Here is a 57,043-nt window from a genome sequence, read left to right as displayed (position 1 = left end):
CAGGTGTCCACGAGATTGCTGCGGTGTTGGGTCCGGCATCCACGGCGTAGCTCTCGAAGACCGCGAAGGTCCACTGCTCACCCGGCACGAGCAGCGTGCCGCCGATCTGGAAGACGGTCGCGGACGCCCCAGCGAACTCGCCGTCCCATAGGTCGCGCGGTGGCTGTGACCCTCGCTTGGCGCGAACGATGTATCCATAGGGCTGGAAGGGGTCCATGCCGCCCAGGGTCACCCGGCCCTCACCGGGCGTCGCGGTGATCTGCGGGGCTGCCGCCTCCGGCACGCCGGCGCCGTCGGTGACCCGCACCACGGTGGCGCCGCTGGTGACCAGCACGTCACCCGATTCGTCAGCCTGCGCCTGCCGGCCGAGGTCGTACATGGCACGCAGAGCCCCGAGGCCACCACCGGGATGGAGCACCATCGCCGCGGTGTCGGGCGCGTGCAGGCGGCCGGTCCAGATGCCGTCGCGGGCCCGCAGGGCGCTCGTGGGATGCCCACCCGTGAGCAGTGTGTCGATGCTTCCGCCGAGGCCCACCCGACGAAGCCCGTCGTTCGCGACCAGCAGGGAGGAGCCGTCGAGGCCCAGGTCGGTCGGTGGGGCGGCGAAGCCCGCCAACGACACGGCTGCGGTGCCGTCGGGCTGCGTGACGACGACTCGCGCATCCGCAGCATCCGCGATGGCCAGTCGGCCGTCGGGGAGTACCTCGACATCCGAAGCCGTCGCCGAGATGGGAAGAACCAGCGCGGGTCCGCTGACCGGCACGCGCACGACGCGTCCTGCATCGTTGACGACGTATGCCGTCCCGTCTGGTGCGGCGGCGACCTTGCCCCGCGTCGTCAGCGGAGGGAGCGTGACGCGGGTGTGCAGTCGACCGTCGGCATCCACCTCGCGGACCATGCCGCTCGCGGTAGCGAACACCAGGCGCGTGTCGTCGATCGGTGCGGCGCCACGGAGGCTGCCGGTGAAGCCCTCAGCAGCCAGGACACCGTCCGGCGACCAGTTCTGGGCCGGGTCGACACCGAGGAGCCGGGAGGAGCTGGTCGGCGTGAGGCGCACGACCTGGTCGCCGATGTCAGGTCGCAGGACTGCGACCGTGGCGCCCTCCCGGCTGTCGACAGGACCGGCGTAGGCGCCGCGCGACGTCACGCTGACCACGCCACCGATCGGGAAGGTGCCGACCATCTGGTACTCCCTCGACGAGACCGTCAAGGTGTTGCCGTCAAGGCTGATGCGTCCGACCGATGCCATCGAGGTGTTCGTGGCCGGCTGCCCACCGGACTTGAGGCCGTCGGACGGGGAGCCGGTGCCGGCGACCCTCTCCCCGACCCCTGACTCGCTTACCCTGTAGATGCCATCGCGCTGCTCGGCGTGGTCCAGGACATAGGCCGTGGTCCCGTCAGCAGTGACCACGATGTCGCTGATGCGCATGGCCGTCGTGCCTGGAACGACCGAGGAGCTGCCGTCCGGAAGGATGCGCTCGACGAAGTTGGAGCCGGCAACCCAGACGACGCCGTCAGCGCCCACAGCTATGGCGTTGTCAGGGTCCTGGCTCTGGGTCAGGAGCCGGCTCCGGGCTCCCAATGCGTCGAGACGGTCGACACCCCACCGTGTGAGGAGGTAGGTCGTGCCGTCGTGCACGGCCACGTCGAGGGCCCCGTGCTGCAGATCCGGGTCGAACGTCTCGACCACGGTGACGTGATCGCGCACCGGGTCCACCCGCAGCAGGTCATCGCTGTTGACCACCAGCACCGACCCGTCCGGGGCCAGCGTCAGGCGCTCGACATACCCTGCTTGGGCGCGTGACGCGGGCCCCGACCACCCGGGCCCGCCGCCGACAACCACGTTGGACGACCCGGTCGACGCCGGGGTGCCGTCGCCGGGAGCCGCCGCAGCGGATGCACCGGGGAGAACGAGCACCGCGGCAAGGAGGGCGGGCACGAGCGCCATCGTCGTGGTAGCGCGGCGCACCGGTCCTCCAGAGATGTGTGGAATGAGCGGGTTGAGGCTAACCCGCGGCACAGGCGGGCGAGCCCAATCCGGGACAACTCCGACCGAACGGCCGACCTGTCGGGGTCCGGGCTGCCATGCCAGGGCGCAGGAAGAGCAAGGCCAAGACGTTCGCGTCACGACGGAGACCACGAGCCAGCCCATAGCGGTGGAGTGCCTCACTGGCGAAGGAATCCGACTCGCGACGCCCGAGATGCGGATCGCGAGGAGCGCTCTTCCTGAGACCTATCTCGTCTCCCTGGTCGGCTACGTGCGGTGCTGCGCAAGGTAAGAGCGAGCCAGCTCGGCGGGGGCGTGGACCAGCCACGCATCGAGCAATGCCTCTCGAAGGTCGGTTTCGCTCGCATTCGCCAGCTGCACCAGGACCGCCGGATACCCCTCGAAGTGCGGGATCGTGAACAGGTAACCGCGGTGTGCCTGGAGAAGCGACTCCTTGTCCTCAAGCCCATCGGTCACCAAGGCAAGGATGGGACCCTCGGGCACCGGATCGCCAGCGAAGCGCCTGATGTCGGCCTTGCTGAACGGACGCTCCCAGGCGAACACCTGGCCCGCCACCGCCCACGTGCGCTGGCCGTGCCTGACCCCTACGGAGGTCTGCGGCAGCATCGCCGCAAGCCGTTCGACGCCCCCGAGATCGGCCATCGTGCCAGCCTAGCGCCGCACGTGGTCAGTCGTCGTACTAGGCGTTGCTGTCCCAGACAACCTCGAAGAGGTGCCCGTCGGGATCGGTGAAGTAGCCGGAGTAGACGCCGAAGGGCCGCATGTGGGCCGGGGCGGTCAGCGTCGCGCCCGCGCGGCTGGCTTGCTCGAGCATCGCGTCGACCTCTTCTCGGGATGTGGCCGGGAGGCCGAGACTGAACTCGGTCGAGCTCGGGTGACCAGGTGGCAGGTTGGCATCTTTGGCTAGGTTCGTGCGCTCGTAGAGGCCGAGCTTCTGGCCACCCTCGAGGGTGACGAAGGCGATGGTCCCGTCCGCGCCGGTGACCTCATCGTGGAACTCGCCGCCCACCACTCCCTCAGTCGGCCAACCCAGCCCATCACGGTAGAAGCTCAGGGCCCGGTCGAGGTCATCGACACCCAGGGTGATGAAGAAGATCTGCGCTCGCATGCGGGGCTCCTGTCACGAGGGGAGGAATGACCGACGATTTTCGTGGTCGCCGTGCGAAAGGGAGGAGAACAGTCTGCCTCCCTTGGAGGACAGCGTCAGACCACTCCTGCTCCGGGTCTGCTCCAAGCGATCACGCCCCGCGAGGAGGGGGTAGGCGGCGGTGTGACTCATCAGCCTTCGTCTGCGGCAGTGTCCAGCCGCTGCGACAGAATCGGATGGTCGGAGGAGTCGTCGACCGTAAGCACGATGAGTGGACTGTGTTGGAGCATGTCCGGAACGTCCGTGCGACCCCATCGCCTGGCGGCCGCCTCGATGAAGGGCCGGCGTTCGCTGGGATCAGTGATGACTCGCGCCGTCGCGGGCACGTCCGCGATGACCGACTGCTTCAGGTGGATAGCGACGTGGGGGTCGGCTTCGATGTTGTAGATCCAGTCACGCGTACGGTCAGCCCGCGGCATCCCGGTAATGAACAGTTGGCCGTGGTCGTTGTGCAGGAAGATCTCGATGCGCCGCAGTTGGCCCGTCCGCCGGCCCGTCGTCGTCAGATCGATGACCTGACTCTTGTTCAACGCGGCCCGGGTGGCTTCATTCAAGAAACGCTCGGTGGCCATAACGCGATCCTCTCGACTGAACGGTCCCGGCCGTTCTCCCTGCGGGCAAGGACTTGTACCGGTACCCATGTGTGAACAGGTCCATGGCTCTCGTTAGTCCCTACGGACTGGGCAGCGGTCCAGAAACGGCGGTTAGACGCTTTCCGGTTCGCGGATGTCCGCACGTTCCGAACAGGATTGCGGCATGCCTGAGCCTCCAGTAGGTGGTGGCTGAAGAAGGTCAGTGGTGCTCACAACGAAGGGGCGCTTCATGACCAACGCACAGCGGTCGGGTCGCGGAGCTGGGACTCCAAGCGCTGCCCCAGACGCGACGTCCACGCAGAACCGGCACTTCGGCGCGTCTGCAGCCCGCTTGAAGGCGCTGGACCAAACCCTGCATAGTCCGGCCGGCCGACATCATCGTCGTGCCCACTGCTCCCTCGTGATCTCGAACCGGAAGCCACCACGCTCCGCGCCCTCGACGCCCTGCATGTCGTCAGGCGTCGGGAGCGTCTCGACGACGGACATGCCGACCTTCTCCATCACCTTCTGCGAGGCGACGTTCACGGCCATCGTCTCGCCCCATACCGTGTTGACGTCGAGTTCTGAGAAGCCCTTGTCCACAAGCGCCTTCGAGCCCTCGGTCGCGTACCCCTTGCCCCAAGCGTCCTGGCGGAGTCGGTACCCGAGTTCGACCTCGTCCTGCGGGCCCGTCGGCTCTGGGCGCAGCTGGAACCAGCCGATGAAGGCACCGGTCTCCTTCTCGTAGGCAGCGAACAGTCCGAACCGGCCGTTCCACCGCTCGTAGGTGTTGAGGACGCTCGGGATCACCTGATCGCGGACGAGGGCGGGCGGCAGCGTCGGCTCGCCACCGGTGAGGTAGCGCATCACTGCGGGGTCACTGTCCAGCTCGATCAGCAGGTCCGCGTCCTGCGCAGTGAACTGGCGCAGCACCAGGCGCTTGCTCTCGACGAAGTCGCTCATGGCTGAAGCATGCCCAAGATGGTTCGCATCGCCAAACGACTTTCGGTCGAGCCAGCCCTTCTGCGCAGGAGCAGCCCCCCTCGCGATCATGGGTTCCCGGGCTCTCGCAGGCAAGACTGCTGGGGCAGACAGACACGGAACACACGGCAGGGTCTGCCGCACAGACAGGTGACGCGAGGCGTTCAGCCCCCTAGCCCGCTCGCGGCGGTGTGACGCAGCACGTCGTCTGTCAGCGGGGTTCGCAGTGCAAGTGAAGGACCTTCGGCTACCGAGGTTCTACCCTTGTCGGTTAGCGCGCACCTATCATGCGCAGGGTGAGCGACAGTGGATACTTCGCCGCCTTGGCCGAGCCGCCCAGTCGGGCCGCCGTGCAGGACATCGTCGCGGTTGCTGAGCCGATCTTGGCGGTCTATCGACGCGGCGTGCCCCTTTACGACTTCCTGTCCGAGGTCGCCGACTCGACGCAAGTGGAGTTGGTCTTCTCATGTGATGCGTCCAGCGTGCGAGCCGCTGCCACCCTCCTGGCGACGCTCCAACTGGCTGTAGATGCGGCGACTACAACCGTCGAGTACGTAGAGGAGACCGAGTACAACGGGGGTGAGATCGACCATTCCTTGCTAGAGCAGTTTGCAGCCACGCCGCTCTTTGAGTTGGAGATCGTCGAATTGGCCAACGGCTCGATAAGGGGGCGTCTCAAATTCCTGAGAACACGCGATGGCCGGGGGAAGTTGCTCAACGTGGCGCTCATCGTGTCGATCGTGCTGAGCGCGGTCATCACGGTCATCCCAAGTCTCGTGATCACAGTCCTCGACGCCGCCAACGAGCTCACCCGCGACGAGAGGGACGCCAAAATCAGGCGCCTCGAGGAGGAGGTGACCGAGTTGCAGCGGGACGCTGCCCGGCAAGTCGCGAGCAACGTGGAACTCCGAAGCCGGATGGAACGCCTTGAGCACATCGACAATGTTTCGGCAATACGGAGCACAGAGGTCGTCGTGGAGTTGGAGGTCGCGGCATAACTCCTCGCCTTAGCGAGGGCGTTGAGCTGGCGGTTTGCTGGTCGTCCCGTATCTCGTTGGGGACTCTACGGGATTCGGGACGTGATGGCCGCTTGGCGATGGTTGCCCGTTTCCGAGGTCCTGGTGGGGGGCCGTTGATCCCATATCCGCCGGTCAGGTGAGCATCGGCATGGCCATGAGGGCGGCGCGTGGCGCAACGGCTCCCCTCAGCCATCCGGGTGCATAGGGAACTGGTGGAATGCCTTCGGCGCAGAACCCGGCCCGACCTGAGTTGAGCTCAGTGTCGATCATGCCGCGGCCCGGCAATATGGGTCGCCCATAACCAAGGTCAGGATGGTCCGCTGGCCGTGATGTGAGGCACCTTGGACCACCTGGGGGCGCGCCGAAGTGCCGACGACCGGAAGCGGGGTCCGCTGCGGGTGACTTACGCACGACGATGCTCCGCAAAGAAACCGCAGGCCAGCAGAGACTTCTGAACTGCCCCGCATCAGCGCGCGTCGACTGCGGACGTGGGTGCCGCCCTTAGAGTTTGACTGTGTCGAGGAAGAAGGATGGCCGCAGCCGAGGACGTGAGCCGCAGCGACGACACCCCACCTCACCACCGGTCGGCCAGTCGCAGGGGGCGCAGGAGCAGAAGCTGTTCCAGAGTCTGCGTGCGGCGTTGCGATCGAGTGAGCCCTTGGATCTACTGGCAATCGTCAGTGGGTTCCTCGAGGTCACCGATCCACGCAGCCGGGATCCGTTCGCACCGGACGAGCAGCGAACCAGTCTCGCGGATCTGGTCGAGTCCTTCATCGAGACGCCGTACGCCGAGACCACTGCCGCGCTGACCGCGGTCAGGGCTCTGGTCCCCGACGAAGTTCTTGCTGCCCGAATCGGACGCGGGCTCGAGGGTCGCCGGCACCCGATGCCGGACTGGCTGAGCGGGCTCGGCCGGGCCCAGATCGACCCAGAGGTGTGGTTCATGACCCACGTGCTCGGGGACGGGGACGACTACCTGATCGGCGTCACGCTGCCGTCGGGGCAGGCGCTGTCGGCGTTGGTGTACGTCGACCACAACATGGGCACGGTGGTGAAGGACGCGTTCGTGGTCCCCGAGGCGGTGCAGGACCTGGCGATCAAGATGGGGACGCTGATCGACGACGCGGACCAGTCGTTGACGCGCACTGATCCGGCCACGGCACGCGCGGTGATCGAGACAGCGATCGACTCCGGCTCCCGGCTCTACCCGCCGCTGTCGTCGGAGAGCTGGCCGATGTGCCGGCCGTTGGTGGAGTGGATGCTCCGGATGCTGCCGGCCGGAGGCGTGGTCCCGGAACGGAAGGAGTGGACGCAGGAGGGGACGGCCGCGGTGGCGGCCGAGTTCTTCGCCTCCCCGTTCGGCGCGGCTCTGGACGATGAGGAGCATCGCGGCCTGCTGCAGAGCGTGCTGTGGTTCTGCACCGGCAGCGCGACCGGGGACCCGTGGCGGTGGAGCCCAGTAACAGTGGAGATGCTGGTCGACTGGTTCCCGCGCAAGGTGATCGCCGAGCCGGCGCACATGGCGAAGCTGCCCGGCTTGGTGCGCGCCTACATCCGCTACTGCCACGACCGTGACCACATCCGCGGCGACCTCACCGAGGAAACTCTTGCGGCGGTTGACCGGTGGGAGCCGGAGTACCTGCAGCGGATCCGCGGCGACCGGCAGCAGGCGATTCCGGGTCTGGCCGAGGCGATCCTGCAGTCCGAGCGGGTCGAGCACCTCAGCGACGAGGAGGTCTACCTGGAGTACATCGCCGACGAGGTCGGCGGCGTCGAGACGCTGATGAGGCTCGACGCCCAGCCGCTCGCGGACGAGGAGTTCGATTGGAGCGGTATTGGCGAGGAGGTCAGGCCGACGGTGCAGGCGATCTTGGACGAGTGCGATGCCTGTGCCGACGCGATCCTGGACGTCGAGCACCGGACCGCGATGCGTCGCTTCCTCGCCACAGCCGCGAGCAATGACGCCGTCCTCTTTCGGCGAAAGGGTTCACCTGTTCGCGGCGCCGCGGCGGTGGCCTGGGTGATCGCCACGGCGAACCGCACCGTCGGTTCCTACCGGTCCACGATGACCGGCAAGGACCTGCTCGCCCACTTCGGGATCACCGGGTCGGTCTCGGACCGGGCCCACTCGCTCATCCGTGCAGCCGGGATCGACCACCGGCTGACCTATGGCTCGCTGCGAGTCGGTGATCCTCGGCTCCTGGTCTCCCGACGTCGCCGCGAGCTCATCGACGAGCGCGATCGGGCCCTCGGGGGGGACTGAGCGAGATGGACGACCGAGAAGCGCTGATGCGGCTGCCGTCACTCGCGTACCGGGGCGATGGTCGAGGCTGGTGACTGTCCTTGGCCAGGCGCCGTGGCCGACCGACTCCCTGCAGCTGATCGGCGACGCCCTGCTGGCAGCGATCTCCGACGGTATCGGCGATGCGCTTAGGCTCGCTCGCGCGTGTGTCAACGCCCTCGAAAAGCGGCGCTGGGAGGGTGACCACGAACTGGGCGCAGGCCCTGGCAGCGGCTCTGGGCGTCGGCCCGACCCCGATGCTTCGGCCGTTGCCGGTGGAGTTGGAGGAGCTCGCCTCCATCCTGGAGGGCGACCCTGTCTACGGCGGTGGCCGAATCGACGTCCGCACCGGGGAAGCGCCCGCGGCTGGTTGGCGGCTGAGGGCTACACGCCGGTGCGGCGGTCGGACTAACTCAGCGGCATCATGCACCGCAATTTCACTCCGACGTCGCTACGTCGGGGGTACGACGAGCGCGGGGTCGACGACTTCCTCGACCAAGTGGTCGAGACCCTCCTCTACTAGGAGCAAGTGTCCAGCCCGGTCCGCAGGCACCCGCCTCATTAGCCAGGCCGGAGCCCGAAGGCCTCGCGGGCCGAGCCACGCGCTGGCTTCGAGGTGACCCGGCGTGCGGAAATCCGTTTCTCACAGATGCTCCGTCGCTACGGACTCGCGGCGGAAAGGGCTATGTCGCCTACGGCCCACGCGAGTGCGTCAGCAACCGCGGCGGCCTGCATATCGATCGGCGACTAAACCCGGCGGGCAGGTGGTCACCCGACTACTCGGAGCTCATGGCGGCGCAGGGTTGTGAGCCTGCCGCAACGTTCAGGAATCCGGAGGGGACCAGAACGCACCCGTGAGGACGCCGGTGGCGCGTCGCTTTGGTCACGGTATGCATCGTGCTAGCGAAAAAGCGATCGAAGCACTTACCAAGTCACTCGCCGGTGATCCCGTCGAGAGCCTCGCGAAGCAGGTCCGCGTGTCCGTTGTGACGCGCATACTCCTCGATCATGTGCAGGTAGATCCAGCGGATGTCCCGAGTGCGCTCCGGGTGGTCGCCACGGCTCGGCACGACCATGTCGAGAGGCTTGTCGGCTACCGCTTCACGGGCCGCCTCAATCTCCCGTCCATACGCCTCCAGGTTGCTCTTGGCGTCGGCACTCGCGGTCGCGAGAAAGTCGGCGCCATTCTGGTCCGGGTCGTAGGGGAAATCAAGGGTCTCACCATTGGCATGCATCCGAAACCACCAGCGCTCGACCTCCGTTACATGCCGCACCAGTCCCAGCAGCGACAGGGTCGAGGGCGGCACCGCCTGTTCCTTCAACTGCGGCGCAGTCAGGCCGGCGCACTTCATCAACAGCGTCATCCGGTGGTAGTCGAGGAACTGCTCGAGGGCGGCACGTTCGCCGCCGATCCGGTCCGGCTCGACACGCTTGACGTTAGGGGCTGTCCACTCGTTGTCCACGACATCCGACCCAACCACACTCGGCGGGCGTGCGGGCGTGCGGGCGTGCGGGCGGCGTCCGGCCCCAGGCCGCGGCCAGCTACGCATCCGGCGCCCCACTCGGCCGGCGAGAGAGCCGGGACAAGTCACCCTGTCGGTCAGCTGCTGCCAGACCTTGCGAGGCGAAATGGTCGCCCTTCGGCCGTGGATGAGTTGGTGCGCCCTGTGGTGAGAGACGTGGAGTCCCTCACAGATGTCACGCATTGCCGCGATGCTCAACATTGCCGCCAGGCTGCGTGTTCCCTCGGCGTGGGACGTCGAGACGACCAGCACCGTGGTGGTGCTGCGGACCTTGGCTCCTCGCGCGCACGCGATGTTGAAGGAGGCAGGTGAGCTGCAAAGGGGCGATCTTGGCCATCATCCGCAGTTGGCGCCCTCACCTGCTCGAGGAGTTCGGCCCCGGACCGATCGTCGCGGCCACGGTGTTGTGCGCGTGGTCCCGCCCCGGCCGCGTCCATTCCGAGGCGGCGTTCGCGATGCTCGCCGGCGTGGCACCTATCCCCGCGAACAGCGGCCAGGTCACCACGCGGTACCGGCTGAACCGGTTTGGGGAGGCAGCTCAACACGGTACTCCACACCATCGTCCAGATCCGGATCCAGTACCAACCAGCCGCACGTGACTACGTCGCTCGGTCGAACCGCTGAGGGAAAGACCAGCCGCGAGATCAAACGCTGCCTGGCTCGCTACGTCGCACGCGACCTCTACCGCCTGCTGAAACGCGGGCCGCAGCTGCTTGACGAAGCATGGGAGCGTCGCCCATCCGGATCGCGGCCTGCTGGGTGTTTGGATTGCACCGGTAGGAGCGTTCAGCTCAGGGGATCCTCCGCTTCGTCGGCCGCCGTCAGTTCACGTCCCAGCTGGGACGTGAACTGCGGCTTCGCGCGTGTGCACTGGCCGAGGGCTGAGGGTGGTGACGCTGACCCCTGCCGCCAGGAGCAGGACGCCGGTGGCGACGGCTAGGGCGGTGCCGTACCCCGCAGACAGGGCTGTGGCCGGGGCGGCCTGAGCGTACTGGGTGCCGGTGGCGACGGTGGCCGCTACGCCGGCCAGGACCGCCAGACCCAAGGCGAGGCCGATCTGCTGGGCGGAGTTGAGCAGGGCTGAAGCGATGCCGGCCTAGCCCGCCGGTTCTCACAGCAGTTGCGCGGCGATCCCCCGGGCCTGGAAGTCGGCCCACTGCGCGAGCGACCACCCGAATCCGTTGACGAGGGTGTCGTAGAGCTCGGGCGTGAGGTAGGCGACGAGGACGTCGCGTGCCTGCTCGACCGTCACGCCCGCGCGCAGGTGCGGAGCGAGCGCCTCGGCGTTGTGCGCCATCCGCAGGAGCGTGAGTTCCCGGACCTCCTCCAGGAGCCGCGCGAGGTCGGGGTCGGCGCTGGCCGCGGCGCGTGCCATGATCAGCAGCGGCGCCCCCCTCCGGACGACGTCGCGGCCGATGGTCGTCCACGCGGCGATGATGGCGCGCGGGTCGCCCGACGCCGCGGCCGCGGCCCGATCCGAGCGGTGCTCCGCCGGCTCGGGCTCCATTCCCTCGAGGGCCTCCTCGATCAGCGCCCGGACCAGGCCCGTCTTGCCGCCGAACGACTTGTAGATCGTCTCGACGGAGACCCCCGCACCTTCGGCCACCGCGGCGACGGTCGTCACGGCATACCCGTGCACGAGGAACAGGTCGGCGGCGGTGTCGAGCACGCGCCGCCGGCGTCCCGCAGCGGCCGCCCGGCGCCGGCTCATGTCGTAGGTCCGGCGGCCCTTGACATCGCTCATGGGCGGGCGGACCATCCTATCCATTGGTTGCAATTGACTGTAACCAATGCTATCCCAAGCACCAGGAGACCCGCCGTGACCACCCAGAACCCCCCAGCGCAGCGAACACCGCAGGCCGTCGTCGCCCATCTGGTCGAGCGCACGAACGCTCACGACCTCGACGGCCTGGTCGCCTGATTCGCTCCCGACTACGTCCTGACGAACCCCGTGCATCCCTCCCGCAGCTTCGTCGGCATCGCCCCCGTGCGCTCGAACTGGGAGAAGTTCTTCGCCGCGATCCCGGACATCCACATCACCGTGTCGCGCACCGCCTGCGACGGCGAGGAGGTGTGGGTCGAGCAGTCCATGACCGGCACCCGCCTCGGCGGAGCCGCCCACGACCTGCGCGGCGTCATGGTGCTTACCGTCCGCGACGGTCTCGTCCGGGCCAACTCGTTCTACGTCGAGCCCGTCGAGCGCGCTGGGCTCACCAACGACGAGACGATCCGGATGTACGTGGGGGGGCAGCCATGATCGTCGTGGTCGGCGGGACCGGCCGCCTGGGTCACCTCGTCGCCGAGCGCCTCCACCACGACGGCGAGCCGGTCCGAGTGGTCGCCCGCCACCCCCACCGCGATGCCAACTCGTTGCCCGGGGTCGACCTGGTCAGTGCCGACGTCCGCGACCCTCGCACGCTCACCGCCCCGCTGGCCGGCGCCGACGTCGTCGTCTCCGCGGTGCACGGCCTCGACCCTGCGGCGGGCCAGTCCCCCGCGGCGGTCGACCGCGACGGGAACGCCAACCTCGTCCGGGCGTCCCTCGACGCGGGAGCTGCTGTCGTCCTCGTGTCCGTGGTGGGCGCAGGTCCCGACAGCCCCCTGGAGATCGCGAGGATGAAGTGGGCGGCCGAGGAGCAGCTCCGAGCGAGCGGTGCGCCGTGGACCATCGTGCGCGCGACCGCCTTCCTCGAGCTGTGGACCGAGCTCCTACGGACTACGGCCGCCAGATCCGGCGTGCCGACCGTCTTCGGCCGAGGGACGAACACCGTCAACTTCGTACCTGTGCGGCGGGTTGCCCTCGCCGTCGCGCGGGCAGCCACCGACCCGTCCCTTCGCGGCAAGGTCATCGAGGTGGGCGGCCCCGAGAACCTCAGCCTGACCGAGCTCGCCACCCAGGTCAGCGGTGGCCGGCCACCCCGGCACGTGCCGCGGGCGGTCCTACGAGCCGTCTCGGTCCTGGCCGCCCCCGTCCGCCCGGGGCAGGCCCGGCTCGTCCGGCAGGCGCTGGCCATGGACTCGGCACCCTTGACGTTCGACGCCGGACCGAGCCTCGCGCAGTACCCGTGGCTGCGCAGCACGGATGCCGACGCCCAAGCTTGAGCACCCTCCGCCCCGGCAACTGTCGCGGAACCATGACCCGTCACGACCCCAGCATGGGCGGGCGCATCTGCACGGTGAGGCGCTGCGCGAGAGGCTGCCTGGCATCGAGATCAGCGTCGACAACGTCCGGCGCCGCACGGTGCGACCGTAGATGTTCCGGTAGCGCCCCGACAAGCTGGCTCCGACGACCGCCACGATGCCTAGACCCAAACGACCCGCGAGCGAACCGGCGTCGGTCGACCCGGGCCTCCCCGAGGCGATTGGGGGACCTCGGCTGGGTGGAGCGCATTCTTGGCCGTGCGTCACAGTGGGCGGAATGGGGCGCTAGCCGCGACACCTCAGTTGCGACTCCGGACACAACGGTGGCCCGGAGCAATAACGCTCCGAGCCACCCTTGGTGTCGAGCAGGTCAGCTGCAGCCGCTTGTGCTTCCGCAGCCTTCGCAGACGTAGCACGAGCCGGCGGGACGCATCTTCGTTCCGCAGGTCATGCACATCGGCGCGTCGGCGGAGATGCCCTGGAACCTCTCCATGAGCTCAGCGGAGGAGTGCACGTCCACTGAAACCTCGCGGGCGCTGGCGGCACCGGCACCTGACTTCACGGCGTCGGCATCGAGCGACTTGCCACCCACCGCAGCCTCGGACGCCTTGGCGACCGGTGCCTTCGTGACAGGCGCGGACTGTTGGAAGTTCTCCAGCTCGTCCTCGATCTCCTCGTCCGACTCGCCATCAGACTCCGTGGCCGTGTACGAACCAGTCTCCAGCTGGCGAGCGCGCTCCTCCGCGGTGTGGATGCCCATGAAGGACCGCGTCTCGAAGTCCAGGTGGTCCAGCGCCAGGCGACGGAACACGTAGTCCATGATCGACTGCGCCATCCGCACATCCGGGTCGTCGGTGAGACCGGCAGGCTCGAACCGCAGGTTGGTGAACTTCTCCACGAAGGTCTCCAACGGCACGCCGTACTGCAGGCCGATCGACACGGCGATCGAGAAGGCGTCCATCACACCGGCCAGCGTCGACCCCTGCTTCCCGAACTTCAGGAAGATCTCGCCCAGGTCGCCGCTCTCGTAAGTGCCGGCAGTGAGGTACCCCTCCGCGCCACCCACGGCGAACGACGTGGTCTGCGAGGTCCGGCGCTTCGGCAGACGCTTGCGCACCGGTCGGTACTCGACCACCTTCTCGACCTTGGCCTCGCCGGCCGCCTTGTCGGCTGCGGCATCCTTGGCGGTCGAGCCACCATCGGACAGCGGCTGGCCGACTTTGCAGTTGTCCCTGTAGACGGCTATCGCTTTGAGGCCGAGCTTCCAGCCCTGAAGGTGGACGTCCTCGATCTCCTCGACCGTGGCCGTCTCCGGCAGGTTGACCGTCTTCGAGATCGCACCGGACAGGAACGGCTGGACCGCCGCCATCATCCGCACGTGGCCCATGGCCGAGATTGCCCGAGCACCCATGGCCGTGTCGAAGACCTCGTAGTGCTCCGGCTTCAGACCCGGGGCGTCGATGACGTGACCCTTGTCGGCGATGTACTCGACGATCGCCTCGATCGTCTCCCCGGTGTAGCCGAGCTTCTTGAGCGCGCGCGGAATGGTCAGGTTGACGATCTGCATCGACCCGCCGCCGACGAGCTTCTTGAACTTCACCAGCGAGAAGTCGGGCTCGATGCCGGTGGTGTCGCAGTCCATCATGAAGCCGATGGTGCCGGTCGGCGCGAGCACCGACGCCTGCGCGTTGCGGTAGCCGTGCTTCTCGCCCAGCTTGACGACGTCGTCCCACGCCTTCGTGGCGACCTGGTGGATCCCGCGGTCCATCGAGTCCAGGGGGCGGATCGCGTCGTTGGCCGCCTGGTGCTTGCGCATCACGCGCTTGTGGGCGTCGGCGTTGCGGGCGTACCCGGCATACGGGCCGACAACGCCGGCAATCTCGGCGGACCGCTTGTAGGCCGCACCGGTGAGCAGCGAGGTGATCGACGCAGCGAGCGAACGCCCGCCCTCTGAGTCGTAGCCGTGACCCGTCGCCATGAGCAGCGCACCTAGGTTCGCGTAGCCGATGCCGAGCTGGCGGTAGTCGCGCGTCGTCTGACCGATCGCCTCGGTCGGGAAGTCCGCGAAGCAGATGGAGATGTCCATCGCGGTGATGACGAGCTCGGCGACCTTCTGGAAGGTCTTGGCGTCGAACGTGTCGTCGTCCTTGAGGAACTTCAGCAGGTTGAGCGACGCGAGGTTGCAGGAGGAGTTGTCGAGCGACATGTACTCCGAGCAGGGGTTGGACGCGGTGATGCGGCCGGTCTCGGGGTTGGTGTGCCAGTCGTTGATGACGTCGTCGTACTGCAGGCCCGGGTCCGCGCACTCCCACGCCGCCTCCGCGATCTTCCGGAACAGCTCGCGGGCGTCGACCTCCTCGATGACCTCTCCGGTCTGGCGGGCGCGCAGCCCGAACGTCGTGCCTGCCTCCACCGCCTTCATGAACTCGTCCGAGACGCGGACCGAGTTGTTCGCGTTCTGGTACTGGACGGAGGTGATGTCCTTGCCGCCGAGGTCCATGTCGAAGCCGGCGTCACGCAGCGCGCGGATCTTGTCCTCCTCGCGCGCCTTGGTCTCGACGAACTCGAGGATGTCGGGGTGGTCGACGTCGAGCACCACCATCTTGGCCGCGCGACGGGTCGCACCACCGGACTTGATGGTCCCGGCGGAGGCGTCGGCGCCACGCATGAACGAGACCGGGCCTGACGCCGTGCCACCGGAGGACAGCAGCTCCTTGGACGAGCGGATCCGGGAGAGGTTGAGGCCGGCACCGGAGCCGCCCTGGAAGATCTTGCCCTCTTCCTTGTACCAGTTGAGGATCGAGTCCATCGAGTCGTCGACCGCCAGGATGAAGCAGGCGGACACCTGCTGCGGCGAGGCCGTCCCCACGTTGAACCACACGGGCGAGTTGAAGCTGAACACCTGGTGCAGCAGGGCGTAGGTCAGCTCATGCTCGAAGATCTCGGCGTCCTCCGCAGTCGCGAAGTACCCGTGGTCCTTGCCCGCCTTGACGTAGGTCAGGACGACCCGGTCGATCAGCTGGCGCAGGCTCTGCTCACGCCTGTCGCTGCCGAGCGCGCCGCGGAAGTACTTGGTCGTGACGATGGTGGAGGCGTTGACCGACCAGAAGTCGGGGAACTCGACGCCCCGCTGCTCGAAGATCGTCTCACCCGTCTTCCAGTTCTGCTGGACGACGTCGCGCTTCTCCCACGTCACCTCGTCATAGGGGTGCACACCAGGGGTGGTGTAGATCCGCTCGACGGTGACGCCGACAGCGCCCTTGCCTGAGGAACCCTTGCGAGCACCTGCACGTGCTCCGGCGGTCTCTGTCATTGGTGGTGGCCTCCCTAGCCCCTGGTGATGGTCTCTATGGTTTCAAAGGGCACTGACAGTGCCCCTGCCGCTCTGGTGGTGTGCCGTGATGCTGTGGTGGTGCGGCTGTGATGCTCTGGTGATGCGGCAGGCAGAGCTGCCGGGGGACCTAGCCCGGCGGCAAACCCGCCTTGGTCTGTGGTCGCGAGGGCTCCCTGCCGGTGGCCTCACGCTCGGCGCGCAGCAAGGTGATCGCGGCCTCGAAGTCCTCAAGGCTGTCGAAGGCCTGGTAGACCGAGGCGAACCGCAGGTAGGCGACCTCGTCGAGCTCGCGCAGCGGCCCGAGGATGGCCAGACCGACCTCGTGCGCCTCGACCTCCGCCTGCCCCTGTTGACGGATGCACTCCTCCACGCGCTGGGCCAGCAGCGCGAGGTCGTCCTCGGTCACCGGCCGGCCCTGGCAGGCCTTTCGGACGCCGACGAGGATCTTGGCCCGGCTGAACGGCTCGCTCGCGCCGGAGCGCTTGGTCACCGTCAGGCTCGCGGTCTCGATGGTGGTGAAGCGGCGTCCACACTCCGGGCACTGGCGACGCCGGCGGATCGAGCTGCCGTCGTCGGTCGTGCGGGAGTCCATCACGCGGGAGTCGGTGTGCCGGCAGAACGGACAGTGCATGGCTTCCTCCCTCTCGTGAGGCGCTCCCAGCCCCTTCTGGGGACCGAGCTGTGGACCTGGTGGGGACAACGTGTGGAGAACCGGGGTAGGGCTGTGCACTACATGTGGACGAACTACAACGGTGTAACCACTAGATATAGGTATCTTGTCCCACTGTGGCCTGGGACGCAACCCGGTTGGCCAAAGTGCTCCACGAGTGTGCATCCGCGCAGGTCAGCGGCCTGGCAACGACCCTCTCGACACGCCCAATCGGGCACTGAAGTGACCACTGGGGCGCCCGACGAGGCCAGATATGGGGTTTGGCCCCCTGGCCTCAACCACATCTGGTGCCGGGGCGGCGTCATACGGCGGGGGACGGGCGGAAGGCCAGTGGTGCTGCCGTCCCCTCGCCCTGTCGACCTCAGGCCATCGAGAGCAGGAAGGCCGCCGTGAAGCCCAGCACCGTCAGCAGGCCGACAAGCCGACCCGCATGCTCGACCGCTTCGGGGACCATCGTGTCGGCCAGCATGGTCAGGATGGCGCCGGCGGCGAACGCCTGGATGGTCGCGACAACCGCGGGGCTGGCACCGTCGAGCAGGACGTAGCCGAGCGCTGCTGCGATGGTCGAGGCGACCGTCACAGCAACCCATAGCCGGAAGATCCGTGGGGCACTGTGGCCCGCCGAACGCATACCCGCCGAGGATGACAGGGACTCGGGGATGTTCGAAAGGAAGACCGCCGCCACGACGGCGATCCCGACTCCCCCGCCGCCGATCGTGCTGACGCCGATGGCCGCACTCTCGGGAATGCCGTCCAAGAGGGCGCCGAGCGCCAGGGCTGTCCCCGCGGCACCCGGTTGCGGACCGTTCGGGCTCTTGCGCCGGTTCCCACCGTGGTTGTCGACCAGCCAGTCCCCCACGAAGAACACCACCGAACCGGCGACCAGGCCCAGCACGGTGGCAACTCCGCCCGCTCGGTCGTAGGCCTCGCGCGTCAGCTCGAAGGTGAGCGCGCTGACGAGCACGCCCGAGCCGAAGGCCATCACCCAGCCGATCACCCTCTTGGACGTGGGCAGCCAGATCCCGGCCGCGGCGCCGATGAGCAGAGCCGCACCTCCGACGAACCCCCAGAACCCAGCCTGCAGCACGGTCACTCCACGGGTCGTCGGACTCCTTCGCCACGGCGCGGGCAGCGGCCGCGTGGCCTCTGCATGTTAGGTGACGGAGGCCTCGCACTGCCTCTTGAGACCGGCGGCCTCCATGGCCAGGTACCGGTCTGTCAGGCCCGAGTAGAGGCGCCCGACCAGGACGCCGAGAGGTCCGCTCTGCTCCACCGAGAGCCGCACGGTCGAGCCGCCACCGGGCAGCGGCTGGATCCAGTGCCGCGCGGTGGCCTTCGACCCGGGGCCCGTGGAGACCCAGGTGAAGCCCTCCTCGGGTTCGAGGTCGATGACGGTCCAGTCGACCGTGGGCAGGCGCGGCTGGCTGATCTTCGCCCGGGAGCCCGTGCGCAGTGGCCCCTCCTCGAGGCGCCGCACCCACCGCACGGAGCGGGTCCAGTCCGGCCAGCGTTCGACGTCGGTCAGCACCTGCCACACGCGCTGAGGGGAAGCAGCGATGTCAACGACGGTGCTGTGCTCCATGACCCAATCGTCCGCTCCGCCATCGCGCACTGTCAGCCCCCTTGGGCAGGATGGCGTCATGGAACTCGACCGAGTCCTGCGTCGGCGGCTGACGACGCAGCGGCTCAGCTCAGCCCCGATGCCCAGCGCGGCTGATGCCGTGCGCCTGCTGACCTGCGTGCAGAGCCAGGAGCGCGACCATGCCTTCTTCTCACTGGGGCTTCGCTCACGCGGCTCGACGTATCCCGCGGTGCAGGCCGAGCTGGACTCCGGACGCTTCCTGCGCACGCACATCCTCAGACCGACGTGGCATTTCGTTGCCGCCGAGGACCTGCGGTGGATCCTGGAGGTCACCTCTCCCCGGGTCCTGTCGGGGATGGCAGGCAGGCATCGCCAGCTCGGGCTGGACGACGTCCAACGCCTGGGTGACGGCCTCGAGCTGCTCGCAAAGCTGGTGCAGGGCAAACGGTTCCTCACCCGACCGGAGATCAACGACGAGTTCACAGCCCGGGGCAGCCCCATCACCCCAGGCCCGCCGCTCGGTCACCTGCTGCTGGTGGCGGAGCTGCGCGGCCTGCTGTGTTCCGGGCCCATGAAGGGCGTCCACCACTCGTACGCTCTGGTGGACGACGTGGTGCCGCCCTCACCGTCGCTCGACCGCCAGGACGGCGTCAGAGAGCTGGTACGACGGTTCTTCGCGGGCCATGGGCCGGCTTCCGTCAAGGACTTCACCCGCTGGTCGTCCCTCACGGTGGCGGACACGAAGGCGGCGCTTGCGGACCTGGGCGGCGTGCTCGAGCCGGTCGAGGTGGCCGGGATCCGTCACTGGTTCGACCCGTCGGTGGTTCCCCGCGCCCGGGCGACGGCCCCGCGCGCGTACCTCTTCCCGACGTACGACGAGGCGGTGCTGACCTATCGCCAGGTGACGTTCCCTTCGCGGCCGGGTCATCCGTATGCCGAGCACGCGGACCCGTTCTGGGCGTGGATCGTCCTCGACCGCGTCAACGTGGGGCTCTGGAAGCGGACCGTCCGGGGGTCAGTCGTCGAGCTGGACGCGCGGCTCGCACCGGGCCTCGGCGATGATGAGCGGGAGCAGGTGCGGCTCGCCGCCCAACGGCTTGCGACGTTCCTCGGGCGTGCCCTGTCGTATTTCGAGAACGAGGGCAAACCGCATCTGTGGGGCGGCGTGATGGGCCACCCCGCACGGCGAGCGCGACGCGACGACCGCTGAGCCGTGACCCCAAACCCTGATGCCGCGGCGGTGACCCGAGACCCGTGATGCCCAGCCGCGCATCCCAGACCTGTGGTCGCGGCAGCGATGACGGCAGTCGCGGTTGCGTTGTCGCTCAGCGGCGGACCTGGCGACGGTTCGAGTCCACTCGCGACGTCCAGCCCCTGCGGTCGAGGTACTCCAGGAGCGGAACGGCGACGCGGCGAGTCGTGGCGAGCGCCTGTCTGGCCTCGCTCAAGGTGAACGGTTGGTCCAGGCGGGAGAGCTCGCGCATCGCTCGCGCCGGTGCGTCGGGCAGCAGCACCACGTCGTCGTCGAGCCGAAGGATTCGCTTCGTGCGCTCGGCCGCGGCGAGCTCACGGTTGCCGAGCCCGGCCGCCTGGAGCTCCGGCCGCTCCGGGGCCTGGAACGGGGCAGCCGCCAGGCGCTGCTCGATCCGTCGCAGCCCTTCCTCGGCCGCCCCGAGGTCGGCGGCCACCCCGGGCTGCCAGACGCGCCCGTCGCGGACCTCGAGTCCGGCACGCGCCGCGACGGCCGTCACGAGCGCGCGGTCAGGCACGCCGGCCGCAGCGCGCGCGGCCTCCACGGAGAGGCTGGGCTCCAGCGGTGCCGTCCGAGCCTGCTGCGACACCGCGGCGGCAAGGGCCGACGCGTACTGAGCCAGGGCCTGCTCGGCGACCAGCCAGTCACCAACTCGCCGCACGGTCGCGGCGTCGGTAGCCGTTGGTGCGAAGAGGATTCCGAGAGCCTCTGCGTCGCGCACCCGCATCGCTCCACGCCTGCCCACCTCCGTCACGAGGTCCGGTATGCCGGTGGCGCCGGCCAGCTCCTCAGCGCGGCGGGCACCGGCGCCCCGGCGTTGCAGGACCGGAGGGTCGGCGTCGAGCACCAGGCCGCCGAGCAGGGCGCGGGACCCGGGGTCACGAAGGATCGCGCGGTCGCCCGCCACCAGAGGCAGCGCGCGACCGAGCGTCAGGCGAGCCACCTCAGCCCCCAGCGGCCGGATCCGCACGCCGACCGCGGCAGTCCCGACGTGCAGCACGCCTTCTGCGGGGAGGTCTAGGGCTCGCGCCTCCCCCGGGTCGGCTCGCAGCGCCTGAACCGGGTCGCCGGCACGGTGACGACCCGCTGGGTCCCCGAAGTACGCAGTAACGAGTCTGACGTCGACGACACCGGTCGGTCGCCACGCGTCCGGAGTCAGCAACGCGTCCCCCCGGGCCACGTCTGTGGCGCTGAGGCCTCGCAGGTTCACGGCGACCCGACATACCGGCTCCGCCTCGCGCACCGGCTGCCCCAGGGACTGAAGGCCGCGCACCGCGATCTCACGACCCGAGAGCTCCAACCGGTCCCCGAGCGCGATGGTGCCCTCCCCCAGGGTGCCCGTGACGACTGTGCCGCTTCCCTTGATGCTGAAGGCCCGGTCGACCCACAGACGCACTCGCCCTTGCGCACGCGGCCGTGGCAACGACGACACGAGCCCGCTGAGCGCCGTACGCAGGTCGTCGAGCCCCTCGCCGGTTCGCGCCGAGACCGCCACGGCCGGAACGCCGCGCAAGCTGGACGCCGCCAGTCGCCCAGCGGCTCGCGACAGCGTCGCGGCGGGGTCCGCCAGGTCGGTGCGGGTCACCACGAGCAGTCCGTGCCGGATGCCGAGGGCGTCCACGGCAGCCAGGTGTTCCGACGACTGCCGGCGCCACCCCTCGTCGGCGGCGACGACGAACAGGACCGCCGGCACGGGGCCGAGACCCGCGAGCATGTTGCCGATGAACCGCTCGTGCCCCGGGACGTCCACGAACGCCAGCTGCTCCCCCGCGGGCAAGGTCGTCCACGCATAGCCGAGGTCGATCGTCAGACCGCGACGATGTTCCTCGTCCCACCGGTCCGGCTCGATCCCGGTGAGCGCACGCACCAGGGCGGACTTGCCGTGGTCGACGTGCCCGGCGGTCGCGACGACGTGCACGCGGGTGTGCCTTTCCCTCTGACGAGCTGGCGGAGGTGGACGGGAATCGAACCCGCCAGGCCGAGATACTCGGCCTCACCGGTTTTGAAGACCGGGGGGACCACCAGGTGCCCAGACACCTCCGGGCGCAACGCTAGCCGTAGAGTCGCACCGTGGGCAGCGGGGGTAGCGACGGGGGTCACGCGAGTCCCGAACGAAGCCAGCCCAGCAGGGTCGATGAGCTCCTGGCGACGGTCCGCCAAGGGCTGGACCGGCTCACACCTACGGAGGCTTTCCACGAGCAGCGCGAGGGTGCCCTGCTGGTCGACACCCGCACTCCCTCACAGCGCGCTGCCGTCGGAGAGGTCCCCGGTGCGATCGTCATCGACCGCACCGTACTCGAGTGGCGCCTGGACCCCACGAGCGCGTACAGCATCCCCGAGACCGCACCCGGGCGACGGGTGGTCGTGCTGTGCCGCCAGGGCTACAGCTCCTCCTTCGCCGCGGCCGCGCTCCGCGCACTGGGCCTCGACGCTACCGACGTGGTCGGCGGCGTCGAGGCGTGGTCGCAGGAGGGACTGCCGCTGAGTGCGGATGGCGCAGACGTGCGGCAGTGAGGACCGACCGCTTGACCCGCGGCCACCTGGGTGCGCGGCTCCCTCAGTACCGACTTCTCAGGAAGCCGTGACGTCGGAACCAGCGCCGTCGCGCGGCTTCCGGGTGACCAGCGGGATGACCAGGGCGACGAGCGCAATGATCCCCACCACTGTGAAGCCGCGGGTGTACGCCTTCTCGTCGCCGATGAGCTTCGCGATCAACAGTGGCCCGACGACCCCGCCGATGCTCCAGCCGATGAGCATCAGCCCGTAGATCGCGCCCGCGTTCTTGACGCCGAAGAAGCGACCGGCCGTGGACGGCATCGTCCCGAACGCGCCGCCGTAGCAGGTGTAGACCAGCGCCGCGAGGATGGCGAACATGGCGGGCGAGGAGGCATGCGGGATCAGGATCAGGCAGATGCCCTGGATACCGAGGATCCCCATGAACGCGGGCATCTTGCCGATCCTGTCGGACAGCCAGCCCCACAGGATGCGGCCGCCGCCGTTGAAGAGGCCGAGCGTTCCGACGAGGCTGGCGGCGGCGAGCTTGGAGAAGCCCGCGACATCGGTCGCCGACCCCGCTGCGACGGAGATCAGCGAGATCCCGGCGGTGACACTGAGCGTCAGGATCGCCGTCAGCAGGTACCACTGCGGGGTGGAGAGCGCCTCGTTCGTCGGGAAGTCTCTGGTGGGCGTGCGCTCCGAGGCCACCACGCTGGCGGGCGTGGAGGCCGCCCCGCCGTCTGGCGCCGTAGTGGTGGCGCCGCCGGACCTCGGTGCACGGGCCGGCGCAGAGGAGGCCCCCCGGGCAGTCCCCGGCACCTGGTATCCGGCCGGGGGGTTCCGGAAGAGGCTGGCACCCAACAGGATCGCCACGAGGTAGCCGATACCCAAGGGGAGGAACGCCTTCGTCGGCACCGACGGCGTCGCGTCGATGAGCCGCTGCCCCACCGGCGCGGTGATGACGGCACCGAAGCCGAAGCCTGCGACCGCGATGCCGGTGATCAGACCCGGCTTGTCGGGGAACCACTTCTGCAGCATGGCGATCGGCACGATGTAGACCATCCCGAGGCCGAAGCCGCCGAGCACGCCATACCCGAGAACCAGCAGCCACAGCTTGCTCTCGTCGGTGGCGAACGACGCCAGGATCACGCCGACCGCGTAGATCACCCCTCCGACCAGCGCGACGATCCGCGGACCCTTGCGGTCCTGGATGCGACCACCGACGAAGCTGCCGACGAAGATCATCCCGATGACGACCTCGAACGGGATGGAGGCCGTGGACTTCGACCAGCCGAAGGCCTCCTGGCTCTGCAGCGCCTTGGCGAACACGCTCCATGCGTAGACCGCCCCGATGGCCAGCTGCACCAGCACCCCGGCGACGAGGATCAGCCAGCGGTTCGGCGTGGCGGTGTCATGGCCTTGAGGGCCTGCGTCCAGCGTTCGGGTGCGTGAGGACTCGCTCATCGGTCTCTCCCTTCAGGGGCCGGATACGCACCCCTATCGACTTGTCGTGATGGCGTCGTCGGTGACCCCCTCGGCGCGACGCCGCTCCAGACGCTCCCGTTGCGGTGAGACGGTGTAGCGAGGGTCCTTGGCGGACTCAATGCCCGCTTCGAACACTCCGAAACGCGTGCACGCCGAACCCGCCAGGAGCGCCAGCCCGCTCAGGCCTGCGGCGACGCGGTTGCGCCCGAATACCGTTGCGGTCACTGCGCCGGCGCCGGTCAACGCCTTGCTCGCGCGCAGGAGTAGGCCGGCTCGTCCGGTGCGCAGCGGCTCCGCGAGCACCTCGCCGAGGTTGCCCTCCATCCTGTGCATCGCCACGAGCTCCAGTGCCGCGCCGGCCGCCGCCATCCGTCGCGCCGGCCCGGTCTGTTCCGGGGGCGAGGTCAGCAACGCGAGACCGGCCGCCGCCGCGCTCGCGGAGCCGACGAACACGAACGGCAGCTGACGGTACGACTCGTGCCACGTGGGCGACGCGGTGTCCGCCAGGAGTATCGCGGTGTACGCCGCAAGAGGGGGCGCCATCAGAGCGGAGCCCGCAGACGCGGCGGGGTCCGCGACACGAAGCACCTTCGCCAGGCCGGAGTCCCGGTCCAGGAACCCTTGACCCGCCTCGCTGGCGACGGCCAGCCCGGCGAACGCGCCGAAGGCGGTGAGGATCCAGCTCCCGACGGACATCGGCGAGGTGACCTTGACCGTCCGCATCATGTTGAGCGCGCGCGAGGGCTTACCGAGGTCGCGCACCAGTGCGAGGCCTCCCACTGCCACGGCTGCGAGCGCGGAGTAGCGCGCGTTGCGGCGCAACGTCGGCAGCCTCCTCGCGGCCGCCCCGGCACCGATGAGACCTGAACCCGCGGCGACCCCGCCGAGGAAGATGTACGCCGGGATGTCGGCCTCCCAGGGAGCCGGCTTCACCACTGAGCGGCCGTAGTAGCTCTCGAACTTCACGTCCGGAACCATGAGCGACTCGTCGCGCCGTCCCCCACCGGCCCGACGCTCGGCTCGCCGCTCCGCCCGGGTGCGCTCGGGCGGCCGGTCGGCGTCGAGCGGGTTGGTCGTCATCGCCGGCGACCTCCTACGAACGACGCCGCCGCGAGCCCGAGCATCGCGACCGCCGCGAAGCCGGCCTTGCGGAACATGTCGGGTAGCGCCGCCGTGGTGACCCTGGGGTCCGGCGGCAGGCCGTACACCTCCGGCTCGTCGAGCAGCAGGAAGACCGAGCCCGTGCCACCGACCCCGTCGTTCTCGTTCGCGCCGTAGAGCCGCGCCTCCGGGTAACCCAGGTCATGCAGTACGTCGACACGCTCGCGCGCCGCGTCCTGCATCTGTGCGAGGTCGCCGAACTTGATCGACGTGGTGGGACAGGCCTGGGCGCAGGCAGGGGTCTGGTCGTGGCCGATCCGGTCGTAGCACAGGGTGCACTTCTGGGCGATGCCGGCGTTCTTCACCGTGTCCTCGCCGGGGCGGCGTTCGATCACGCCGAACGGGCACGCGGCGACGCAGTAGCCGCAGCCGTTGCACACGTCGTCCTGGACGACCACCGTGCCGAACTCGGTGCGGAACAGCGCTCCCGTGGGGCAGACGTCCAGGCATGCGGCGTGCGTGCAGTGTTTGCACACGTCCGAGGACATCAGCCACCGGAAGTCCGGGATCTCGGCTTCTGCGACGGCCACCCCCGCCGAGCCACCGTCCTGGAAGGGCTGCCCTGTGGACTCGCGTTGCCCCACCGCGGTGCGCTCCGTGGGGGTGGCCCCGCGCAGGTCGGTCACACCCGACCCATCACTGGACCCGCCGGCCGCCTCCGCGGTCGCGCGAAGTGCCGGCATACCGAGGTCGACCAGGCGGCGGCCAGACTCGCGCGCCGTGGCGATGCGGTCACCGTCCTGCTCGACGAATGCGACGTGCCGCCAGGTGCTCGCTCCCAAGGCACCGGTGTTGTCGTAGGACGAGCCCAGCAGCCCCAGCCCGTCCTCGGGGACGGCGTTCCACTCCTTGCAGGCCACCTCGCACGCCTTGCACCCGATGCAGATGGAGGTGTCGGTGAAGAACCCCTTCCGGGGCTTGCCGGTGTCCCAGGCCGCGTCGGTGGCGGGATCCGTGGGACCCGTCAGCTGGTTCTTCCAGAACCCCATCAGTGCTCCTGCCCTGTCGAGTCGATGTCTGTCGCGTCCGCCCCCGTCGTGTCGAGCTCGTTGCCCGTCATGACCGTCGTCCCGGACCGCGACTGGTACTCGGCCACGAGCCGAAGGAGCTCCTCGCCCCGCGGCCTGCGCCCCGGCTTGATGTCACAGGAGCCGACCTTGGACTCCTGGATCTGCACGTTGGGGTCGAGCGCGACGCCTAGCAGGTCGTTGGCCGCGTCGCCGGTCACCAGCGCCTCGCTGCCCACACCCCAGTGGTATGGCAGCCCGATCTGGTGGATCGTGCGACCCCCGATCGTCATGGGAGTCATCCGCTCGGTCACCAGGACTCGCGCCTCGATCGCCGTGCGTGCCGACACCAGCGTGGCCCAGCCTCCGTTCTCCAGGCCCCGCTCGGCGGCGAGCTCAGGCGAGACCTCGCAGAAGAACTCCGGCTGGAGCTCCGCGAGGTACGGGAGCCACCGGGACATTCCGCCGGCCGTGTGGTGCTCGGTGAGGCGGTACGTGGTGAACACGTACGGGTAGACCTCCGAGCCAGGCGCGCCCGCGGAGGGTGCCCACAGGTTGTCCTTGCGCGGGAACACCTTTCGCGCGGGGTTGGACTGCTGCGCGTAGAGCGGGTTGCGGACCGGGGACTCCTGCGGCTCGTAGTGCGTCGGCAGGGGCCCGTCGAGCATGCCCTTCGGCGTGAAGAGCCACCCCTTGCCGTCGGCCTGCATGATGAAGGGGTCGTCGCCGGCGAGGCCTTGAGGACCACCCGTGCCCTCGCCCGGACGGTAGTCGGGTCGGGTGGTCACCGGGAAGTCGGGCACGTCGTCGCCGGTCCACTTCCCGGACGCCTCGTCCCACCATACGTAGGCCTTCCGCTCGCTCCACGGCTTGCCGTCCGGGTCTGCGGACGCGCGGTTGTAGAGGATGCGGCGGTTCATCGGCCAGGCCCAGCCCCAGTCCAGGGCCACCTCGTTCTGCTCGCGTCCTGGAACCCGGCTCGCGGCATGGTTGACGCCGCCGCCGAACACGCCGGTGTAGATCCAGCACCCGCCTGTCGTGGAGCCGTCCGCGCGCATGTCGATGTACGTGTCGAGCGGCTTGCCGGCGTCAGCCCCGGTCAGGTGCACGCCGTTGATCTCGAGCAGCACCGCTGTCGGGTCGATCTCGCCCGTCTCGTCCACCGGGTAGTCCCACGTGAGGTCGAGGAGCGGGCGGTCCCGGGGGTCGGTGGAGTCCTTGAGCTTCTGGCGGATCCGCCGGCCGAGCTCGTAGAAGAACTCGAGCTCGCTCTGGCAGTCGCCGGGCGGCGCGACGGCCTTGTGCCGCCACTGGAGCAGCCGCTGGGTCTGCGTGAACGTGCCCGCCTTCTCTACATGCGAGGCCGGCGGCAGGAAGAACACCTCCGTCTGGATGTCCTCGGTCTTCAGCTCCCCTGTCGCGATCTCGGGCCCGTCCTTCCAGAACGTCGCCGACTCGATCAGGTTGAGGTCGCGCACGACGAGCCACTTCAGGTGTGAGAGCCCGAGCCGCTGCATCCGCCCGTGGGCGGAGCCGACCGCCGGGTTCTGCCCGAGGAGGAAGTAGCCCTCCACCTCGTCCTCGAGCATCGACATCACGGTCTGGTACGTCCCGTGCGGCCCGCTGAGCCGCGGCAGGTAGTCGTAGCACCAGTTGTTCTCCGCGGTCGCCGTGTCGCCCCACCATGACTTGAGCAGGCTCACGGCATACGCGTCGGCGTTGGCCCAGAAGCCCTTCTGCTCCTTGCTGGCGATCGCGTCCAGGTACTGCTCCCAGGTGTCGTGGGTGCCGGCCATCGGCATCGCGAGGTACCCGGGGAGGATGTTGTAGAGCGTCGGGATGTCGGTCGAGCCCTGGATGCTCGCATGGCCCCGCAGCGCCATGATGCCGCCGCCGGGACGTCCCATGTTCCCCAGCAGCAGCTGCAGAATCGCCGAGGTCCGGATGAACTGCGCGCCGAGCGTGTGCTGGGTCCAGCCGACCGAGTAGACCCAGGAGGTCGTCCTGTCGCGCCCGCTGTTCTCGGTGATCGCCTTGGCCACGTAGTGGAAGTCGTCGACCGAGATGCCACACGTGTCGGCCACCAGCTCCGGTGTGTAGCGCGCGTAGTGCCGCTTGAGGATCTGGAAGACCGTCCGGGGGTGCTGCAGGGTCTCGTCCCGTAGGACCTTGGCGTGCTCCAGCGCCGGCCCACCCGAACCGTGCTGGTCACCGGCGGAGTGGTCCGACTTCATGGCCCCGTGCTCCTCGGGACCCGCCTCGCCCACAGACCCCGCCCGGTTCTGGTCGTCGGAGCCGTCAGTCTCGTAGGCCCAGGACTTCAGGCTGTACGCGCCCTTCTCCGGGTCGTAGCCGGAGAACAGGCCGTCGAGGGCCTCGGTGTCGCGGTAGTCCTCGTTGACCAGGGTCGAGGCATTCGTGTACGCCACGACGTAGTCCCGGAAGTAGAGCTCCTTCGCCAGGACATGGTTCACCAGGGCTCCGAGGAAGACCACGTCGCTGCCGGCCCGGATCGGGATGTGCTTGTCAGCGCTCGCCGAGGTCCTGGTGAACCGCGGGTCGATGTGGATCACCTTGGCGCCTCTGCGCCTCGCCTCCGCGACCCACTGGAACCCCACCGGATGGCACTCGGCCATGTTGGAGCCCTGGATCACGATGCAGTCGGCGTTGGCCAGGTCCTGCAGGTACTGCGTGGCACCGCCACGGCCGAACGAGGCCCCCAGACTGGGGACCGTGGCGGAGTGTCAAATACGCGCCTGGTTCTCGATCTGGATCGCGCCCGCCGCCGTGAAGAGCTTCTTGATGAGGTAGTTCTCCTCGTTGTCCAGCGTTGCGCCGCCGAGCGAGGCGATGGCCATGGTCCGGCGCAGGGGACGGCCGTTCTCGTCGTGGTCCTGCCAGCCTCTACGCCGGCTCTCGATGAACCGCTCGGCGATGAGGTCCACGGCGGTGTCGCGGTCCAGGTCCTCCCACTCGGTGCCCCCAGGGCGTCGGTAGCGGACCTTCGTCTGCCGTCCGGGGCTGTTGACGAGCTGCTCGCTGGCCGAGCCCTTGGGGCACAGCCGCCCGCGGGAGATCGGCGAGTCCGGGTCCCCCTCGATCTGCACCACGCGCTCGTCCTTGACGAACACCCGCTGGCCGCAGCCGACGGCGCAGTAGGGGCAGACGCTCTGGACGACCCTGTCGGCGGTGCTGGTGCGAGGCGCCAGCTCGCGTGTCTGCCGCGAGGTCACCGCCGGTCCGCGCCCGAGCAGGTCGCCGGTGGCCACCTGACGTACGACGGGCCAGGAAAGCAAGGTCCTCTTGACGTCCACCGAGCCTCCTCATCTGCACTTACGGCCCAACATGCCATATCGGGCAGCGAGGGGCATCCCGATGCGCCCGCCACACCGGTTCCACCCGGCTTCCCCGCTCGTTCGAGACGCCTTCGACCCCGGCTTCCCCGCTTGTTCGAGGCGGTGTCGGCATGGGCGCAGATGAACTACACGGTTGGAGTTTGCGCGACCACATGACAGGCCGGCCAGTCGCCCGCCAGGCTGGCTGGCGGCCCCCTGACCATGGCTGGATCAGACGGGTCACGCCGCATGGCGTTGACCTGTCCCCCACCCCCAGGAAGTCATGACCTCTCCGTTCCTCCATCGTGCGTCGACCACGGCCCTGACCCTGCTCCTGCTGGCGGCGACCACTCTGGGCATCACGGCGTTGCCAGCCCAGGCCGCGACCATGGTCCGGGAGTGCAAGGCCTCCTCGGTGGCCTGCATCTCGTTCTCCGGCTACGCCGGCAGGTCCGTCTGGGGCTTCCCGGTCAGTGCCAGCGGCAACAACTGCGTCAACTACGCCGCGTACCGACTCAGCCGGAACGGTCTGGCGAACATCTCCGGTCTCGGCAACGCCGGAAGCTGGGCAGCGAACGCCAAGGCCAAGGGCTACCGCGTCGACCGGACCCCGAAGGTCGGGTCCATCGCCCAGTGGAACTACGGCAGCGCCTACGCGCCGTCCTATGGCCACGTCGGGTATGTCGAGGAGGTCACCAGCAGCTACGTCGTCATCTCCGACTCCGCCTGGAGCGGGTACTCCTCGCGATGGCGCGTCCCGTACGGCGATGTCAACTATCCGAGCAACTTCATCCACTTCAAGGACACGGCCTACCAGCCACCACCGTCCGGGACGTTCCTGCAGGCGCGGGAGACCGGTGAGGTGTACCGGCTGGTCGGGAAGGCGCCGGTCTTCACGTCCACCTGGACGGGCCTCGGCGGCATTCAGCCTACCCACCTCGTTTCGGGCTCGACCCTGGCCGCCCTGCCGGCGCGGCCGGCGGAGGGCGCGTTCATCCGCGGAGCGCAACGTGGCGAGACCTACCGCATCGCCGGAGGTGCCCCACTCCTCGTGACCACCTGGACCCCCTTCGGTGGCGTCAAGCCCACCGTGACCGTCGACCAGAACGCGATCGACCGGGCAGGGTCCGGGGGCCACTGGAACCATCTGAGGGCACGGCCGGCCAATGGGACGTTCATCCAAGGTGCTCAGCGCCAGGAGGTCTACCGGGTCCTGGGAGGAGCTCCGGTCGTAGTCAGCTCGTGGACCAACATCGGCGGCTACCGCACCCCCGTGGTGGTGGACCAGATCGCGATCGACCGCGCAGGTAGTGGTACCAGCTACAACCACCTCAGCTTCCACCCGAGCGACGCGAGCGTCCTGGTTGCGCTTCCCGGAAAGGCGTACTACCGCATGTCGGCGGGCGCGCCGATTCCCACGACCGCGACGGCCGGGGCCGTGGGGGTGGACGAGATCGCGGTACAGCGGGCCGGAGACACCTCGGCGCTTCGATGGACCCACCTGTGCAAAGCAGCGTGATCCTCATGCCAGCGGCGAGTGCTGCCACGCTGACGGACGGGCGGCGTTCCGACGGCTGAGGGGCGCCGTTCGAGCAGTCGGGAGCCGCAGCCTGCGCAGACGTCGACCAGCGCAGACGTCGACCAGCGCAGACGTCGACCAGCGCAGACGTCGACCAGCGCAGACGTCAGCCGACCGCTGGGATGAGTAGCGTCTGGCCAGCATGCACCTGCGTCCCTGTCAGGTCGTTCGCGACCTGGATCCGGGCGACGGCGTCGGCCATGGGCAGCTGTGGGAGCTGCTCCGTCGCGATCTGTGAAAGGGTCTGCCCTGGCTGTACCGAGGTGGAGTGGTCGATGGTCATGGCCGATGCGCCGCCGGAGAACAGTGCCACGGTGGTCACCAGCGCGGCCGTCACGGAGGTCAGCGTGATCGCCAAGCGCCCTGCGCGGGTCAGCCTCAGCGGGGCGGCCGGCACGGCCTTCGCGGCCTCCCCGCAGGGCAGCGAGACCAGCCGTGGCCGGGCCGGACGAACCGGCATCCGCACCGGTGCGGGGGCGACGTCCCAGGCGACTGCTGCACTCATCGGGTCCTCCATCTGTCGGTTCTTCGAACGGCTGTACGAAGAAGCCCGTGCCTGATTTCTAGCACGCCTGTTCGAATCCATCAAGACACGCGTCGAACACATGTTTGGAACTGGCGTTCGAACGCCATACGCTGTGTCCATGCCTCAAGCAGAACAGAGGCCACCGACAGAGCACTGACAGAGCACCGACAGAGCACCGGCACACCACCGACACAGCACCTGACTGAGCACGGGCAGAGCGCCCGACAGATGACCCCGGAGAGCCACCCGGCCTCCGGCGCACCCCACCAGCGGCATACGAGGAGCGGCATGAGCGCTGACAACGTCAAGGAGCTGCCCGACCGCGACCGTGGCGACGGTCTCACGGTGCGCCAGCGCCGGGTCCTGGAGGTCATCCGCAACTCGGTGGACCGACGCGGTTACCCACCGAGCCTGCGGGAGATAGGGGAGGCGGTCGGACTCACGTCCCCGAGCTCAGTCGCCCACCAGCTGTCGACCCTGGAGCGCAAGGGGTTCCTGCGCCGGGACCCGAACCGGCCCCGAGCCATCGAGGTCGTCTCGCCGGACTCCCCGGCGGACATGCGCGGGTACCGCGGTGGGGCCAGCGCCTCGGACGAGACGGCTCTCTACGAGCCGGACGTGGTGGACGAGACGGGGATCAACGACCACCGTCCGGAGGCCTCCTACGTCCCGGTGCTCGGCCGCATCGCGGCCGGCGTGCCTCTCCTGGCAGAGGAGACGGTCGAGGACGTGTTCCCGCTCCCCCGCCAGATCGTCGGGGAGGGTCAGCTGTTCCTGCTGCACGTGGTCGGTGACTCGATGGTGGACGCGGCGATCTGTGACGGCGACTGGGTCGTCGTGCGGCAGCAGCCCACTGCCGACAACGGTGACATCGTCGCCGCACTGCTGGACAACGAGGCGACCGTCAAGACGTTCAAGCGACGCGACGGCAAGGTGTGGCTGATGCCGCACAACGCGGCGTTCGAGCCCATCGACGGCGACCACGCGACCATCCTGGGCAAGGTCACCGCCGTCCTCCGCAGGGTGTAGCCGCGCCGGTCTAGTCGCCGAGCGCGTCGAGGAACTTGCTGAGCCGCTGCGTCAGCTCGTCCGTGGCGCGAGCCTCGTCCCAGAGCTCCCACCACTCGTTGTCGTCCGGACGCAGCGCGCGGTGGAGGGCCTGGGTGGCGAGCTCTTCCAGCCGGTCGTCGACATCCAGCGGCTCCTCGTCCAGCCACCGTGGCACGTGCCTCTCCCCGGCGATGCACTCCGGGTCGTCCGAGCCCGCCACGACGACGGCTGCCGCGATCGCCTCCGCCATGACCGGCGCCTCGATGTAGTCGGTGGAACGGATCACGCGGCCCATTGCCGACTCGACCTTCTCCCGGCGCTCCGGAGGGCTGGAGTCCTCGAGCTCGTCCAGGAAGTCGAGCGCGTCGTCGTTCTCGAAGGGTCCGGCTCCACTGGTGCCCATGCCAGTCCTCCCTCGTCGCACCACAGCCCTGATGACACGAGCGTGCCAACTCGGCTCACGACACGCCAGTGAAGTCCACGGGCTGTCGCCGCCGCTGGTACCAGGCAGTGTCGACATACCGCCCGAGCTTGAAACCGACCTCCTCCAACACCCCGACCCGCCGGAACCCCGACCTGCGGTGCAACGCCTCGCTGGCCTCGTTCGGCAGTGCCACCACGGCCACCTCCGTATGGACGTCCTCGCGCGCGTCCAACCGCCCCAGCAGGACCTCGTACAGGCGTGTGCCGACACCCAGCCCGCGAGCGTGCGAGGCGAGGTAGACCGACACCTCCTTCGTGCCCGCGTACGCCGGCCGCGGTCTGAACGGGCTGGAGTAGGCATAGCCCAGCACGACGTCTCCGCGTACCGCCACGAGCACGATGTCGCCGCCCCCCGCCGCCGCCAGCTTGTCCGCGAGGTACGCCGCTCCACGGGGCTCCGTGTCGAAGGTGGCCACCGAGGTACGGACCTCCTCGTCGTAGATGGCCGCCATGGCCGCGAGGTCCTGGACCGTCGCGTCGCGAACGACGACGGGGGTGGTGGGCCGGCTCATATCGGCGATGCTAGGAGCATGACGGACCGCCGACAGATGTGGGACGAGCGTTACGCCGCCAGTGACCGCGTATGGAGCGCCGGCCCGAACGCGGAGGTGGAGCGCATCGTGGGCGGATGGTCTCCCGGAAGGGCCCTGGACCTCGGTGCGGGCGAGGGACGGCATGCGGTGTGGCTCGCGTCGCTGGGCTGGCGGGTGACGGCCGTCGACTTCTCCGCCGTCGGGCTGGCCAAGGGCGAGGCGCAGGCGACCAGCCGTCGGCTCTCCGTGGACTGGGTCGTCGCCGACGCCCGCTCCTGGCAGCCGCCGGACGGGGCACGGTACGACCTGGTCCTCGTCTCGTACCTGCACCTGCCCGAGGACGTGCTGTCGCGGGCCCGCGACTGGCTCTCCGTCGGTGGCAGGCTCGTCGTGGTAGGCCACGCGCTGCGCAACCTCACGCAGGGGGTCGGCGGGCCAAGCGACCCGTCACTTCTTCACACCATGGAGGGGCTCGGAGCCGCCACCAGCGGTTTGCAGGTCGAGCGCTGCGAGGAGGTTGTCAGGCACACCGACGGAGGGGACGCGATCGACGTGGTGCTCATCGCTAGGCGGCCAGCCGGGTGACGAGCTCGCTCAGCGTAGGGCCGAGCGGAGCGTCCAGCTGGAGGCTGGCCTCGCCGTCGCCCCGCGTGGGGCCCCGCGTGATGATGGCGACCGGGATGCGCCGCGCGGCGGCCCGGCGTACGAACCGGTAACCGCTCATCACCTTGAGACTCGATCCGAGGACCAGAAGGGCGCCCGCCTCGTCGGTGAGTGCGAAGCAGCGCTCCACCAGCGGTTTGGGCACCGACTCCCCGAAGAAGACGACGTCGGGCTTGAGGGTGTCCCGGCCGCAGACGAGGCAGAGGGGGACGTGGAAGCCGGAGACCTCCAAGGCGTTCAGGGAGATGTCCCCGTCGGGACGGATCTCGTCGCTCGTGACTTGGAACCCTGGGTTCGCCGTATGCATCCGCTCGTCCAGATCTGCACGTCTGGTCCGGTCTCCGCAGGTGAGACAGACGACCGTGGCGAGGGAGCCGTGCAGCTCTGTGACGTCGGTGGCGCCGGCCCGCTGGTGCAGACCGTCGACGTTCTGGGTGATGACGTGGCCGAGAAGCCCTGCTCGCTGGAGCCGTGCCACGGCACGGTGACCTGCGTTCGGCTCTGCCGGGGTGAAGCGCTGCCAGCCGACATAGCTGCGGGCCCAGTACCGCTGCCTCGCGGCACTCGAGCCGATGAACTCCGAGTACTGCATGGGCGTGACCCGGCGGTTGCCGTCTGGTCCCCGGTAGTCGGGGATGCCGGACTCGGTCGATATCCCGGCACCGGTCAGCGTCAGGACGTCACCGCCCGCCAGGAGGTCGGCTGCAGCGTCGAGCTGGTCGGTCAGTGCTGCTGAGGTCACCTGCCAAGGGTACGTGCGGAGGCGCTGCGTCCGAGGAGCCGCCGCTCGGCAGAGTGCCGCAGCGCTGCCTCGACGACCCTCGGGTCGGCGACGTCCGGGTGTGGCGGTCGCCGTGGGGCGTCGCGGGTGACGAGCTCGGGGGCGTGCCTGCGCACCTGTGCGTCCGCGACGAGATAGCCGTGCCGCTCGAGGATGTGTTGCTCCTGCTCGGAGAAGGCGTCCAGGTCGGTTCGCACCGCGTTGACGAGCTCCGTCGTCCCGGCCGGGTAGGAGCCCTCCACCGCCGTGTCGAGGGCCCACGTCGTCCCATGGATCACCCCGCGGGCGAGACCGGCGTGCAGCCAGCGGCTGCGCACCGACTGCCCGCCGCTGGTGGCGACGTCGAGGATCCGCAGCATCCGGCCGTGGACGGTCCGTTCCGTATGGGGCTTGAAGACCGCGCCCCCGTCGCTGACCAGGACGGTACGGTGCGACTTCCAGACCGGCTCGAGCCCCAGGTTGTCGTAGATGCCACCGTCCGTGAGGCGAACATGCCTGCGCAGGCTGCGGCGCTCCTCCGGTGACTCCAGCCCGCGACGCCCGCCCGCCAGGTGCATGGCCGCTCCGTCCAGGACCAAGGGGGCGAAGAACGGGGGCAGTGCGCACGACGCTGCGACCGCGTCGGCGATGCGCAGGGATGTCGGCGGTTCGGCATACCCCATCCGGTAGTCCCCAAGACGGCCCCTCGGTCGCCGCCGCGTCGGCGACTCGAACACCCAGCCGACGCCGTATGACACCTCGGTGGCGCCCGTGACGACGGCCAGGACGGGGCGGGACTCCCGCAGCGGACGCTCCCACCACGGGATCGCCTCCACCAGCTCGTCGGCCAACGCGCGGACGGCCGCGTCGGCGCGACGCCACGACGCGGGCTGGAGCTTCCTCATCAGGGCCGGGGTGCGGATGTTTCGGCTGGTGAGCAGGCCGAGGGGTTCCGCGACAAGCTCCTGGAACCCGCCGACGCGGACATTTCCCGAGGCGTTGCCGTACTCCAGACGCGGGTCCCCCAGCAGGTTGGCGATGATCGACCCGCCCGAGACGCCGCTCACGGTGTCGACCATCGCGAGGATCCCTAGCTCGTCAAGACGACGGCAGGCGCCCAGGTGGAATAGCGCCGCGCGGAAGCCGCCGCCCGACAGGCACAAGGCCGTGCCGTGCCGGCGTCGAGATCCCTCTTCCAGGGGCGGCACGCCCAGCTGGGCCGGCCTGCCGGCCGGACGGGCTGGGGAGGTTGGGTCGGGACTCATCGTGAGACCGATGTAACCAGAGGCTTGCGACAGCCGCCGCTGAGAGACGGACTTCCATCACAGATCAGCCGACAATCGCGCTTCTCGATAACAGTCAGTTATGATTGCTGCATGATCGATGCCGCGGGCCTGCGCGTGATGAAGGCCATCGCCGACGAAGGCAGCTTCACCGGAGCCGCCCTGGCCCTCGGGTACTCCCAGCCCGCGATCTCCCAGATGGTCCGTCGGCTGGAGCAGCGGACGGGCACGGTGCTGGTCGAGCGGGTGGGTCGCAACGTCCGCCTGACGGAGGCCGGAGCTGTGCTGGCCCGGCATGCCGTCGCGGTGCTGTCGGCACTGGATGCCGCGGAGGAGGAGGTCGCCGCCATCGCCGGGCTCCGGGCCGGACGGGTCAGGCTCATGGCCTTCCCCTCGAGCTCGGCCACCCTGGTGCCGCGAGCGCTGGCCCTGGTCAAGCAGCGTTTCCCCGACGTGCAGGTCACCTTCACCGAAGCCGAGCCGCCGGAGTCGCTGGCCGCCCTCAAGGCCGGTGAGTGCGACCTGGCCGTCGCGTTCGCCTACGAGGGGACCGACGTAGCCCGGGGCGAGGAGGACATGGAGCTCTTCGTCACCAGCAAGCTGCTGGACGACGAGGTGCGGCTCGCACTGCCCCACGACCACCCGCTTGCGGAACGCGATGTCGTAGACCTCGCAGCACTGGCGCAGGAGAACTGGATCGCCGGCTGTCCTCGCTGTCGCGGTCACCTGCTGCAGATGTGCGCGAACGCGGGCTTCACCCCGCACGTCGGGTTCGAGACCGAGGACTACGTCGCCGTGCTCGGCCTCGTCGCGGAAGGTCTGGGTGTGGCGCTCGTCCCCGACCTCATCCTGCGCACAGCCCATCACCGCGACGTCGTCACCCTTCCGATCAGCCCGGCGTCGCGACGGACCATCAGCGTCGTCACCACCGCAGACCTCCAGCGCGTACCCGCCGTCCAGGCAACCATCGAAGCCCTGGTCGAGGCGGCCAAGGCGAAGCCGCGGGTCCTCGCCAGCACCTGACCACCCTCGGCCAGAGACGCAGCACCGCTCAGCCAGTGCACGGACGGAGCACCGCTCAGCCGGAGAAGGAGCACCGCTCAGCCGGGGACGGGCCGAGCACCGCTCAGCCGGGGACGAAACACCGCTTCGTCATCGACGGCGCCACGTCACCGTCACCTCGTCCCCGGTCGTGACCACGGCGATATCGCCTCGCTGGTCGGTGCGCAGCACGGCATACCCGTCGTCTCGCAGAACTCGGAGCGTCCGGGGCGAGGGGTGCCCGTAGTCGTTGTCCTTCCCCACGCTCACGACGCCGACCGGCGCGGCCACCAGTCTCATCAGGTCCTCGTCGAGGTTGGACGAGCCGTGATGCGCCACCTTCACGACGTCGAATCCGCCTGCGCGGGCTCGCAGCCGGGGGTCGCGTCGCAGGTCGAGCAGGATCGCGTGGGCGGCCTCCCGCTCCACGTCGCCCAGCAGGAGGAGATCGAGCGGGCCGGAGCGCACCGCCAGGACCACGCTGCCATTGTTGGGAACCGAGCCGCTGGAGATCCTGCGCTCCGGCCACCACACGTCAGCCGTGACCCCCGGCCAGACCAGGTGGTCGCCCGCCTGCACTTCGACCACCGGGATGCGTCGGGCCGTCGTCCACCGGCGCACCTCGTCCCACTGGTAGCCGGGCTCGCGGACGGGAGTCGCGAGGACCTCCCTGACGGTGCGGCCGTTGATGGCGCCGATGAGACCGTCGACGTGGTCGGCGTGGAAGTGGCTCAGCACCACGGAGTCGAGGACGGTCACCCGCAGCCGACGAAGACACGAGCTGATCAGCGCCGGGTCCGGGCCGGCGTCCACGAGGACCGCATGGCCCGGCGTGGTCGCCAGCACCAAGCCGTCGCCCTGGCCCACATCGCAGGCGACGAACCTCCAGCCCGCCGGCGGCCACACCACCGCGGAGGTCGGAGCGGCCACGCCCACGACGAGTAGGCAGCACGACGCAGCGGCCACGGGCCGTACCCGTACGGCCTGCACCCACCAGCGCGCCGAGAGCAACAGGCCGACCGTCACACCGGTGAGCAGGACGGCCCCCACGGCGCCGTCCGGCCAGGGCAAGGTGCCGCCCGGTATGGTCGCGCAGGTCCGTGCGGTCCAGGCGATCCCGAGGGTGGGCACGGCTGCGACCCAGCACAGGACGCCGGCTCCCCAAGGCCACCACGGTCCCGTGACCGCGGCCGCCACTCCTGAGATGGTGGCCGGCGCCACCAGCGGGGCGGCGAGCAGGTTCGCGAGCACGCCCACCACGGACACTGAACCTTGCAGGAGCACGATGACCGGGGCGCACATCGCCTGTGCGGCGAACGGGATTGCGAGGGCCGGTCCCCACGAGGCCAGCCGCCGCGGAAGCCGTCGGCTGATGACCTCTCCCCAGGTGCGCACGAAGAGAAGCAGCCCTAGCGTGGCCAGCGTCGAGAGCGCGAAGCCGTACGACCGGCTGAGCCACGGGTCCACGACCAGCAGCATGATGACCGCGGCGGCGAGCAGCGGGATGCCTGCGCCGCGACGGGAGCGGCCCAGGCCCAGGAGCCCGATCGCGCCCATCGTGGCGGCTCGCAGGACGCTCGGCTGTGGACGGGCCAGCACGACGAAACCGGCCAGCGCCAGCATCGCGACGAGCGGCCTCGCCCGACGCGGGAGTCCCGCCAACCCCGCCCCACCGAGCGCGAACGACAGCACAATGGCGACGTTGCTGCCCGAGACGGCGGACAGGTGTGTCATCCCGGTGGCGAGCATGGCATCGGTGAGGTCGGGCGGGGTCCTACTGGTGTCCCCGATGACGAGCGCCGGCACGAGGCCCCGGGCGTCGGCAGGCAAAGGGGCGGCCGCTCGGCGCAGGCCGGCTCGCAGACGCTCCGCCGCGCGTGCGGGCCACCCAGGAAGCCCGAGCGTGACGGGAAGCCCTGACGGACGCAGGATGGCCACCACGTCCTCACCTGCCTGGGCCGGCACCAGCTTGCCTCGGAGGCGGAGCCGCTCGCGCCACCGCACCTCAGCGAAGCGCTCGTCGGCCATGACGAGCACCGGAGTGTGGACGGCGAAGCGCTGTCCTCTGGCCGTCACCTGGCGGACCGAAAGGCTGAAGGCGACGCGGGCACCCTGCGTGCCGCCCGACGACCGTAAGGCGGGATCACTGGTGACGACGCCGTCAAGCGTGACCGCAGCGTGGTCGGTGGCCAGCTGGGACACCGGACCGGTCGAGCGCACGCCGAGATCTCCGGCGACGGCCACACCCACCAAGCCCATCGCGGCACAGGAGAGGGCCAGGACGGTGCCGAGGCGTTCGAGCCGTGGAGAGCGGCGCACCAGCAGGCAGGCAGCCAGGACGGTGAACACGGCCGCAGCGACCACCACCGGCCGCATGGACCACGACAAGGCCACTACGCAGAACGCCCACGCCGCGAGCGCCGGCACGAGAAGCCTCAGGTCCAGGACCGTCGAGGCCCGTTCGACCTCGAGAGCAGCACGTTGTGACGAGGGGCTGGCACGTCCCTGGCATTCGCTGGACCGCCCATCCGGTCCGTGCGACATCACCGGTCCCTGCGACATCAAGGTGCCTGGGACATCACGGTGCCTTGCGACATCACGGTGCCTTGCGACATCACACGGTCACCTTCGGCTGAAGCTCCGCGAAGATCTTCTCCCCGATGCCACTGACCTCCCCCAGCTCGTCGACCGTGGTGAAGCGGCCGTGCTCGGTGCGGTAGTCGACGATGCGCTGAGCCAGGACTGGGCCCACCCCGGGCAGCTCCTCCAGCTGCGCGGCCGTCGCCTGGTTCAGATCGACGGCGCTCCCGAACCCCGCGACCCTCGACCCGGCGGCCGGGGACGGGAGCGACCCACCGTTCGCGGACGCCGGGCCTCCCGCCGCCGCACCGCCCTCCCCCGGGCGGCTCACCCTGATCTGCTCGCCATCTACGAGCTGCCGGGCGAGGTTGATGGTCGTCAGGTCTGCGCCCCTGGCAGCACCTCCTGCCTTGGTGACGGCATCCTCCACCCGAGAACCCGCGCCCAAGGTCACCACACCCGGCCGGCGCACCCGGCCGACGACGTGCACGGTGACCGTCGCAACCCTTGTAGCGGAGGTCGGCGTCGTCGCCGTGGCAAGCGCCCCGCCACCGGAACTCGTCCGCGGGGAGGCGAAAGCGCTGCGCCCCGCCGTCGGCGTGGCGAGCGCCGACCCTGGCGCTCTGGGCGGCCCGACGCTACGGGGCGCGCTCGACGCCCGGGCAAGGTGGACCCGCAGGGTGAACACACCCGCGGAGGCGAGCAGGACGACCAGCAGTCCCACGACCGCGGCCCGTGGCCCGGTCAGCCGCGCACCACGAAGCGCGGCGGGAAGCGTGAGGAGCGCCGGACGGGGTGCACGAGGCCGTCGATGTCGAGCTGCGCGACCCGCCCTCGGCGGGTCTGAGTGAAGCGCCCCCGAGCCGGACGGCCGGTGAGCAGGGGCCTGCACCCAGCTCCGTGCCGGTTGCCAAGGCGTGACCTCGACCGCGGGAGCGGCGTCCGACGCGGGCGCGCCAGCCCCCTCGCCTGTGACCGGCGTCGACCCGATGTTCCGCTCCAGCAACGCCCGCAGCCGGGGTGACGGCTCGTGTGAGCGGCGGGTCGACGGCATACGGGAACGGTAGGGACCGGTCGGCACCGCGCGATGGTGCGTGCCGCCCCTGTGGGGAGAGAGCTCGCCCGACCATCACCCTGTGGACGGAGGCCTCGACACTCCGCCTCGACACTCCGCCATGCCGCCAGCCGGCGCGCGGCACTGGTGCGGCGCGGCGCGGGTCGGCGATCAGTTGCCCGGTTCTCCGCCAGTGTGGAGGTCAGCCGGCGCCGTGCGCGGTCTGCCCGACGGTTCGCCGGCCCTGCCGCGGGGTACGCCCCCAGCTCCTCAGGTCGTCGTGGAGCTGCCGCACCCACTCCCGGGGCGCCTCCGGCAGCTCGTCCCAGGCTTTGCGCCTCTCGTCCTGAGCGTGAACGGACTCGAAGCGGCCCCAGCAGGAGTCTGCCGCCTCTCGACGCTCCGCGGTCGGCTTGTCCTGGACGACCAGGGGGAACTGGGCACGGGAGAGCAGCTCGACGACGGCCGCGGACCTCAGGTAGATCACCTCGACGGCCTTGCAGTTGGGACAGCTCGCGAGGACGTGGTTGGCGCGCTCGTAGTCGAGGAACAAGACGATGCCGCCGTTCTGTGGCGTCACCTCGTAGTCGTGGTGGCACGTTGCGCAGTTCTCGTTCATGACGTCTCCTTTCCCGGAGGTCGGCGCGTTGCGCCACCTGTCCCGTGCTGACGAACCTGTTTCCCGTCAGGAGGGCGGGGACCCGCCCCAGATACCTGCGCGCAGAACAAGATCCGGGGACACGGCCGGAGCACCGCTCAGCCTGCGGAGGACGCGCCGCGACGCGCACTCACCCAGAGCTCGATGTTCCGTCGATGGCGGTAGATGACCAGAAGAGAGACGACGACGCACCAGGCACCAGTGTTCCGGGACCCCACTGGAAGCCATCGCGCCCAGCTGGCCAGCCCCACAGCCAGCAGCACCAGGCATGCTGATACCGACGCGCCGGCGACCCAGCGCACCCGCCACACCAGCACCCCGAAGACGACGACCGTCAGAACCCCGAACCAGGGCTCGACGGCGAGGATGGCCCCCAGTGAGGTCGCGACACCCTTGCCGCCCTGGCCCTTGAGGAACGGCGACCAGATGTGTCCCAGCACCACGGCGAGGCCGACGAAGAGCGCAGCCAGCGGCCCGACGAGGTCACGCGCCAGAACGACGGGCACCAGCCCCTTGAGGACGTCCAGCACGCCCACCACGACACCCCAGCGGGTCCCGAGAACGCGGCCCGCGTTCGTCGCTCCCGGGTTGCCGGACCCGGAGTGCCGCAGGTCCTTGCCCAGCACCGTGGCGAGAATGGTCGCCGGGTTCACCGCCCCGATGACGAAGGCCACGACGACGGCCACGACGGAGCCCAGCGGCAGCTTCGCCAGCTGCCAGAAGGACTCGTGCTGCCCGCTCGTCATGCTCGCGGGCGAGGGGACACGGCCACCGCCAGCGTGCCGGGACCAACGTGAGCCCCCACGACGGCGCCCAGCTCGACCAGCGCCAACTCACCCGCCGTCGGGACACGTTCAGCGAGGCGGGTCGCCAGCTGGTCCGCCCGGGCGGCGGAGTCCAGGTGATGCACCGCGATGTCGACCCCTGTGCGGCTGGACTGCGCCGCGCTCACTGCCAGCTCCTCGAGCCGGGCCAGGGCACGCGTCGAGGTGCGCACCTTCTCGAGCGGGCGGATGTGACCGTCTGAGAGGCCCAGGATCGGCTTGATGGCGAGGGCGGACCCCAGGAAGGCGGACGCCGAGCCGATCCGGCCACCGCGGCGCAGGTGCTCCAACGTGTCGACGTAGAAGACGACCGTCGAGGACTGCGACCGTGAGAGAGCCTGCGCTGCAACCTCGTCCGGCGTCGCTCCTGACGCTGCTGCGTCCGCGGCCGAGATCACGGCATACCCCATGGCCATACCTAGCGAACGGGAGTCCACGACCTTCACCGGGACCGGCGAGTGCTGGGCGGCGAGGTGCGCCGACTCCACGGTCGAGGACATGTCCGCCGAGATGTGGACCGACACGATGGAGTCCACGCCTGTGGCGGCGGCCTTCTCGTACGCGTCGAGGAAGGACTGCGGCGAGGGGCGCGAGGTCGAGACGGGGCGGAAAGAGCGCAGCGCCTCGGCGACCTCGGCGGTGGTGACGTCGACGCCTTCGCTGTACTCCGTCCCCGCGATCACCACGTGCAGGGGCACGACGAGGATTCCCTTGGCGGACACCACTGCCTCGGGCAGGTATGCCGTGGAGTCGGTGACGACGGCGACGCTCACCAGCGCAGGCTATCCGTGGCGAGGCTCGGCCGCCCAGACGGCCGCTCAGGCCGGGACGACGTTGACCAGCCGCGGCGCGCGCACGATGACCTGCCGCGTCCCGCGCTCGGTCGCCGCGGCAACCTTGGGAAGAGCGAGCACGAGCTCGCGCAGCTCTTCCTCGCCGATGTCCGAAGGGACCTCCACGCGGTCGCGCACCTTGCCCTTGATCTGGACGACGCACGTCACGCGGTCCTCGACGAGCAGGGCGGGATCTGCCGCGGGGAACGGGGCGAAGGTGATGGACTCCTCGTGTCCCAGGCGGGACCACAGCTCCTCTGCGATGTGCGGGGCCAGCGGGGCCACCATGACGACGAGCGGCTCTGCGGCCTCCCGAGGCACGCGGTCGAGCTTCGTCAGGGCGTTGTTGAGCTCGATGAGCCGGGCGATCGCCGTGTTGAAACCGAGCGTGGGATAGTCCTTCGACACCGCGTCGATCGTCTTGTGCAGGGCTCGAGCCGTTGCCTCGTCCATCGGGCTGTCCAGCACCCGCACGTCGCCTGTCTCCTCATCGACGACGTTGCGCCACAGGCGCTGCAGGAACCGCTGTGCCCCGACGACCGCCCGGGTCTCCCACGGCTTGGAGAGCTCGAGGGGCCCCATCGACATCTCGTAGACCCGCAGCGTGTCCGCGCCGTACTGCTCGAACATCTCGTCGGGGCTCACCACGTTCTTCAGGGACTTGCCGATCTTGCCGTACTCGCGCGTGACGGGCTCGCCTCGGAAGGTGTAGGTCGGCTCACCGCCCGTGGGATCGGGCACCTCGAGGACCTCGGACGCCTCGACCGGCTGACCACGGCGGTCCCGGTAGGCCGGCGCCTGGATGTAGCCCTGCGAGAAGTACTTACGGAACGGCTCGTCACTGGAAAGATGGCCCAAGTCGTAGAGCACCTTGTGCCAGAACCGCGCGTACAGCAGGTGGAGCACGGCATGCTCGACCCCGCCGATGTAGAGGTCCACCCCGCCCGGGTCGCGGACACCCTGCGGGGCTCCCGGGACCGGCGTCGCGTGCGGGCCCATCCAGTACCGCTCGTTCTCCGGGTCGACGAACGCCTCGTCGTTCTCCGGGTCCAGGTACCGCAGGTAGTACCAGCAGGAGCCGGCCCAGTTGGGCATCGTGTTCGTCTCGCGGCGGAACGTGCGTGGCCCACGCCCGTCGCCGAGGTCGAGCTCGACGTTGACCCACTCCTCCACGCGCCCCAGAGGCGGCTCGGGCTGCGACGACGCGTCCTGCGGGTCGAAGGTCTTCGGCGAGTAGTCCGGGACGTCGGGCAGCTCGACGGGCAGCATGGAGTCCGGTACGGCGTGGCCGATGCCGTCCTCGTCGAAGACGATCGGGAACGGCTCGCCCCAGTACCGCTGCCGGCTGAAGAGCCAGTCGCGCAGCTTGTAGCTGACCGTGCCCTCACCGAACCCCTTGTGCGACAACCACTCGATCGTCGCCGCCTTGGCGTCGGCGACGCCCAGCCCGTCGAGCGAGATCTCGTCGTTCGAGGAGTTGATCGCCGGCCCCTCGCCCACGAACGGCTCGTCCTCCGGGTGGCCGGGCGGTGGCTGGACGGTGCGCACGATGGGAAGGCCGAACCTCTGCGCGTACTCCCAGTCGCGCGCGTCCTGACCGGGCACGGCCATGATGGCTCCGGTCCCGTAGCCCATCAGCACGTAGTCCGCGATGAACACCGGGATCCGCGCGCCGTTCAGCGGGTTGACCGCCCAGGCCCCGGTGAACACACCCGTCTTGTCCTTGCCCTCGGTCTGGCGCTCGAGGTCGCTCTTGCGCGAGGCGGCCAGCCGGTACGCCTGGACGGCGGCGCTCGGCGAGGCCTCCCCACCCGTCCAGGCCGGGTTGGTTCCCGGCTCCCAGGCGTCACCCGCGGCGATGGCGTCGACCAGCGGGTGCTCCGGGGCTAGCACCATGAAGGTGGCGCCGAACAGCGTGTCGGGCCGCGTGGTGAAGACCTCGATGGAGGCGTCGTGACCGTCGACGGGGAAGCTGACCCGAGCGCCCTGGCTGCGCCCGATCCAGTTTCGCTGCATCGACTTCACCTTCTCGGGCCAGTCCACCCGGTCGAGATCGTCGGCCAACCGGTCGGCGTACGCGGTGATCCGCATCATCCACTGGCGCAGGTTCGTCTTGAAGACGGGGAAGTTGCCGCGCTCGGACCGTCCCTCGTTCGTGACCTCCTCGTTCGACAGCACGGTGCCCAGGCCCGGGGCCCAGTTGACGGGAGCCGCTGAGGTGTACGCCAGGCGGTAGTCGTCGAGCACCGCAGACCGTTCGACGTCGGAGAGCGTCGACCAGTCAGCCCCTCCCGGCACGGCGCGGGCGCCAGACCGAAGCTCCTCGACCAGCTCGCTCAGCGGCCTGGCCCTCCCCCGACCGCCGTCGGGACGCTCAGCGCCCGGGTCGTACCAGGCGTTGAAGATCTGCGTGAAGATCCACTGCGTCCACTTGTAGTAGCCGGGGTCGATCGTGGCGATGGTGCGGCGGTCGTCGTGCCCGAGCCCGAGCCGCCGCAGCTGGCGCTTCATCACGACCATGTTGTCCTCGGTCGTCTTGCGCGGGTGCTGGCCGGTCTGTACCGCGTACTGCTCGGCCGGGAGGCCGAAGGCGTCGTAGCCCAGGCAGTGCAGGACGTTCTTACCGGTCATGCGCTGGTACCGCGCGAACACGTCCGTGGCGATGTAGCCCAACGGGTGTCCGACATGCAGGCCAGCCCCGCTGGGGTAGGGGAACATGTCGAGCACCAGGAGCTTCTGTCGGTCGCCCACCTTCTCGGGCTCCGCCCACGGCCCCGCCGGGTTCGGCGCGTGGAAGGTCCCTTCCTCCTGCCAGCGGTCCTGCCACGCCAGCTCGATGTGCTGGGCCAGCTCGGCGGTATAGCGGTGCGGCGTCTCGCTCATCTCATCCTCGGGTTCGGTCTCGGCGCGGCGTCGTCGTGCGTGGTGCGGTCGGCCTGCGTGGTGCGGTGGTCGTGCGCGGTGGCGCCGTCGGGTGTGCCCTCACAGAAAAGCCCCTCGCGCAGGAGGGGCTCGCCGCGGTGGCCTCGGTGGTCCGTGGGCCAGCGCGGCTATCGAAGAAGCGGCTGCCGTGCCATGGCCCTAGGTTAGCGCAGCCGCTCGCGGAGGAAGGGGCGGCGGGCAGGGCGACAAGGCGGCGACAGGCGGGGTGGGCAGGTTGGCTCCCGGGATGGGGGGCGCCATGGGCCCTCCCCTCAGAGATGCGCAGTTTTGGTGATGACAGAACGAGGACGGCATCGTACGTTCGGGGGATGGACGGCACGGCTCGTATGCGCTTGCAGCTCGAACGGTTCGGCCCCGTGGCAGGGGATGTCGGCGGCCTTCTCTTCTTCGCGTTCTGGGTCACGCGCGCTCACCAGGTCGCCGTGCCGGCGGTCCTGGAGGTCGTCGTCTACGTCCTCGCGCTGGCCTCCCTGATCCCCGCCCTCGTCGGCTACCAGCTGGCTCAGGGCGCCGCATCCTCCGCGTGGGTCGGCTGGGCCGGCATCGCCGCCATGGGCTACGGCTTCGCGGGCCAGTGGGCGCTGCTCTGTTCCGGCCTCGCTCTCTTCGGCGTCTCGGTCGTCCGGTGCGGCGTGCACGCGCGGCTGCCCGGGCTGCTGCTGGTCGCGGGCGGCTCACTGCTGCTCGTCGTCCAGGCCTTCGCGCCCGTCTTCAGCCGCTCGTTCGCCTATCTCAACCCCGGATGGCGCGGCCTGACCGCGGTGGCCCTCGTCCTGGTGGCTGCGGCTCTCACGGACCTCGACGTGACCAGCCGAGAGACGGTGCGTCCGCAGCGGGTACAGCCCTAGCCAGTCGCCGCCGGCCTCCTCGTGACCAGTGACACGCGTGCGGCGTTTCACTGCTGCTCGGCGGGGGTAGCAGCCGGTCGAGGGACCAGCGACACCACCACAGAGACCGGCCACCCCGAGGAGCCACCGTGTCCACCGATGCGATCGTCATCCTGCGCGACGACCACAAGAAGGTCCGCGCCTTGTTCCGCGAGTTCGAGAACAAGAAGACCACCGAGGCACGTAAGGGAACGATCGTCCGGCAGGTCATCGAGCAGCTCACGATGCACACCTACATCGAGAACGAGGTGATGTACCCGGAGGTCCGCCGGCTCCTGCCGGAGCTCGAGGAGGATGTCCTCGAGTCCTACGAGGAGCACCACGTTGCCGACGTCCTCGTCATGGAGCTGTCCACGATGGGACCCGGCGACGAGCGGTTCCAGGCCAAGACCACCGTCCTGATCGAGAACGTGCGGCACCACATGGACGAGGAGGAGTCGGACTGGTTTCCCAAGGTCCGCGAAGGTCTGAGCCGCACGCAGCTCAGGGAGCTCGGTGAGCAGCTCTTGGCGGCGAAGGAGCGAGCGCCGCGATCGCCTGCGCAGCCCAGCGCCCTGAAGAAGGTCGTCGACGCAGTCGTATCGTGACCATGAGGACCGGAGCGGCAGGTGAGATCGAGAGCCTGCCCGCGCTCCTCGACGTGCTGGCCCACCAGCAGGGTTCCTCCACACCGGTGGACGACGCGGCCGCCGCCATCGAGACCATGGTGCTGCACCCGGACTACCCCTGTCTGGGGGCTCGCTCGGTGTTCAACCGCGAGCGGGCCAGGGTCGTGGTGCTCGACGACCTCGGCACAGAACGGTCTGCCCGCGCGCTGATCCCGGCCCTCGCGGAGTTCGCGGCACAGACCGACCTGGGCGACGGGTTCGCCTCGCTCGTCTCGGTCTTCCGCTGCACCCGGGTGCCGGACGAGACGTCGTTCGAGGAGCTGCTGTGGAGACAGCTGGAGCTCATCCACGACCACGACGAGCTCCCCTGGAACCCGCAGGTGTCCGACGACCCCGACAACCCACACTTCGCGTTCAGCGTGGCCGGTACGGCGTACTTCGTCGTCGGCCTACACCCCCGGGCGTCACGGATCGCCCGGCGTACGCCCCTGCCCACTCTCGTCTTCAACCTGCACGAGCAGTTCGAGCGGCTGCGCGGCTCGGCGCGGTTCGAGCGCATGAGGGACACCATCAGGCGTCGCGACGAGGCCCTCCAGGGGACGGTGAACCCGATGGTCGACGACTACGGGTGCAGCTCGGAGGCCAGGCAGTACTCGGGCCGGCTGGTGTCCCGCGACTGGCACCCGCCGGCCCACTTCGACCATGAGGAGCGGCAGTGACCCGGCTCGAACCCCAGACCGGCACCGGGTTCGTGCTGCGGGCGGGAGACCTCCTCACCGTGACGGACCCGACCGGAGGGCAGGTCAGCGACCTGTTCTGCTTCCGTGCCGACGACCACGACGAGTGGCTGTCCAGTGGCCGCACGATCGACTACGGGAACTCCGTCTATGTCTCCACCGGCAGCATCCTCTACAGCAACCGCAGCACCCCGATGCTCACGATCCTGGAGGACACCTGTGGCAGGCACGACTTGCTGCTGACGCCCTGTAGCCAGCAGACGTTCGACCTGCTCTACCCGGAGTTCCAGGGCTCGTACCACCCCAGCTGCCTGGAGAACCTCGTCAAGGGACTTGCTCCGTTCGGCGTCGGTCCGGACCAGATCGGCACCACCCTGAACATCTTCATGAACGTGTGGAGCGAGCCGGGTGGCGAGCTGCACATCGACCCCCCAACGTCGGTGGCAGGCGACCGGCTGACCGTCCGCGCCGAGGTCGACCTGCACGTCGGGCTCACCGCGTGCTCCGCCGAGAAGTCGAACGGTGGCGTGTCCAAGCCGATCGACTTCACCCTCTCATGAGGGGTACTAGGCCTGCGGAGCGGGTTCATGGGGCGCCTTCATCGTCTCCACCTGCGCCGATGATGGCGACCGGCTGGTCAGGCGAGACCAAAGTAGGGAGACTGGGCCCATGCAGCCTGCCGTCCCTCCAGAAGCGGCCCGCGCCTTCACGGAGCTGGCCGAGCTCGTCTACGGGGAGACCGACCCCGAACAGGCCCTGGAGGCGATCGTCCGGATCGCGGTGCAGGTGATGCCCGGGGCGGACCACGTGACGATCTCGACGCTGGAGTCCAATGCCCAGCTGCGGACCCGGGCAGCCTCCGACGACATCGCGCGGCTGATGGACCGGCTGGAGAGCGACTCGCACGAGGGCCCGTGTCTGGACAGCATCGTCAAGGACTCCGTGCAGCGCGACGACGACATCGCGTCGCACAGCACCTGGCCCAACCTGGCGCGACTGACCCTCGAGCAGACGCCCGTACGCGGCATGGTGGGCTACCGGCTGCTGAGCGGGCTCTCCGGACGGTCCGCGCTGAACGTCTTCTCGGACACCCCGGGTGCCTTGACACCGGATGCCGCGGACGTGGGGGCGGTCCTCGCAGCCTTCACGTCGGTAGCGCTGGCGGCGGTCGAGGGGCGCGCGACGGCGGAGAGCCTGCGTCGCGGTCTGGAGAGCAACCGGGAGATCGGCAAAGCGGTCGGTCTGCTGATGGCGGCCCATGGCGTCAGCGGCGAGGAGGCGTTCGAGATCCTGCGGAAGGCGTCGAGCCGCACGAACACGCGGCTCGCCCTGATCGCCGAGCGGATCACGAAGAGCCACCAGCGCCGCGACGACGGGTGACCGCCCTCAGGAGGCTCCCATCACCAGGCCCTCGATCGTGTGCTTCTGGGTGATCGGCACGAGCGGCTCGTCCACGATCGGGCAGTGCAGGCGGTCCTTGACGCTCTGCGGCAGTGAGTCCCAGTAGGCCCGGGTCACCCGAGGTGAGTGCTCGATGAGCTGCTCCGTGTCCCGACCGTCCTCGACGCCGAGCACGAGAACCGGCCTCGACAGCTGCGAGTGGTTCTGCGTGCCGCGGTGGATGGTCAAGGCCGAGCGCACCGAGATGTCCCCGCGTTGCGGGAGCTTGCGCTGGGCGCGCTCCTCGTACCTCGAGTGGAGGGCCTTCGGCGGAAACATGCCGTGCTCGAGCTCCGCGCTGTCGTCCCACTGGGTGCCTACCGCGATCTCGAACGGCCCCATGTCCGGCGTCGTGTCGACGAGCGTCAGGTTGAAGGCCAGTGATGTGAGCCGGCCCTCCTCACGGGTGACTCGCGGCATCGGGAAGTCCCGGTGCCAGGGCTGGTCGACTGCACCGGGGAGCGGAACGTCGAACCCGACCTCCACGAAGTGGTAGTCGTCTCCCAGGACGGCACGCGCCGCCGCGTTGACCCAGGGATGCGACACGAGGTCCACGAAGCCGCGCAGCTGCTCGGGGTGCACCTCCACGTACCAGCGGTTCGGTCCTCGCCCGACCGCCCCATCCCCGCGGGAGCGCGCCTCGCCGAAGGCCAGTTGGACGTCCCTGGCCAGGTCGTCAACCCACTCGACGGGGAAGGCGCCCCGCAGTGCCATGATGCCGTCGCCGTACAGGGCGTCGACGATCGCGCCAGTGTCGATCCCCTCGGTCGGAATGTCCTCAGGATCACCAAGACCCGGCAGGTCTGCTGTCTGCTGTGCCACGTCGCTCCTTCAGCGTCGCTCGTGGGCCTTCCTCAAGCCCGAGTCAGTGTGCGGGAACGCGCACGGCGCCCGCAATGGTCCGTATGGACGATGAGGCGCATCTTCCGCGCACCCTCGGCCGGCCGGAGAATGAGTGTCGTGCGACGGTCCCATGAGGCCACTGCAGCCCTGGTTCGCTTCACCGCCTTGGCGATGGCGTACCCTCGCGCCGGCCACGCGGTCGACGAGCAGCTCGAGGTCGTCCTCGGCCGGCCCGTCCTCCCATTACCGGGGCAGTCGTACGTGGACGCGGCCCGCCTGGCCTGGAGGGAGGCCATGGGCCAGGCGGTCACGAGCGCCATGACTGCGGGCCTCACGAAGACGCTTCTGCGGGGCCACCGGGGTCGCGTCCCGAAGGGTGTCTTGGACGGCTTCATCCGAGAGCCTCGGGGCGACCCCGCCGAGCTCATCCTGAAGCACTGGCCGGTGGTCGTGGCCTACGAGGTGTTCATGCGGGACCTGGAACGCCAGCGGGAGGCCGGACACGGCATCACCGCAGCTCGCCTCGAAGCGGCCGCAGCCCCGGTGTTTCGGGCGTGGGCCGAAGCCACAGCCCTCTCGCCCCCACATAACAGCCGACACCGGCAGGCACCGGACCTGCGCGCAGACTACGACCGGCACTTCGCCGCTGCCCGCGCTCGGGTCGTGGCCAGGGTGAACGGCGGCCTCTCGGCCGGCCTCCACGAGGACCGGTAACGGTTTTCAGCAGGCGTCGGCGAGCCTTTGCGGCGCCGTGGCGCGCTGGTGACCGGGCGGTCGGACGGTGGGACGCTGCGCTGTCGAGGGCCCCTGCCGTGTCGAGGGCGGAGGTGAAGAGCTGGCTGTGCCCGACGTCGGCGCGGTGGCCGCTGCCGGACCGGGCCGGATGGCGAGGGCGGCGCGTACGAGTGTGCGGATCCGGTTGAAGTCAGGTCGGTCCGGGTGGACCACCGCGTCCGTCAGCGGCAGGGACGTGAGGCTGCCTGCTCGGACCCTCTCGGCGATGGTGGCCCACGCCGGGAGGTCGGAAAGCGGGATGTCGGTGTGCAGGTTCCTCCCTGTCGCGGCTGCGATGGCAGGGAAGCGCGCAAGGAAGGTCATGGGGTCCACCTGCGCGACCAGCGCTCCGATCATGCACCGCTGTCGACGCATCCGGTCGAAGTCGTTGCTGGCGAACCTGGATCGGCTGAACCAGAGGGCGTGGTAGCCGTCGAGGTGCTGACGCCCGGGCTCGATGTACCCCCGAGGCGCCTCGGTCACCCTCCCCGCGCCGTCGTGGGCGCCGCCGATCGGAAGCGTGGTCCGGACGTTCACCTCCACCCCGCCTACCGCGTCGACGAGCTCCATGAAGCCTCGGAGGCTGACGGTGACCGTGTAGTCCACGGGAAGCCCGAGGACCGCCTCGACCGCTGAGCGGGTCGCCGTAAGCCCCGGGCTGGGGTCCCCGGGAAAGAGGCCCGCATGGTTCACCGCCTCCGTCCAGACGGCGTTCAGCAGGCACTCGCTTCCGCAGTCGAAGCCGTGTGGCCAGAGTCGGTGCAAGGGCGAGGACCGTGGGAACGGCACCTTCTCCAGGTTGCGTGGCAGCCCGAAGAGCACGGTCGCACCGGTCCTGGTGTCGACGGAGGCGAGCACGATGGAGTCCGGGCGCACCCCGACCCGACCCGCCGCGGAGTCGAGACCGAGCAACAGCACGTTGAGCCGAGGCGTCCCGGCCCAGGGGTCGACGTGAGGCTGGCGCCGAGGTTCCGGAACCTGAAGCCCGTCAGCACGCACTCCCACGCCACTGGCGAACACCTGCGTGGCGAGCGCGCGTGAGATGAGCGCATAGCGCGCGACGAGAGCCGTGGGCCCGGCCACGGCCAGAGAGAGTGCGACGACGAGGGTCATCGCCCCGAGCTTCTCTCCGCGGGTCGCCGTCGCGGGCCAGGCCGCGGAGGCCGTGCCGACGATGGCTGAGAGCCACGCCGTCCCGAGGGCGACCACGACCAGGGCAGCGGACTCGAGCAGGTCCGGCCTGGACCCGAGACGCACGGCGAGCTGCTCAGGACGGTGCTGGCCCCAGAGGACAGCCAGCGTGAGGACCGCGGCCGCGGTCGCGGCGAGCGCTGCAGCTCCGGCGCGCCGCCGGCCGGCCAACCACAGGGCAAGACCCGGCAACGGGAAGGCAAGCAGGACGAGAAGGGCACAGCGCCACAGCTGGGCGCGTGGGTCGGGCTGTGGCCCGGTGACGTTCCGCATGGGGGTTCCTTGGTCGTCCGGTGACGACCGAGGACTCGCCTCGCCCGCTCCCTGGGCGCGCCATACCCGGTCAGGCTGAACCGAAACCGGTCAGCGGCGCCAGTGCGCGCGTCGTCATGACCAGCCCGGTCCTCGCCACCCCGGTCCTCGGCGCTCGCGACAGGATGCGACGAAGGGCCCGGCGACGTAGCGTCGAAACCGTGAACCTGGGCCGGCGGGCGGTGGACCACCCGCTGTCACAACGCCGGCGACCCTGACGAAAGGAGAGAACGATGGCTACTGGAGAGACCGGATTCGACGACGTCACCTACGACCTCATCTCCGTGCAGTACCACTCGCTGAAGGCCGGCCACGACTATGGGCAGTACGTGCGCGACGCCCGGAACGCCGGGAAGGACGACATTGCGTCGTTCTTCGAGGAGGTCATGGCCCAGGACAGCGAGCGCGCCAAGCGCTGCCACGAGTTCTTGCAGCAGCTCGGCGGTATCGACAACACCCAGCCACAGAACGGCGGCTGAGGCGGGCACGCCGTCGACGCCTACTCAGAAGGAGTGACGAAGGGCGCTTTGGGACCTCCGTCTCGTGTATGGCCTCATTGGGCCATGGACCATGCCAGGGATCCCGGCGGACGATGCTCAGGAGGTGGGAGCAACGAACTCTGAGCCCCGTGCAGGGGCCGTCCGTCTGGTAAGGCGCGCGGACGGCATGGGGGAACGAACTGCTGGCGTAACCGTGAATGCGGCATCGAAGATGGCCGACTCCGCAACGCTGGACAGGCAACGCGATAGCGAGAGCTCCGTACGGCCAAGGCCCATGACAGGTGACTCAGGTCAACTTTGCAGTTCCATTAGCCTCCGTCCGGGAAGGCGGCGGGCGTGCCACTCCACTCGGCGATCCGTGGAGCTTCTGCCTGATGTATGAGTCAGATTCGGCCGGGGCAGGGGGCGGTGCTGGCCCGGCATCCGCGTAGGCGATCCGTGCGTGTGGGTGTCGAAGCCGAAGGCGCTTCTGGTGAGGAGCCGTATCCAGGCGTTCACTTGGCTGGACCACTCCGGAGGCGTCACGCCAGTGACCACCCCAAGGCCGCCGACTGCGACACTGCGCTGGGCAACGACGCTAGCTTGGCAACGCTGGACAGGCAGGCGATGCCGCTCAGTCTCGGCCCTCGCGCACGCGCGGATTGCGCTCTGGGGCAGGGGAAAGGGCAGCGGTAACGGATGCCCTAGCCGGCGGACAGGGCGACGAGCCGGTTCCGCTCGGTGGGCCCCTTCACCGAGATCTCGGCGACGACTCCGATGCCCTGGGCGTAGTACTCGTGGTCGAGCACGTCGGGCTCCAACGGGGTCCACTTCCTTCGTGACCACGGTGGAGCGGAACGAGCGGTACGGCACGGTGATCGGGGAGCTCAGGCTGATGACCTCGTAGTGGTCCTCCGCGTGCCCTCGGTCGCGCTCCTGCCTGTTGCCGTGCCCGATCTTGGGCTCGGCCTCGATGTAGATCCCCGGCCTTGCCCCGTCACGCCCGGCCATGCACGTCCCCTCCCTGCTCGTGACCTGTCCAGCGCGGTCCAGCTCCGCCGTGTCCTCCCGAAGTACCAGACGTTGCCGTCCTAGTCCTGGCTGTAGTAGTCGGTCGTTCGTTCGGCGAGATGGCCCGACAGGTAGAGACGGTCGGACACCACCACACACGGTGCTCCTTCGATGGTCTTGGTGGTGCGCTCCACCACGAAGACCTCCTTCGACGGCTCGTCCTCCTTGACCCCGGCGTAGCTGCGGCTGCTACCCGGGAGCAAGGGGAACCACCTGTTGGTCACCGAGGCCGAGAACCTGGGCGCCGATGCCGTCGAAGGGCTGCCCGACGACGTGGCCGTTGCCGCCGAAGGCGCCCTCGTAGTGCTGCCTGAGGATGACGGACTGCCTCCCGTGCACGCCGCCGCCAAGGCGCACACGATGCACGCCAAGAGTGCAGGTCGGGACACGGGCACGGCCACTCCTCGAGTGCCGCAGCAGAGGCTTGCGAGACGACCAGACCACCATGCGACCATGCCAGTCCCGCAGTCAAGGAACACGCATCTGGCACTACACGGGGACTAGGGCCGGTTCCTTCGTGCCCCCAGCGGCGGCAACGCTTCGAGTCCCTCAGGTGCGGCATCCTGCCGTGCCGAGGCGGAACCGTTGGCGACGGTGTCAACGCCGAAGCGGGGACATCTTGGACGGAGCAACGTGTAGGACCGAGCCCGACAGGTCTGCGGCCGGGGTGGCCGCTGCTGCTCACGGTCAAAGGACGCTCAGTTGACCGCCACGTCCCCTCTTTGGGGCGGCAAGGGTCTGGAAGGGTCCCTGGCGTGGCCGCTGATTCGGTGGTACCCATGACCCACCGTGCGCCGACGTGGCGCGCCCGACCTGTGTGGGAGTGACGATGGGCGACATCGCAAGCAAGATTGACGGCTCGTTCGAGACGGCAAGCATCAGCGAGCTGGCGGATGCGCCCGTGGCTGCGTTGCAGGGTGTCAGCGCCGGGGACGCAGAGCACCTCAAGGCCGCGTTCAACATCAAGACCGTGCGGGACCTCGGCACGAACAAGCACTTCCTCTGGGCTCAAGCGATCGCCAAGCTCGCCGAGTAGTGCTAGCGCTGCGGCCTTAGTGCCATAGCAATAGCACTGCGGCCTTGGTGCCGCCTTCTCACGACCGCCCCGGCCGCGTTCGTCGGGACGGTCCTGCGTCGGTGGCCCAAACTGTCGCCAGCCGCCTCGCGGGAACGGCTTCTCCTGACCCTGGCGAGCAACGCGAAGGGGTGGGCGTGGACCGGGACCAGACCGCTGCGGCTTCGGCTTCTCCCCCGCCGAGGGGGAGGGCCACGCGGACATGGCGCGGCGCCATACCGAGGTGCTGCTCGAGGTGCTCAGCGGCAAAAGATTCGCGCAGCCGAACTCCCGGTCGGTGCTTCCTAACCCGCCAGGGCTATTGCGGCTCCGAGCCGCAATCGGAGGGGCTGCGCGACCGCATCTGGTGGGGCGCCCGTCGGAATCCATCGCGCGCTGGGCCGCCCAGCTCGGCATGAACCTCATGAGCTCGACACTGAAGGAGGACGAGTCGGGCGAGCCCTTCCACGTCCAGCAGCACAAGCAGATCCAGGTGTTCCGCGAGGCGTGGACGGCCGCCGCGCACGAGCGCGAGCCCCAGGTCTCGGTGAGCCGCTCGCTCATGCCGATTGTGACCGACCTCGACGCCAGGTACTTCAGTGGCCAGGGCGACTCGCCGGACCAGGTCGGCAACCTCGACGGCTACCGGGCGGTCTTCGGTCGCAGCTACGCCGCCGAACCCGACAGGCTGGTCGAACAGTTGCGCGCGGATGATGCCTTCGCTGCCGCCGACACTGTCCGGCTCACCGTTCCGACCAGCTCCGCGTCGACTACAACGCACAGCTGCTGGAGAACACCATCAAGCATGTGGCGCCCGGCCTCGGCTGGCGCTGACCCGAACCAGAACCCCTACAGCAAGGAGCCACGAAGTGTCCACCATCGCCGTCATCGGAGGCACCGGTTACACCGGCACCAACATCGCCCGGGAGGCCGTCGCCCGCGGCCACGAAGTCATCTCCTGGAGCCGCTCGATCCCCGCCAACCCCGTCGAGGGGGTGCGCTACGAGACCGGTGACGCGGCCGACGCCGTGGAGATCATCCCCGGGGCGGACGCCGTCGTGCTGGCCCTCTCCCCGCGAGGGGAGACGGCCGGTCGGCTCGTTGAGCTCTACGCCACCTATGCTATTGCGGCGGCTGAGACGGGCGCCCGGCTGATCATGGTCGGCGGTTTCTCGTCCCTGCGGCCGGCGCCAGGAGCGCCCCGTTTCGCTGAGGGCGACATCCCGCAGGAGTACCGCGATGAGGCGCTGGAAGGGGAGGCTACTCGGCGTTGGCTCACCGAGTCGGCCCCCGCGGAGCTGGACTGGGTGTTCATGAGCCCTGCCGGCGCGTATGGAGCGTGGGCCCCTGGGCAGAAGACCGGCAGCTACCGGGTCGGCGGCGAGGTCGCCCTGTTCGACGACGAGGGCAAGTCCGAGATCTCGGGTCCGGACTTCGCGGAGGCCATCGTCAACGAGATCGACCGCGCGGAGCATCACCGGGAGCACCTCTCGGTGGCCTACTGAGGGTCGGCCCTCACCTTTCGTGGCCGTCGAGCGCCGGACCGTCGATCGCTTTCTCCGCTCCCGCAGCAGCTCGCTGAGCCTGGCCTTGGCCTCGGCCATGGTCCTGCCCGTAGCGGTCGTGACGATGCGCTCGCCATTGGGCAGGAAGCCGAGCCGTGCCGTGGCGACCAGGCGCTGACGCGACTGGGAGTAGTGGGACGCGACCCTTACCGCGACTACGACGCTTCGCCATCGGCCTCGGCCTCAAGCAACCCAGGTAGCGTGTCGGCAACGCTCGAAAATGGGGCCGATGCGACGTTCGAAATCGAGGCCACCGGTTTCGGGGTTTCTAGTCTGCC

At 69.4% G+C, this 57,043-nt stretch carries 52 protein-coding genes, 1 tRNA gene and 1 pseudogene (1 of these 54 cut by a window edge); 21 read left to right on the top strand and 33 right to left on the bottom strand.

What is annotated here, in order from left to right:
• The 5 genes from PHA84_RS18055 to PHA84_RS18035 form a co-directional block, all read right to left on the bottom strand.
• Positions 1-1,969: the start of a hypothetical protein gene (locus tag PHA84_RS18055; protein WP_270889534.1), read on the bottom strand. Its footprint begins 2,363 nt before the window's first position; 1,969 of the gene's 4,332 nt are visible here — the first part of the coding sequence; it begins with the start codon at positions 1,967-1,969; its stop codon lies beyond the left edge, outside the window.
• Positions 1,970-2,254: 285 nt separating this feature from the next.
• Positions 2,255-2,650, bottom strand: a complete 396-nt coding sequence (locus PHA84_RS18050) for a hypothetical protein (protein WP_270889533.1) — start codon at positions 2,648-2,650, stop codon at positions 2,255-2,257.
• 37 nt (positions 2,651-2,687) lie between these two features.
• Entirely contained in the window at positions 2,688-3,116 is a 429-nt protein-coding gene (locus PHA84_RS18045) for a VOC family protein (RefSeq protein WP_270889532.1), read from the bottom strand.
• A gap of 170 nt (positions 3,117-3,286) precedes the next feature.
• Positions 3,287-3,727 (bottom strand): nitroreductase family deazaflavin-dependent oxidoreductase, encoded by a 441-nt coding sequence (locus PHA84_RS18040; protein WP_270889531.1) that lies wholly within the window; start codon positions 3,725-3,727, stop codon positions 3,287-3,289.
• Positions 3,728-4,123: 396 nt separating this feature from the next.
• On the bottom strand, positions 4,124-4,690 hold the full coding sequence (locus tag PHA84_RS18035; protein ID WP_270889530.1) for a GNAT family N-acetyltransferase: 567 nt from the start codon (positions 4,688-4,690) through the stop codon (positions 4,124-4,126).
• 314 nt (positions 4,691-5,004) lie between these two features.
• Here PHA84_RS18035 and PHA84_RS18030 point away from each other — a divergent pair, with 314 nt between their 5' ends.
• The 3 genes from PHA84_RS18030 to PHA84_RS18020 all read left to right on the top strand — a co-directional run bounded on the left by PHA84_RS18030 (position 5,005) and on the right by PHA84_RS18020 (position 8,531).
• Entirely contained in the window at positions 5,005-5,706 is a 702-nt protein-coding gene (locus tag PHA84_RS18030; RefSeq protein WP_270889529.1) for a hypothetical protein, read from the top strand.
• A gap of 535 nt (positions 5,707-6,241) precedes the next feature.
• Complete coding sequence (locus PHA84_RS18025; RefSeq protein ID WP_270889528.1) at positions 6,242-7,990, top strand: hypothetical protein; 1,749 nt, start codon at positions 6,242-6,244, stop codon at positions 7,988-7,990.
• A gap of 442 nt (positions 7,991-8,432) precedes the next feature.
• Complete coding sequence (locus PHA84_RS18020; protein WP_270889527.1) at positions 8,433-8,531, top strand: DivIVA domain-containing protein; 99 nt, start codon at positions 8,433-8,435, stop codon at positions 8,529-8,531.
• Positions 8,532-8,940: 409 nt separating this feature from the next.
• On the opposite strand, the gene PHA84_RS18015 is transcribed toward PHA84_RS18020, so the two are convergent.
• Complete coding sequence (locus tag PHA84_RS18015) at positions 8,941-9,471, bottom strand: DinB family protein (RefSeq protein WP_270889526.1); 531 nt, start codon at positions 9,469-9,471, stop codon at positions 8,941-8,943.
• Positions 9,472-9,839: 368 nt separating this feature from the next.
• Between PHA84_RS18015 and PHA84_RS20855 the strand changes: the two genes are divergently transcribed.
• A complete protein-coding gene (locus PHA84_RS20855; RefSeq protein ID WP_442952931.1) occupies positions 9,840-10,130 on the top strand; it encodes a transposase in 291 nt (96 codons plus the stop codon).
• A 227-nt stretch (positions 10,131-10,357) separates the two neighbouring features.
• On the opposite strand, the gene PHA84_RS18010 is transcribed toward PHA84_RS20855, so the two are convergent.
• Positions 10,358-10,576, bottom strand: coding sequence for a hypothetical protein (locus PHA84_RS18010; RefSeq protein WP_270889525.1), 219 nt, complete (start codon positions 10,574-10,576; stop codon positions 10,358-10,360).
• A gap of 66 nt (positions 10,577-10,642) precedes the next feature.
• The gene (locus PHA84_RS18005) at positions 10,643-11,275 is read right to left on the bottom strand and encodes a TetR/AcrR family transcriptional regulator (protein ID WP_270889524.1); all 633 of its coding nucleotides are present in this window, start codon (positions 11,273-11,275) and stop codon (positions 10,643-10,645) included.
• Between the two features lie 189 nt (positions 11,276-11,464).
• Between PHA84_RS18005 and PHA84_RS18000 the strand changes: the two are divergent.
• Positions 11,465-11,788 (top strand): annotated as a pseudogene (locus PHA84_RS18000) (nuclear transport factor 2 family protein); the annotation flags it as partial.
• Positions 11,785-12,633 (top strand): SDR family oxidoreductase, encoded by an 849-nt coding sequence (locus PHA84_RS17995; protein WP_270889523.1) that lies wholly within the window; start codon positions 11,785-11,787, stop codon positions 12,631-12,633. The pseudogene PHA84_RS18000 and the gene PHA84_RS17995, both read left to right, overlap by 4 nt.
• 409 nt (positions 12,634-13,042) lie before the next feature.
• Here PHA84_RS17995 and PHA84_RS17990 read toward each other — a convergent pair whose 3' ends face one another.
• The 4 genes from PHA84_RS17990 to PHA84_RS17975 all read right to left on the bottom strand — a co-directional run bounded on the left by PHA84_RS17990 (position 13,043) and on the right by PHA84_RS17975 (position 18,258).
• Positions 13,043-15,985: a vitamin B12-dependent ribonucleotide reductase gene (locus PHA84_RS17990; protein WP_270889522.1), complete on the bottom strand. Its 2,943-nt coding sequence runs from the start codon at positions 15,983-15,985 to the stop codon at positions 13,043-13,045.
• Positions 15,986-16,133: 148 nt separating this feature from the next.
• Positions 16,134-16,637: a transcriptional regulator NrdR gene (gene nrdR, locus PHA84_RS17985; RefSeq protein WP_270889521.1), complete on the bottom strand. Its 504-nt coding sequence runs from the start codon at positions 16,635-16,637 to the stop codon at positions 16,134-16,136.
• 400 nt (positions 16,638-17,037) lie between these two features.
• On the bottom strand, positions 17,038-17,763 hold the full coding sequence (locus tag PHA84_RS17980) for a ZIP family metal transporter (protein WP_270889520.1): 726 nt from the start codon (positions 17,761-17,763) through the stop codon (positions 17,038-17,040).
• A 66-nt stretch (positions 17,764-17,829) separates the two neighbouring features.
• The gene (locus tag PHA84_RS17975; protein WP_270889519.1) at positions 17,830-18,258 is read right to left on the bottom strand and encodes an SRPBCC family protein; all 429 of its coding nucleotides are present in this window, start codon (positions 18,256-18,258) and stop codon (positions 17,830-17,832) included.
• Positions 18,259-18,316: 58 nt separating this feature from the next.
• On the opposite strand from PHA84_RS17975, the gene PHA84_RS17970 reads away from it, so the two are divergent.
• The gene (locus tag PHA84_RS17970; RefSeq protein WP_270889518.1) at positions 18,317-19,468 is read left to right on the top strand and encodes a winged helix DNA-binding domain-containing protein; all 1,152 of its coding nucleotides are present in this window, start codon (positions 18,317-18,319) and stop codon (positions 19,466-19,468) included.
• Between the two features lie 115 nt (positions 19,469-19,583).
• Here PHA84_RS17970 and selB read toward each other — a convergent pair whose 3' ends face one another.
• Positions 19,584-21,428 carry a selenocysteine-specific translation elongation factor gene (selB, locus tag PHA84_RS17965; RefSeq protein WP_270889517.1) on the bottom strand — a complete coding sequence of 615 codons (1,845 nt, stop codon included), beginning with the start codon at positions 21,426-21,428 and terminating at the stop codon, positions 19,584-19,586.
• 27 nt (positions 21,429-21,455) lie between these two features.
• A tRNA-Sec gene (locus PHA84_RS17960) sits at positions 21,456-21,551 on the bottom strand.
• A gap of 29 nt (positions 21,552-21,580) precedes the next feature.
• Between PHA84_RS17960 and PHA84_RS17955 the strand changes: the two genes are divergently transcribed.
• A complete protein-coding gene (locus PHA84_RS17955) occupies positions 21,581-22,024 on the top strand; it encodes a rhodanese-like domain-containing protein (protein WP_270889516.1) in 444 nt (147 codons plus the stop codon).
• Between the two features lie 57 nt (positions 22,025-22,081).
• On the opposite strand, the gene PHA84_RS17950 is transcribed toward PHA84_RS17955, so the two are convergent.
• From PHA84_RS17950 to fdh, 4 genes are read right to left on the bottom strand one after another with little or no spacing between them, the layout of a single operon-like run.
• A complete protein-coding gene (locus PHA84_RS17950) occupies positions 22,082-23,470 on the bottom strand; it encodes an OFA family MFS transporter (RefSeq protein WP_270889515.1) in 1,389 nt (462 codons plus the stop codon).
• Between the two features lie 33 nt (positions 23,471-23,503).
• Positions 23,504-24,571: an NrfD/PsrC family molybdoenzyme membrane anchor subunit gene (gene nrfD / locus PHA84_RS17945; protein WP_270889514.1), complete on the bottom strand. Its 1,068-nt coding sequence runs from the start codon at positions 24,569-24,571 to the stop codon at positions 23,504-23,506.
• The gene (locus PHA84_RS17940; protein WP_270889513.1) at positions 24,568-25,641 is read right to left on the bottom strand and encodes a 4Fe-4S dicluster domain-containing protein; all 1,074 of its coding nucleotides are present in this window, start codon (positions 25,639-25,641) and stop codon (positions 24,568-24,570) included. Before PHA84_RS17940 ends, nrfD begins: the two co-directional genes overlap by 4 nt.
• Entirely contained in the window at positions 25,641-28,973 is a 3,333-nt protein-coding gene (fdh, locus tag PHA84_RS17935) for a formate dehydrogenase (protein WP_270889512.1), read from the bottom strand. The genes PHA84_RS17940 and fdh overlap by 1 nt, the downstream gene beginning before the upstream one ends.
• A 304-nt stretch (positions 28,974-29,277) precedes the next feature.
• Between fdh and PHA84_RS17930 the strand changes: the two genes are divergently transcribed.
• The gene (locus tag PHA84_RS17930; protein ID WP_270889511.1) at positions 29,278-30,513 is read left to right on the top strand and encodes a CHAP domain-containing protein; all 1,236 of its coding nucleotides are present in this window, start codon (positions 29,278-29,280) and stop codon (positions 30,511-30,513) included.
• 166 nt (positions 30,514-30,679) lie between these two features.
• Here the strand turns inward: PHA84_RS17930 and PHA84_RS17925 are convergent, their stop codons facing one another.
• On the bottom strand, positions 30,680-31,078 hold the full coding sequence (locus tag PHA84_RS17925) for a LysM peptidoglycan-binding domain-containing protein (RefSeq protein ID WP_270889510.1): 399 nt from the start codon (positions 31,076-31,078) through the stop codon (positions 30,680-30,682).
• A 309-nt stretch (positions 31,079-31,387) separates the two neighbouring features.
• On the opposite strand from PHA84_RS17925, the gene lexA reads away from it, so the two are divergent.
• Positions 31,388-32,128 carry a transcriptional repressor LexA gene (lexA, locus tag PHA84_RS17920; protein WP_270889509.1) on the top strand — a complete coding sequence of 247 codons (741 nt, stop codon included), beginning with the start codon at positions 31,388-31,390 and terminating at the stop codon, positions 32,126-32,128.
• A 10-nt stretch (positions 32,129-32,138) separates the two neighbouring features.
• Here lexA and PHA84_RS17915 read toward each other — a convergent pair whose 3' ends face one another.
• Complete coding sequence (locus PHA84_RS17915; RefSeq protein ID WP_270889508.1) at positions 32,139-32,552, bottom strand: DUF4259 domain-containing protein; 414 nt, start codon at positions 32,550-32,552, stop codon at positions 32,139-32,141.
• 55 nt (positions 32,553-32,607) lie between these two features.
• Positions 32,608-33,144, bottom strand: coding sequence for a GNAT family N-acetyltransferase (locus PHA84_RS17910; RefSeq protein WP_270889507.1), 537 nt, complete (start codon positions 33,142-33,144; stop codon positions 32,608-32,610).
• An 18-nt stretch (positions 33,145-33,162) separates the two neighbouring features.
• Between PHA84_RS17910 and PHA84_RS17905 the strand changes: the two genes are divergently transcribed.
• The gene (locus PHA84_RS17905; protein ID WP_270889506.1) at positions 33,163-33,750 is read left to right on the top strand and encodes a class I SAM-dependent methyltransferase; all 588 of its coding nucleotides are present in this window, start codon (positions 33,163-33,165) and stop codon (positions 33,748-33,750) included.
• Here the strand turns inward: PHA84_RS17905 and PHA84_RS17900 are convergent.
• The gene (locus PHA84_RS17900; protein WP_270889505.1) at positions 33,731-34,570 is read right to left on the bottom strand and encodes an NAD-dependent protein deacetylase; all 840 of its coding nucleotides are present in this window, start codon (positions 34,568-34,570) and stop codon (positions 33,731-33,733) included. The two genes, PHA84_RS17905 and PHA84_RS17900, sit on opposite strands and share 20 nt — an antisense overlap.
• Positions 34,567-35,853: a patatin-like phospholipase family protein gene (locus tag PHA84_RS17895; RefSeq protein WP_270889504.1), complete on the bottom strand. Its 1,287-nt coding sequence runs from the start codon at positions 35,851-35,853 to the stop codon at positions 34,567-34,569. Before PHA84_RS17895 ends, PHA84_RS17900 begins: the two co-directional genes overlap by 4 nt.
• Positions 35,854-35,964: 111 nt before the next feature.
• Here PHA84_RS17895 and PHA84_RS17890 point away from each other — a divergent pair, with 111 nt between their 5' ends.
• Positions 35,965-36,894, top strand: coding sequence for a LysR family transcriptional regulator (locus tag PHA84_RS17890; RefSeq protein ID WP_270889503.1), 930 nt, complete (start codon positions 35,965-35,967; stop codon positions 36,892-36,894).
• 129 nt (positions 36,895-37,023) lie between these two features.
• On the opposite strand, the gene PHA84_RS17885 is transcribed toward PHA84_RS17890, so the two are convergent.
• From PHA84_RS17885 to leuS, 6 genes are all read right to left on the bottom strand, one after another.
• Positions 37,024-39,456, bottom strand: a complete 2,433-nt coding sequence (locus PHA84_RS17885) for a ComEC/Rec2 family competence protein (protein ID WP_270889502.1) — start codon at positions 39,454-39,456, stop codon at positions 37,024-37,026.
• 70 nt (positions 39,457-39,526) lie between these two features.
• Entirely contained in the window at positions 39,527-40,216 is a 690-nt protein-coding gene (locus tag PHA84_RS17880) for a ComEA family DNA-binding protein (protein ID WP_270889501.1), read from the bottom strand.
• A 532-nt stretch (positions 40,217-40,748) separates the two neighbouring features.
• Positions 40,749-41,165 carry a hypothetical protein gene (locus PHA84_RS17875; protein ID WP_270889500.1) on the bottom strand — a complete coding sequence of 139 codons (417 nt, stop codon included), beginning with the start codon at positions 41,163-41,165 and terminating at the stop codon, positions 40,749-40,751.
• Positions 41,166-41,302: 137 nt separating this feature from the next.
• On the bottom strand, positions 41,303-41,950 hold the full coding sequence (locus PHA84_RS17870; protein WP_270889499.1) for a glycerol-3-phosphate acyltransferase: 648 nt from the start codon (positions 41,948-41,950) through the stop codon (positions 41,303-41,305).
• Positions 41,947-42,801: a DegV family protein gene (locus tag PHA84_RS17865; RefSeq protein ID WP_270889498.1), complete on the bottom strand. Its 855-nt coding sequence runs from the start codon at positions 42,799-42,801 to the stop codon at positions 41,947-41,949. The genes PHA84_RS17870 and PHA84_RS17865 overlap by 4 nt, the downstream gene beginning before the upstream one ends.
• A 45-nt stretch (positions 42,802-42,846) precedes the next feature.
• Entirely contained in the window at positions 42,847-45,744 is a 2,898-nt protein-coding gene (gene leuS, locus PHA84_RS17860; protein ID WP_270889497.1) for a leucine--tRNA ligase, read from the bottom strand.
• A gap of 368 nt (positions 45,745-46,112) precedes the next feature.
• On the opposite strand from leuS, the gene PHA84_RS17855 reads away from it, so the two are divergent.
• The 5 genes from PHA84_RS17855 to PHA84_RS17835 all read left to right on the top strand — a co-directional run bounded on the left by PHA84_RS17855 (position 46,113) and on the right by PHA84_RS17835 (position 49,416).
• Positions 46,113-46,652: a hypothetical protein gene (locus PHA84_RS17855; RefSeq protein ID WP_270889496.1), complete on the top strand. Its 540-nt coding sequence runs from the start codon at positions 46,113-46,115 to the stop codon at positions 46,650-46,652.
• A gap of 128 nt (positions 46,653-46,780) precedes the next feature.
• Complete coding sequence (locus tag PHA84_RS17850) at positions 46,781-47,278, top strand: hemerythrin domain-containing protein (RefSeq protein ID WP_270889495.1); 498 nt, start codon at positions 46,781-46,783, stop codon at positions 47,276-47,278.
• A gap of 2 nt (positions 47,279-47,280) precedes the next feature.
• Positions 47,281-48,018 (top strand): guanitoxin biosynthesis heme-dependent pre-guanitoxin N-hydroxylase GntA, encoded by a 738-nt coding sequence (gene gntA, locus PHA84_RS17845; RefSeq protein WP_270889494.1) that lies wholly within the window; start codon positions 47,281-47,283, stop codon positions 48,016-48,018.
• Entirely contained in the window at positions 48,015-48,596 is a 582-nt protein-coding gene (locus tag PHA84_RS17840) for an urea carboxylase-associated family protein (protein WP_270889493.1), read from the top strand. The genes gntA and PHA84_RS17840 overlap by 4 nt, the downstream gene beginning before the upstream one ends.
• Positions 48,597-48,705: 109 nt before the next feature.
• Positions 48,706-49,416 carry an ANTAR domain-containing protein gene (locus PHA84_RS17835; protein ID WP_270889492.1) on the top strand — a complete coding sequence of 237 codons (711 nt, stop codon included), beginning with the start codon at positions 48,706-48,708 and terminating at the stop codon, positions 49,414-49,416.
• A 6-nt stretch (positions 49,417-49,422) separates the two neighbouring features.
• Here the strand turns inward: PHA84_RS17835 and PHA84_RS17830 are convergent, their stop codons facing one another.
• Positions 49,423-50,298 (bottom strand): phytanoyl-CoA dioxygenase family protein, encoded by an 876-nt coding sequence (locus PHA84_RS17830; RefSeq protein ID WP_270889491.1) that lies wholly within the window; start codon positions 50,296-50,298, stop codon positions 49,423-49,425.
• 138 nt (positions 50,299-50,436) lie between these two features.
• On the opposite strand from PHA84_RS17830, the gene PHA84_RS17825 reads away from it, so the two are divergent.
• A complete protein-coding gene (locus PHA84_RS17825; RefSeq protein ID WP_270889490.1) occupies positions 50,437-51,033 on the top strand; it encodes a hypothetical protein in 597 nt (198 codons plus the stop codon).
• Between the two features lie 6 nt (positions 51,034-51,039).
• On the opposite strand, the gene PHA84_RS17820 is transcribed toward PHA84_RS17825, so the two are convergent.
• On the bottom strand, positions 51,040-52,557 hold the full coding sequence (locus PHA84_RS17820) for an LCP family protein (protein ID WP_270889489.1): 1,518 nt from the start codon (positions 52,555-52,557) through the stop codon (positions 51,040-51,042).
• Between the two features lie 272 nt (positions 52,558-52,829).
• Here PHA84_RS17820 and PHA84_RS17815 point away from each other — a divergent pair, with 272 nt between their 5' ends.
• On the top strand, positions 52,830-53,075 hold the full coding sequence (locus PHA84_RS17815; RefSeq protein ID WP_270889488.1) for an acyl carrier protein: 246 nt from the start codon (positions 52,830-52,832) through the stop codon (positions 53,073-53,075).
• Between the two features lie 1,091 nt (positions 53,076-54,166).
• Here the strand turns inward: PHA84_RS17815 and PHA84_RS17810 are convergent.
• Together PHA84_RS17810 and PHA84_RS17805 are read right to left on the bottom strand one after the other, a co-directional pair.
• Positions 54,167-54,349, bottom strand: a complete 183-nt coding sequence (locus PHA84_RS17810) for a hypothetical protein (RefSeq protein WP_270889487.1) — start codon at positions 54,347-54,349, stop codon at positions 54,167-54,169.
• On the bottom strand, positions 54,336-54,512 hold the full coding sequence (locus PHA84_RS17805; protein ID WP_270889486.1) for a hypothetical protein: 177 nt from the start codon (positions 54,510-54,512) through the stop codon (positions 54,336-54,338). Before PHA84_RS17805 ends, PHA84_RS17810 begins: the two co-directional genes overlap by 14 nt.
• Positions 54,513-54,975: 463 nt before the next feature.
• Here PHA84_RS17805 and PHA84_RS17800 point away from each other — a divergent pair, with 463 nt between their 5' ends.
• Both PHA84_RS17800 and PHA84_RS17790 read left to right on the top strand, forming a co-directional pair.
• Positions 54,976-55,182 carry a hypothetical protein gene (locus PHA84_RS17800; RefSeq protein WP_270889485.1) on the top strand — a complete coding sequence of 69 codons (207 nt, stop codon included), beginning with the start codon at positions 54,976-54,978 and terminating at the stop codon, positions 55,180-55,182.
• Between the two features lie 887 nt (positions 55,183-56,069).
• Positions 56,070-56,705 carry an NAD(P)-dependent oxidoreductase gene (locus PHA84_RS17790; protein WP_270889484.1) on the top strand — a complete coding sequence of 212 codons (636 nt, stop codon included), beginning with the start codon at positions 56,070-56,072 and terminating at the stop codon, positions 56,703-56,705.
• Positions 56,706-57,043 lie beyond the last annotated feature (338 nt).

The sequence above is a fragment of the Pedococcus sp. 5OH_020 genome, from assembly GCF_027812955.1.
Taxonomy (GTDB): domain Bacteria; phylum Actinomycetota; class Actinomycetes; order Actinomycetales; family Dermatophilaceae; genus Pedococcus.
The sequence above is the reverse complement of the archived record's forward strand: the minus strand, read 5'-3'. Positions and strand labels throughout refer to the sequence as shown.

Bases quoted from the DNA above. Each gene is read 5' to 3' on its own strand.
- PHA84_RS18050 (WP_270889533.1), bottom strand. From the start codon at position 2,650: ATGGCCGATCTCGGGGGCGTCGAACGGCTTGCGGCGATGCTGCCGCAG.
- PHA84_RS18045 (WP_270889532.1), bottom strand. From the start codon at position 3,116: ATGCGAGCGCAGATCTTCTTCATCACCCTGGGTGTCGATGACCTCGAC.
- PHA84_RS18040 (WP_270889531.1), bottom strand. From the start codon at position 3,727: ATGGCCACCGAGCGTTTCTTGAATGAAGCCACCCGGGCCGCGTTGAAC.
- PHA84_RS18035 (WP_270889530.1), bottom strand. From the start codon at position 4,690: ATGAGCGACTTCGTCGAGAGCAAGCGCCTGGTGCTGCGCCAGTTCACT.
- PHA84_RS18020 (WP_270889527.1), top strand. From the start codon at position 8,433: ATGCACCGCAATTTCACTCCGACGTCGCTACGTCGGGGGTACGACGAG.
- PHA84_RS18005 (WP_270889524.1), bottom strand. From the start codon at position 11,275: ATGAGCGATGTCAAGGGCCGCCGGACCTACGACATGAGCCGGCGCCGG.
- PHA84_RS17995 (WP_270889523.1), top strand. From the start codon at position 11,785: ATGATCGTCGTGGTCGGCGGGACCGGCCGCCTGGGTCACCTCGTCGCC.
- PHA84_RS17990 (WP_270889522.1), bottom strand. From the start codon at position 15,985: ATGACAGAGACCGCCGGAGCACGTGCAGGTGCTCGCAAGGGTTCCTCA.
- nrdR (WP_270889521.1), bottom strand. From the start codon at position 16,637: ATGCACTGTCCGTTCTGCCGGCACACCGACTCCCGCGTGATGGACTCC.
- PHA84_RS17975 (WP_270889519.1), bottom strand. From the start codon at position 18,258: ATGGAGCACAGCACCGTCGTTGACATCGCTGCTTCCCCTCAGCGCGTG.
- PHA84_RS17970 (WP_270889518.1), top strand. From the start codon at position 18,317: ATGGAACTCGACCGAGTCCTGCGTCGGCGGCTGACGACGCAGCGGCTC.
- PHA84_RS17950 (WP_270889515.1), bottom strand. From the start codon at position 23,470: ATGAGCGAGTCCTCACGCACCCGAACGCTGGACGCAGGCCCTCAAGGC.
- nrfD (WP_270889514.1), bottom strand. From the start codon at position 24,571: ATGACGACCAACCCGCTCGACGCCGACCGGCCGCCCGAGCGCACCCGG.
- PHA84_RS17940 (WP_270889513.1), bottom strand. From the start codon at position 25,641: ATGGGGTTCTGGAAGAACCAGCTGACGGGTCCCACGGATCCCGCCACC.
- PHA84_RS17930 (WP_270889511.1), top strand. From the start codon at position 29,278: ATGACCTCTCCGTTCCTCCATCGTGCGTCGACCACGGCCCTGACCCTG.
- PHA84_RS17925 (WP_270889510.1), bottom strand. From the start codon at position 31,078: ATGAGTGCAGCAGTCGCCTGGGACGTCGCCCCCGCACCGGTGCGGATG.
- lexA (WP_270889509.1), top strand. From the start codon at position 31,388: ATGAGCGCTGACAACGTCAAGGAGCTGCCCGACCGCGACCGTGGCGAC.
- PHA84_RS17915 (WP_270889508.1), bottom strand. From the start codon at position 32,552: ATGGGCACCAGTGGAGCCGGACCCTTCGAGAACGACGACGCGCTCGAC.
- PHA84_RS17910 (WP_270889507.1), bottom strand. From the start codon at position 33,144: ATGAGCCGGCCCACCACCCCCGTCGTCGTTCGCGACGCGACGGTCCAG.
- PHA84_RS17905 (WP_270889506.1), top strand. From the start codon at position 33,163: ATGACGGACCGCCGACAGATGTGGGACGAGCGTTACGCCGCCAGTGAC.
- PHA84_RS17895 (WP_270889504.1), bottom strand. From the start codon at position 35,853: ATGAGTCCCGACCCAACCTCCCCAGCCCGTCCGGCCGGCAGGCCGGCC.
- PHA84_RS17890 (WP_270889503.1), top strand. From the start codon at position 35,965: ATGATCGATGCCGCGGGCCTGCGCGTGATGAAGGCCATCGCCGACGAA.
- PHA84_RS17885 (WP_270889502.1), bottom strand. From the start codon at position 39,456: ATGTCGCACGGACCGGATGGGCGGTCCAGCGAATGCCAGGGACGTGCC.
- PHA84_RS17875 (WP_270889500.1), bottom strand. From the start codon at position 41,165: ATGAACGAGAACTGCGCAACGTGCCACCACGACTACGAGGTGACGCCA.
- PHA84_RS17870 (WP_270889499.1), bottom strand. From the start codon at position 41,950: ATGACGAGCGGGCAGCACGAGTCCTTCTGGCAGCTGGCGAAGCTGCCG.
- leuS (WP_270889497.1), bottom strand. From the start codon at position 45,744: ATGAGCGAGACGCCGCACCGCTATACCGCCGAGCTGGCCCAGCACATC.
- PHA84_RS17855 (WP_270889496.1), top strand. From the start codon at position 46,113: ATGGACGGCACGGCTCGTATGCGCTTGCAGCTCGAACGGTTCGGCCCC.
- gntA (WP_270889494.1), top strand. From the start codon at position 47,281: ATGAGGACCGGAGCGGCAGGTGAGATCGAGAGCCTGCCCGCGCTCCTC.
- PHA84_RS17835 (WP_270889492.1), top strand. From the start codon at position 48,706: ATGCAGCCTGCCGTCCCTCCAGAAGCGGCCCGCGCCTTCACGGAGCTG.
- PHA84_RS17820 (WP_270889489.1), bottom strand. From the start codon at position 52,557: ATGCGGAACGTCACCGGGCCACAGCCCGACCCACGCGCCCAGCTGTGG.
- PHA84_RS17815 (WP_270889488.1), top strand. From the start codon at position 52,830: ATGGCTACTGGAGAGACCGGATTCGACGACGTCACCTACGACCTCATC.
- PHA84_RS17800 (WP_270889485.1), top strand. From the start codon at position 54,976: ATGGGCGACATCGCAAGCAAGATTGACGGCTCGTTCGAGACGGCAAGC.